Below are 57,671 nucleotides of genomic sequence, written 5' to 3'. Positions count from 1 at the left end.
CGGCAAATTGTGCCGGTAGGCGAAGTACGCCAGGGCCATGCCCACGAACGCAAAGACGCCCCAGCCGTGCAAGCCCCAGTGCAGGAACAGGATCTGCATGGCCTGGCGCGCCGCATCAGCCGTACCGGCCTCGCCTTGGGGCGGCTGGGCCAGATGAGTCAGCGGCTCGGAAACGCAAAAGAAGAACAACGTGATGCTGATTCCGGCGGCGAACAACATGCCGGCCCAAGACAGATAACTGAATTCGGGTTCGTCGTGATCGGCACCAAGCTTGATCTTGCCGTAGCCGGACAACGCGGTGACCACGACGAAAATCAAATACAGGGTCATCGCCAGCAAGTAGTACCAACCGACCGTGTTGGCCGCCCAGTTCTGGGCTGCCAACAGCCATGCGCCGGCCTGCTGGGGCATGGCGATGACAACCAGGCCGAACAGCAGGATAAAGGCCGCCGAGAAGTAGAACACCGGCGGATTCATGCGGACCGCGCCGCTGGATGGGAGGGGCGAAGTGCTCATCGAACAAGCACCTCGCGAAGAGAAGCAGTGACGTGGGTAAACGGACTCGGCAAAGGCAAGCCTCCTGTTGTGAGCGGGCAGCAAACCAATGGTTTAACTTGGATGAACGTTCAAGTTAAACATGAATAGCTAGCTAAGGACTAATCGCAGAGCCCAACGGTACGTTTCCTACGCTAGCCCATGGCAGGGTATGACGTTGTCTGGCGCGCATTCGTTCAGTGTCGACACGAACCCTGCGATCCAATCCCGGTTGCCCCTGAATATCCGCATGCCTATAGTCAGACATCGCCTACAACCAGTACGGACCCATGATCAAAGAACGGCTGTCTCGCTTTCATCGTCTCGACCTGCTCGGCCAACCGACACCGTTGGAAAAACTTGAACGCCTCTCCCAGTGGCTCGGCCGCGAGATCTACGTCAAGCGCGACGACCTGACGCCCATGGCGCTGGGCGGCAACAAGCTGCGCAAACTTGAGTACCTGGGTGCCGACGCGCTGGCCCAGGGTGCTGACACGCTCATCACCGCCGGAGCGATCCAGTCCAACCATGTCCGCCAGACGGCCGCCCTGGCCGCGAAGTTAGGCCTGGGTTGCGTGGCGCTGCTGGAAAACCCCATCGGCACCGAGGACAGTAATTACCTGGGTAACGGCAACCGCCTCCTGCTTGAGTTGTTCGATGCGAAAGTCGAGTTGGTGGATAACCTGGATAACGCCGACGAACAATTACAGGCCCTCGCCGGTCGCCTGCGCAGCAACGGAAAAAAGCCTTACCTGGTGCCGATTGGTGGTTCGAACGCCTTGGGCGCACTGGGCTACGTACGTGCGGGCCTGGAACTGGCCGAACAGATCAAGGACACCGGCATCGACTTTGCCGCCGTCGTGCTGGCCTCGGGCAGCGCCGGAACCCACAGCGGCCTGGCGCTGGCCCTGAGCGAAAGCCTGCCGGCGCTTGCGGTCATCGGCGTGACGGTTTCACGCAGCGAGGAAGACCAGTTTCCGAAGGTCCAGGGTTTGGCCGAGCGCACGGCGCAATTGCTCGACGTCGCCTTGCCCGAGGCATTCAAGGTGATCCTGTGGGACGAATATTTTGCCCCCCGCTATGGCGAGCCGAATGCCGGGACCTTGGCGGCGGTCAAGCTGTTGGCGAGCCAGGAAGGCCTGTTGCTCGATCCGGTGTACACCGGCAAGGCGATGGCAGGCTTGCTCGACGGCATCGGCCGCGGCCGCTTTGACGAGGGCCCGATCACTTTCCTGCACACCGGCGGTGCGCCAGCATTGTTTGCCTATGGCGCAGCGTTCCAGAGCTAGTCAGAACACCGGTGGAAGCGAGCAAGCGTATTTGCCGCGAGACGTCCAGGCCGCTTTAAGGCAGGATGTGGCAATCTTTTCGAAGCGCGGCTGCGCCTTATCTCAGCCAAAATAACCTCTTCATAAGAAAACACAGGGGCTTGTCATGAATTTTTCCGCATTACGTCGCAACCTGTTGGTGGGTTCGCTGGGCCTGGCATTGAGCGCCGGCCTGTTGGGGCAGGCGGTTGCCGGTGAGCAACTGCAGAAAATCAAGGATGCCGGTGAAATCAAGATCGGCCTGGAAGGCACTTACCCGCCGTTCAGTTTCGTGGATGAGCAAGGAAAGCTGACCGGTTTCGAAGTGGAGTTTTCCGAAGCTCTCGCCAAGGAACTGGGTGTGAAGGTCAAGCTGCAGACCACCCCATGGGCGGGCATTCTCGCGGCGTTGGAATCCAAGCGGCTGGACGCTGTGGTCAACCAGGTGACCATCTCCGAGGAACGTAAGAAAAAATACGATTTCTCCGAGCCGTACACCGTTTCCGGGATTCAAGCGCTGGTCCTGACCAAGAAAGCAGCCGGTCTGAAAATCAAATCGGCTGCTGACCTAGGCGGTAGAAAAGTCGGCGTTGGCTTGGGCACCAATTATGAACAGTGGGTCAAAGCCAACGTACCCACCGCCGATGTGCGCACCTACGAAGATGACCCGACCAAATTCCAGGATCTGCGCGTAGGCCGCATTGACGCCATCCTGATCGATCGCCTGGCCGCGCTGGAATACGCCAAGAAAGCCAAGGACACGACGGCCGCTGGCGAAGCCTTCTCTCGCCAGGAATCCGGTATTGCCCTGCGCAAAGGCGAGCCTGAGTTGCTGGCCGCCGTGAACAAAGCCATCGAAAAACTTCGCGCCGACGGTACGCTGAAAAAACTCTCGGAAAAATATTTCGACGCTGACGTCACTCAATAATGGAAGCAGCACTTCAACTCGCACTGGACTCCGCGCCCTTCTTGCTCAAGGGCGCGTACTACACGGTCATCCTCAGCCTCGGCGGCATGTTCTTCGGCTTGCTGCTGGGGTTCGGCCTGGCGCTGATGCGCCTGTCGCGTCTCAAGGTGATCAACTGGATCGCCCGCATGTACGTGTCGTTCTTTCGCGGCACGCCATTGCTCGTGCAGTTATTCCTGATCTACTACGGATTGCCGCAGCTGGGCCTCGAACTTGATCCACTGCCGGCGGCGCTTATCGGGTTCTCGCTGAACATGGGGGCCTATGCGTGTGAAATCCTGCGGGCCGCCATCAGTTCCATCGAGCGCGGCCAGTGGGAAGCGGCGGCGAGTATCGGCATGACCCGCGCCCAGACCCTGCGCCGGGCCATCCTGCCGCAAGCCGCACGCACGGCCCTGCCACCGCTGGGCAACAGCTTCATTTCCCTGGTCAAGGACACCGCGCTGGCGGCGACCATCCAGGTACCGGAGCTGTTCCGCCAGGCGCAGTTGATCACCGCCCGCACCTTCGAAATCTTCACCATGTATCTTGCCGCCGCGCTGATCTACTGGGTTCTTGCCACCGTGCTTTCGCACCTGCAGAACGTATTGGAAGCCCGGGTCAATCGGCACGACCAGGAGTCCTGACCCATGATTGTCGTGGAAAAGCTGACAAAGCAGTTCAAGGGTCAGGTGGTGCTCAATGGCATCGACTTGAAGATCGAAGAAGGCGAGGTGGTTGCGATCATCGGCCCCAGTGGTTCGGGCAAGACGACGTTCCTGCGCTGCCTGAATTTCCTTGAAGAGCCAACCAGCGGCCGGATCAAGGTCGGCGACATCGAGATCGATGGCAGTCGCCCACTGAGCCAGCAGCAGGGCCTGGTGCGTCGTTTGCGTCAACAGGTGGGCTTCGTGTTCCAGAACTTCAACCTGTTCCCCCACCGCACTGCCCTGGAGAACGTCACCGAAGGCCCGATCGTGGTGAAAAAAACGCCGCGTGCCGATGCCGAGACCCTGGGTCGCAAGCTACTGGCAAAGGTCGGGTTGGCCGGCAAGGAAAACGCTTATCCGAGGCGCCTGTCCGGTGGCCAGCAACAGCGCGTGGCGATTGCCCGGGCGTTGGCGATGGAACCTGCGGTGATTCTCTTCGACGAACCAACCTCCGCGCTCGACCCGGAACTGGTGGGTGAAGTACTGGCAACCATTCGCGGCTTGGCCGAAGAAAAGCGCACCATGATCATCGTGACGCACGAGATGGGTTTCGCCCGGGACGTGGCAAACCGCGTGGTGTTCTTCGATAAAGGCGTGATCGTCGAACAAGGCGAAGCCAAGGCATTGTTCGAAGCACCAAAAGAAGAGCGTACTCGACAGTTTCTCAGCAAGTTCCTCTCAGCCGGTCACGGCGCACAGTAAGTTAGCCACACCGCCATTACTTCCATGGACGGAAGTAAGGCCATCTGCAAGCCATCGAAATATTCCTGGCCATACTTCAACCCCCGCCTCTCTCAACTTAACTTATCAAGTGAACATCTTGCGCCAATACTGGCCAGCTCCGCTTCCAACCTATCGAAGCCCCAACTCCGGCGCCCCGAGGAAAAGTACGCCGAGCAACACGTATTCGTAACAGCAGCGCGTAGGACATTTCTGAAGCCGGACATAATCAACTTTTGCGCAAGCGCCTCTATTGACACTGAAACTCTCTAACCTATATCTAGATGCAAACAGGCGGAGCACATTATTTATTTCAACAGAGTTGGATGAGCCAACACACAACCAACCTAAGTAACTCAATAATGCGATAGTTATTTACGCCTCTTATCTTTCCGGAACGTAGTGCGTTTAGACATCAAGGAGAACACCATGACATGTACGTCACCTATCCCTGAATTGGCCGCGCCCACCTTGGCCAGTAGCGGCATCAATATCACCAGCGCCGCGCACCTGGAGGTCATCGTTGCGCCCTACCCCCGCATGGACGCAGGCGATTTGCTCGAATTGTTCTGGGACAACTGCTTCGTCGGCTCACGCCTGCTTACCGAGACGGACGTGCATGACAGCATCCGCTTGCGGGTTCCGGAGAGCTTCATCGTCAACGGGACCTCCCACGTTCACTACCGTGTCATGCAAATCGGACGAGGGCCGGCGCTCTCTGCAGCGCGACAGGTTCAGGTCAAGCTGGACTGCCCCGGTGGTCAACCCTCTGCCTTGACCGGTGATGAGAACCAGAGCCTGGCGCCGGTGCGGATTCCTCAAGCCATCCGCCGCCAAGGCGTGAACCCGAACCAGATCAAACGTGGCGTGCCGCTGACCATCGAGCCCTACCTGAACATGGCCGCCGACGATGCGATTACCGTGCGCTGGGGCGACGTGCGCATGGACCTGCCGGGGATAAAACCTTGCGAGGTAGGCCAACCGGTCCACGTCTGGGTGCCGCCGGAAATCATCATGGAAGCAGGCGAGGACCTGCGCCTGGAAGTGACCTATTGCATCATCGACCGCGTGGGCAACAACTCCCGCTGGGCTCCGCCGCGGACACTGAAAATCGGCTGTACGAACCCGTATCTGAAAAACCCGCCAAAAGCGCCGCTCATGGCCGCTGAACCGCGACACCGGGCGCCTTGATGCTTTTCTCGTGCAGTCGTCTCCGTGCAGGCTGCACCGGGTGACAAATCCAGCCTATGGATATTCCTAAAGGTTAGTTCAAAAACCGTATTTACACGTTTAGGGTATATAAACCGGACCACCGGACATTCTTGATTTTGGTCGCCGCATTCATCGCGGCGTTTTCTTGAGATGTGAGGTGGATATGGTACGGAACACAATCACCCCAATGCAGGGCGCCAAGGCTCTGCGTGCAGCCACGGAGTGGCTGTGATGTCCGATTTGGCCCAGGCAAAAATCCAGAGCGACCTAGACATCGCTCCACCATTGTTGCCGCCCCAGGTGCTGCGCACTGATGCCGAGGCGATCAGGGCGGCTCATGACCTGGCGCAAGTGGCGCGCCAGCACGCCGCGCGTCGCGACCAGCAACGCAAGCTGCCCTGGACGGAAATCGAGCAATTCACCCGCAGCGGGCTCGGCAGTATTGCCGTGCCTCGTGAGTACGGGGGGCCGCAAGTCTCCTGCGTCACGATTGCCGACGTGTTCGCAATCATTTCCGCAGCCGATCCGGCCCTCGGTCAAATTCCCCAGAACCAGTTCGGCGTGCTCCAACTGATTCTTGCCACGGGCACCGAGCGACAAAAGAGAATTCTTCTGCAGAGCGTGCTCGAAGGCTGGCGCATCGGCAATGCCGGACCGGAACGTGGCACCCGCGACACCTTGGAACTCAAGGCACGGATCACGGCTGACGGTAACGGCTTTGTCATCAACGGGCAGAAGTTCTATTCCACCGGTGCGCTGTTCGCCCATTGGGTCGCCGTCAAGGCTTTGAATGAAGAGGGTCGCCAGGTATTGGCGTTCGTGCGGCGCGGCACACCAGGCCTGCGGATCGTCGATGACTGGTCGGGCTTCGGCCAACGCACCACGGCCAGCGGCACGGTGCTGCTCAACAACGTACGGGTCGACGCCGAGCTGGTATTGGACAACTGGCGCATCAATGAAACACCCAACGTTCAAGGCGCATTCTCGCAACTGATCCAGGCCGCGATTGACCTGGGCATCGCCCGTGGCGCCATCGACGATGCGATCGACTTCGTTCGTGAACGCTCCCGACCCTGGATCGACGCCCACGTCGAGCGGGCCAGCGACGACCTGTACGTCATCGCCGATGTCGGCAAGCTAAAGATCGAACTGCACGCCGCCGAGGCGTTGCTGCGCAAGGCCGGGCAGGTGCTTGACCTGGTCAACGCCGCGCCTGTCACTGAACAGTCCGCGGCTCGCGCCTCGATAGCCGTGGCCGAAGCCAAGGTGCTGACTACCGAGATTGCCCTGCAAGCCAGCGAAAAGCTCTTCGAGCTGGCCGGCAGCCGCGCCACCCTTGCTGAATTCAACCTCGATCGCCACTGGCGAAACGCGCGGGTCCACACCCTGCACGACCCGGTGCGCTGGAAGTACCACGCGGTTGGCGACTACCGCCTGAACGGCACCTTGCCGGCCCGGCATTCCTGGATCTGACGACCCGACAACTGGAGCAGCATATGACGCTTTCCCAACACGTCGCGGTGATCACCAGCGATGAACAAGCCCTGATCGTCGCCAGCGACCTGGCCGATGACTTCAAGCGCGACAGTGCCCTGCGCGACCGCGAGCGGCGCCTGCCCCTTCCGGAGCTGGAAGCGTTCACCCGCTCGGGCTTGTGGGGCATCAGCGTCCCCAAGGCCTATGGCGGCGCAGGCGTATCCAACATCACGCTGGCCAAAGTCATCGCACTGATTTCCCAAGCCGACGGCTCGCTCGGCCAGATTCCGCAAAATCATTTCTATGCATTGGAAGTGCTGCGGGTCAACGGCAACGAAGCCCAGAAACAGCGGCTGTACGCCGAAGTCCTGTCCGGCCAGCGTTTCGGCAATGCCCTGGCGGAGCTCGGGACCCGGACCGCCCACGACCGCATCACCCAGCTGCGTCGCGACGGCTACCGCATCGATGGCCGCAAGTTCTACGCCACCGGGGCAATCTATGCCCAGCGCATCCCCACCTCGGTGGTGGACGAGGACGGCGTGCAACAGCTGGCGTTCGTCCCGCGTGACAGCAAAGGCCTGACGGTGATCGACGATTGGAGCGGGTTTGGCCAGCGCACCACGGGCAGCGGCTCGGTGGTCTTCGAAGATGTGCATGTGAGTGCCGAAGACATCGTGCCGTTCCAGAGTGCCTTCGAGCGTCCGACGCCGGTCGGCCCGCTGGCGCAGATTCTCCATGCGGCTATCGACACCGGCATCGCCCGCGCCGCCTACGAAGATGCCCTGCATTTTGTCCGCAGCAAAACCCGGCCATGGATCGACGCCACCAGCGACGTCGCCACTCAGGACCCGCATACCCTCAAGAGCTTTGGCCACCTGAGCATTCGCCTGCACGCCGCCGAAGCGCTGCTGGAGCGTGCCGGTGAATTTCTCGACCGCGCCCAGGCCGAGACGAACGCAAAGACCGTAGCAGCGGCCTCGATCGCCGTGGCCGAGGCACGGGCGATCAGCACGGAAATTTCCCTGGCCGCTGGCAGCACGCTGTTCGAACTGGCCGGCAGCCAGGCGACCCTGGCCGAACATGGCCTCGATCGTCACTGGCGCAACGCCCGGGTGCACACCTTGCATGACCCGGTGCGCTGGAAATATCACGCAGTCGGCAACTTCTACCTCAACGATGAAAAACCGCCACTGCGGGGGACGATCTGATGGCGGCCGGCAAGAAAAAAATCCTCCTCAACGCGTTCAACATGAACTGCGTCGGGCACATCAACCATGGCCTGTGGACCCATCCGCAGGACACTTCGACCCAGTACAACACCCTTGAATACTGGACCGGGCTGGCCCAGTTGTTGGAGCGCGGCTTGTTCGACGGGTTGTTCATCGCCGATATCGTCGGGGTCTACGACGTCTACCAGCAGTCGGTGGATGTCACGCTGAAAGAGTCGATCCAATTGCCGGTCAACGACCCATTGCTGCTGCTGTCGGCAATGGCCGCCGTGACGAAACACCTCGGCTTCGGCCTCACGGCCAACCTGACCTACGAACCGCCGTACCTGTTCGCCCGGCGCATGAGCACGCTGGATCACCTGAGCCGCGGCCGGGTCGGCTGGAATATCGTCACGGGTTATCTGGACAGCGCCGCCAAGGCCATGGGCCTCACTGCGCAAGTCGAGCACGACCGCCGCTACGACCAGGCAGACGAATATCTGCAAGTGCTCTACAAGCTATGGGAAGGCAGCTGGGAAGACGAGGCGGTCATCAACGATCGCGAGCAGCGGATTTATGCCCAGCCAGAAAAGGTGCACATGGTCCGGCATCAGGGCGAGTTCTATCAGGTCGAAGGCTATCACCTCTGTGAACCGTCGCCACAGCGCACCCCCGTGCTGTTCCAGGCCGGCAGCTCCGAGCGGGGCCTGCTGTTCGCCGGGCGCCACGCCGAATGCGTGTTCATCAGCGGCCAGGACAAGCCGGCGACCAAGGTCCAGGTGGACAAGGTCCGCGCCAGCGCCCTCGCGGCCAGGCGCAATGCCGATGACATCAAAGTGTTCATGGGCCTGAACGTGATCGTCGCCGAGACCGAAGCGGCAGCCTGGGCCAAGCATGCCGAGTACTTGAGCTACGCCAGCGCCGAGGCCGGGGTGGCGCATTTCTCTGCCTCCACGGGCATCGATTTTTCCGAGTACGCACTCGATGAACCGATCCAATACGTGAAAAGCAACGCCATCCAATCCGCCACCAAGACCCTGCAGAACAACGACTGGACCCGCCGCAAGCTGCTGGAGCAACACGCCTTGGGCGGTCGTTACATCACGGTGGTCGGCTCGCCCGAACAGGTCGCCGACGAGCTGGAATCGTGGATCGCCGAGACCGGCCTCGATGGTTTCAACCTGACCCGCATCGTCACGCCGCAAAGTTACGTGGACTTCATCGACCTGGTGATTCCCGAGCTGCAGCGACGCGGGTCGTACAAGACCGAATATGGCAGCGGCACCCTGCGGGAAAAACTGTTTCACGCAGAAGCGCGACTACCCGACCAACACACCGGTTCAAGCTACCGCCACGAAGGCGCATGACTCAATCAAGCAATGACTGGAGCATCCGACATGACCAAGCACTTCCTTATCCTGCCAGTCAACGTACTGGCCCTGGCCTTCAGCATTTTCAGCCCGACGCTGTTCGCCGCCGACGCCCCGTTGAAAATCGGCACCACTGCCGCCTTCGCCATTCCTTTGGAGGCCGCCGTCGAAGAAGCTGACAAACAAGGCCTGAAAGTCGAACTGGTGGAGTTCAGCGACTGGATCGCACCGAACGTCAGCCTCGCCTCGGGTGACATCGATGTGAATTATTTCCAGCACATCCCCTTCCTGGAAAACGCCAAGGCCGCCGCCGGTTTCGAGCTGGTGCCGTTCGCGCCGGGAATCATCAATAACGTCGGTCTCTATTCGAAGAACTACAAAAGCTTCGATGAGCTGCCCGAGGGCGCCAGTGTCGCCATTGCCAACGACCCGATCAACAGCGGTCGCGGCTTGCAGCTGCTGGCCAAGGCCGGGCTTATCCAGCTCAAGCCGGGGGTAGGCTACAAAGCCACGGAAGACGACATCATTGCCAATCCAAAAAAACTCAAGATCCTGCAAGTCGAGGCCGTGCAGCTGGTGCGCGCCTATGAAGACGCCGACCTGGTGCAGGGCTATCCGGCCTATATCCGCCTGGCGAACACCTTTGACGCAACGTCTGCCCTGCTCTTCGATGGCCTCGATCACAAGGAATACGTCATCCAGTTCGTGATCCAGCCCAAGAGCAAGGATGATCCACGGCTGATCAAGTTCGTCGATATCTACCAACACTCGCCGGCCGTTCGCGCGGCGCTGGACAAGGCCCACGGCAAGCTCTACCAAGCCGGCTGGGAAGGCTGAGCATGAACGCCACCAACACGCAGCTAAAACAGCACCCCGTTGCGCCACGGGAAGCCGAACAGACCGAACTGCATCCGCAACTCAACCGCGCCCACGTACGTTTCATTGGCCTGGGCAAGACCTATCGGGGGGATCAGGGTCCGGTGGATGCGCTGCAAGGCATCGACCTGGCGATCCAGCATGGCGAGGTGTTCGGCATTATCGGCCGCAGTGGCGCGGGCAAATCCTCATTGATCCGCACCATCAACCGACTCGAACAGCCCACCAGCGGGAGGGTGTTGATCGATCAGGTGGACATCGGCACGTTCGATGAAGATCGCCTGGTGCAGCTGCGCCGCCGCGTCGGCATGATCTTCCAGCATTTCAACCTGATGTCGGCCAAGACAGTCTGGCAGAACGTTGAATTGCCTCTGAAAGTTGCGGGCGTGCCCAAGGAACAACGCCAGCGCAAAGTCCGCGAACTGTTGGAATTGGTCGGCTTGCAAGGCAAGCACGAGGCTTATCCGGCGCAACTCTCCGGCGGACAGAAGCAGCGCGTCGGGATTGCCAGGGCGCTGGTCCACGACCCGCAGATCCTGTTGTGCGACGAAGCGACCTCAGCGCTGGACCCGGAAACGACCCAATCAATCCTCAGCCTGCTTCGTGAGATCAATCAGCGGCTGGGCCTGACGATTGTGCTGATCACCCATGAGATGGCGGTGATCCGGGAAGTCTGCGACCGCGTGGTAGTGCTGGAACAGGGACGGATCGTCGAACAAGGCCCCGTCTGGGAGGTCTTCGGCAACCCGCAGCATGAGGTCAGCCGCACGCTCCTGGCGCCGCTGCAGCATGCGCTGCCCGATGAGTTGCACAAACGCCTGCGACCGCAGCCGACCTCGGCGGACGCAGCCACCGTGTTGCGCCTGCACTTCACCGGTCGCAGCGGCGATGAACCAGACCTCGCCGCCCTGTTCAGTGCCTTGGGCGGACGCGTGCGGCTGCTGCACGGCGGCATTGAAAGCATTCAAGGTCACGGGCTGGGGCAGTTGTTGCTGGCGGTGAGCGGCTCGTCATTGGGCGCCGAGCAATTGCGCAACCGCGCTGGCGATTGGGCACAACGGGTGGAGGTGCTGGGTTATGTGGTTTGACCGGTTGTTGCAGGGGTTTATCGACACGTTCCTGATGGTCGGCGTGTCGTCATTGATCGCGTTGTTGGCGGGTATTCCGCTGGCGGTGATCCTGGTCACTAGCGGCAAGGGCGGTATCTATGAAGCGCCCGCGCTGAACAAGGCCTTGGGCGGGTTTGTGAATCTGTTTCGCTCGATACCTTTCTTGATCCTGATGGTGGCGTTGATTCCGTTCACTCGATTGATCGTCGGCACCACCTACGGCGTATGGGCTGCAGTGGTGCCGCTGACTATCGCCGCCACGCCGTTTTTTGCCCGTATCGCAGAAGTCAGCCTGCGGGAGGTCGATCACGGCCTGATCGAAGCAGCCCAGGCCATGGGCTGCCGACGCTGGCACATCGTCTGGCATGTGCTGCTGCCCGAAGCACTGCCAGGAATTGTCGGCGGCTTTACCATCACTTTGGTGACCATGATCAACTCATCGGCCATGGCTGGTGCGATCGGCGCCGGTGGGCTGGGGGATATCGCCTACCGCTACGGTTACCAGCGCTTCGACAGCCAGGTCATGTTGACGGTCATCGTATTGCTGGTGGCACTGGTGGCGGTGATTCAACTGGGTGGGGATCGCCTGGCACGGGGGCTGAACAAGCGCTGAACGCAGGGTATCTGGAGACGAGCTTGCTCGCGATTGGCTGCGAAGCGACCCGCGGGCTTGCGGTATAGTCGGCTGACAATTCCCAGCCAAGCCAGCAATCATGAAACACACCGCCGACGACCTGCAGACCATCACCGCCACGACCCTGGGCCATTACAACGCCGTGGCGGACAGCTTTCGCGAAGGCACCCGCGATCATGACGTCAGCCAGAACATCGACGCCTTGCTGCGCCACATCCAAGGCCAGCCGCCGCTGCATATCCTCGATTTCGGCTGCGGTCCGGGGCGCGACCTGCGCACGTTCACGGCCATGGGCCATGTCGCGATAGGCCTCGACGGTTCAGAAGAGTTCGCACGCATGGCCCGCCAGGACAGCGGCTGCGAGGTGTGGCAACAGGATTTCCTGCAACTGGATCTGCCGGCGGAGCGTTTCGACGGGATCTTCGCCAACGCCGTCCTGTTCCACATTCCGGTCCAAGAGCTGCCTCGCGTCCTCAAGCAATTGCATGCCACGCTCAAGCCTGGCGGCGTGCTGTTCAGCTCAAACCCCCGGGGCGAAAACCAGGAAGGCTGGAACGGCCAGCGCTTCGGCGCGTATCACGACCTCGACGCCTGGCGCACATTGCTCACGGAAGCGGGATTTCTGGAGCTGGAACATTACTACCGGCCGGCAGGGTTGCCGCGGGAGCAGCAGCCTTGGTTGGCGAGTGTGTGGCGTAAGGCTTGAAAACCATTCTGTAACGGATAGGCCGAGGTCTTGTGGCGAGGGGATTTATCCCCTCGCCACAGAGCTCGCGCTTGATTGCGGATCTCAATCCTGCTTGACCAACCACTTCTGCGACAACTGCTCCAGTCGCCCATCATCCTTGATCCGCGCCAACGCATTGTCCAAGCTGGCCTTGAACGCCGGATTGCCCTTCTGGAATGGAATCACCAGGTTCGGAGCCGGTCCTTTTTTCTCTTGCGGCTGGAAAGACTGCGCCAGGACCAAAGGCCGTTGCGCCTCATCCTTGCTCGCCAGCAATTGCGCATCCGGTTGGCTATAAGTGGCACTGGTGTCGAAACGTTCCGCCAGTTCCGGGGTCATTGCTATGTGGTTGATGGCGACGTCGTACTTGCCGCTTTCCACGCCGGACAGCAGATCAGCCTCATCGGTCACGACAAAATCAGGGCGGACATCGAGCTCACCCGCGAGCATCTCGCCCAGTTCCACTTCGAAACCGGTGAGCTTGCCGTCCTCCTTGAAATTGAACGGCGCGGTATTGGCCTCAACGGCGATTCGCAACTCGCCACGGTCGTTGACGTCATCGATCAGTTCCGCATGGGCCATAGGGCTCAACAGGGGTAGCAGGCAGATCAGGCCAGGCAGGAAACGCATGGTCACTCCTAGATTTATACAAGCGATGCTCGTTTCTGGCTCGCTTTGCTATGGTTGTTGCAGGCTTCGACAACGATTAGTCACGAAGTTGTCACGACTCGACGGTTTTATGGAAAAAGTGGAGTAAAAAATGAAAAGTTTTATGTCGCGTGCGGCGTTGGCCGGTTTGTTGCTCGGAACTTCAATGCTGGCAACAGCAGCAACCCCGGCGCCCAAAAATGCGGAAGTATTCATCGTTTCTCCTGAAGACGGCGCCACCGTCAGCCAAGAGTTCAAGGTCAAGTTCGGCGTCAAGGAAATCGCCCTGGCCCCGGCGGGCGACATGACAAAAAACACTGGCCATCACCATCTGCTGATCGACGTCGATGATCTACCGGCCGAAGGCGCGCCGATTCCGACCGATGCCCACCACATGCATTTCGGCAAGGCGCAAACCGAAGCAACGATCAAACTGGCACCGGGCAAACACACTCTGCAGTTGATTCTGGGCGACAGTGGCCATATGCCGTTCGACCCGTCGATCGTGTCCGAAAAGATTACGGTAAACGTGAAGTAACGCAGCACGGCGATCCAACGCCGGCCCCATTAGCGAGCTTGCTCGCTACCACAGGTTGGAACTGTGTCCGAAAAAAACGGGAGCCCTTTTCGGGGCTCCCGTTTTTTATTGCAAGCCAGACCAGCTTAGAACAACACGCGGCAACGAATGGTGCCGTTGATGTGCTGCAGCTTCTCTTGCGCCAGGTCCGAGTATTCGGCATCGACATCGATCACGACGTAGCCGACTTTCTCGTTGGTCTGCAGGAACTGACCGGAAATGTTGATGCCGTTTTCGGCGAAGACCTTGTTGATCTCGCTCATCACACCCGGGATGTTCTCGTGGATGTGCAGCAGGCGGTGCTTGCCAGGGTGGGCCGGCAAGGCCACTTCCGGGAAGTTCACCGACGATACCGAGGTACCATTGTCGCTGTACTTGACCAGTTTTTCCGCCACTTCCAGGCCGATGTTGGCCTGGGCTTCAGCGGTGGAGCCGCCGATGTGCGGGGTCAGGATCACATTGTCCAGGCCACGCAGCGGGCTCTCGAAGATGTCGTCGTTGGAGCGTGGCTCCACCGGGAACACGTCGATGGCGGCGCCGATCAGGTGCTTGTCCTTGATCGCTTCGGCCAGGGCGTCGAGCTTGACCACGGTGCCACGCGCGGCGTTGATCAGGATCCCGCCTTTCTTGATGGCGCGGATTTCCTTCTCACCGATCATCCACTGGGTGGCCGGGGTTTCCGGCACGTGCAGGGTGACGATATCGGACATGCCCAGCAACTCATGCAGGTCGTTGACCTGGGTTGCGTTGCCCAGCGGCAGCTTGGTCACGGTGTCATAGAAGAACACCTGCATGCCAAGGCCTTCCGCCAGGACGGACAGCTGGGTACCGATCGAGCCGTAACCGACGATACCCAGCTTCTTGCCGCGGATTTCGAAGGAGTTGGCCGCGCTCTTGATCCAGCCGCCCCGGTGGCAGGAAGCGTTTTTCTCTGGGATGCCGCGCAACAGCAGGATCGCTTCGGCCAGCACCAGTTCGGCAACGGAACGAGTGTTGGAGTACGGTGCGTTGAACACCGCGATACCGCGCTCGCGCGCCGCGTTGAGGTCAACCTGGTTGGTGCCGATGCAGAAGCAGCCGACCGCCACCAGTTTCTTGGCGTGGTCGAAGATCTCTTCGGTCAGTTGAGTACGGGAGCGAATACCGATGAAGTGAGCATCGGCGATCTTTTCCTTGAGCTGGGCTTCCGGCAGAGAACTGGTGATGTACTCGATGCTGGTGTAGCCCGCCGACTTGAGGACGTCGACAGCCGATTGGTGGACGCCTTCGAGAAGAAGGAACTTGATCTTGCTCTTATCGAGAGAAGTCTTGCTCATCTGCGTAAACCTGTGTCCCGGAGAAAAATGGCAGGGAATCGGACAGCCTGGGCCGGCCCGACCGGCGTGACAGCCGTCGCCGCAGAACAGCCTTTGGGCACTACGCTGCGGGGTCGGTATGCTAGCATATGCCCCCCGCAAACACCCATTCCTGCGACGTGAAGCGTTCTCAGGATGACCATGAATTGTTCGAGAGTTCTGTCGATGACCAATCCTGCCGTGATAGATGAGCTGAAGACCCTGGTTGAGCCTGGCAAGGTCCTGACCGATGCCGACTCCCTGAATGCTTATGGCAAGGATTGGACCAAGCATTACGCGCCCGCGCCGACCGCCATCGTTTTCCCCAAGACCACCGAGCAAGTCCAGGCCATCGTGCGCTGGGCCAATGCGCACAAGGTTGCGCTGGTGCCATCGGGCGGGCGTACCGGGCTTTCCGCAGCTGCCGTGGCGGCAAACGGCGAAGTCGTGGTGTCATTCGACTACATGAACCAGATTCTCGACGTGAACCTGACCGACCGCACCGCCGTGTGCCAGCCGGGCGTGGTCACCGAGCAATTGCAGAACAAGGCAGAAGAGCACGGCTTGTATTACCCGGTGGACTTCGCTTCGGCCGGCTCCAGCCAGATTGGCGGCAATATCGGCACCAATGCCGGCGGGATCAAGGTCATTCGCTACGGCATGACCCGCAACTGGGTCGCGGGCATGAAAGTCGTCACCGGCAAGGGCGACGTGCTGGAACTGAACAAGGACCTGATCAAGAACGCCACGGGCTACGATTTGCGGCAATTGTTCATCGGCGCCGAGGGCACCCTCGGTTTCGTGGTCGAAGCCACCATGCGCCTGGACCGTGCCCCGAAAAATCTTACCGCGATGGTACTCGGCACGCCGGACTTCGACTCGATCATGCCGGTACTGCACGCCTTCCAGGGCAAGCTCGACTTGACCGCCTTCGAATTTTTCTCTGACAAAGCCTTGACCAAGGTCCTCGGTCGCGGCGATGTGCCGGCACCGTTCGAAACCGACTGCCCGTTCTATGCCCTGCTGGAATTCGAAGCCACCACAGAAGAGGTCGCCAACCATGCGTTGGAAACCTTTGAACACTGCGTCGAACAAGGCTGGGTGCTGGACGGCGTGATGAGCCAGAGCGAAACCCAGTTGCAAAACCTGTGGAAGCTGCGTGAGTACATCTCCGAGACCATCTCCCACTGGACGCCGTACAAGAACGACATTTCGGTAACCGTGTCGAAAGTGCCAGGCTTCTTGCAGGAAATTGATGCAATCGTCGGCGAACATTACCCAGATTTCGAGATCGTCTGGTTTGGCCACATCGGCGACGGCAACCTGCACCTGAACATCCTCAAGCCGGAAAACCTGAGCAAGGACGAGTTCTTCGCCAAATGCGCGACAGTGAACAAATGGGTCTTTGAAACCGTCGAGATGTACAACGGTTCGATTTCCGCCGAACACGGCGTGGGCATGACCAAGCGTGACTACCTGACGTACAGTCGTTCTGCGGTTGAAATCGAATACATGAAAGCCGTGAAAGCGGTGTTCGACCCTAACGGCATCATGAACCCGGGCAAGATTTTCGCGGTTTGACCCATAAAAACACCTGATGAAATCTAGAGGCAGGAGTCGGTAATGAGCTATCAGCACCAGTATGTCGACGGTACGCGTATTCATTTCCCGGTGGGCAAAGTGGTGTGCATCGGCCGCAACTACGCCGAGCACGCCAAGGAACTGGATAACCCGGTGCCTACAGAGCCGCTGCTGTTCATCAAGCCGGGCAGCTGCGTGGTGCCGCTGGAAGGCGGCTTCAGCATTCCTGCCGACCGCGGTTCGGTGCACTACGAGGCGGAGATTGCCGTGCTGATCGGCAAGCCTTTGTCCACCAAACCCAGCGTTGAAGAAGTGCTGGACGCCATTTCCGGTTTCGCCCCGGCCCTGGACCTGACCCTGCGGGACAAACAGGCCGAGCTCAAGGCCAAGGGCTTGCCGTGGGAAGTCGCCAAGTCCTTCGACGGTGCGGCAGTGATCGCACCATTTGTCTCCAAAGATACGTTTGCCGACCTGGGCGACATCCCTGTGCGCTTGACCATCAATGGCGAAGTCCGCCAGGACGGCAATAGCAGCCTGATGCTCAACCCCATTGTGCCGATGATCCAGTACATGGCCGGCTGCTTCTCGCTTCAGGCCGGCGACGTCATTCTCACCGGCACCCCGGCGGGCGTCGGGCCGCTGAACGTTGGCGATGAGCTGGTGCTGGAATTGCCTGGGGCGAGCCGCTTCGAAAGCAGCGTTCGCTAACAGCTACGCCTGCTATCCAAGGAGAGCAAGCCTGCTCGCTCCCCTTGGATAGCAGAGCACCAGCCCATTAACCATTTTTTCACATGCCATCTGGATAATCCTCGGGATTGCGGCATCTGAGCCTGCCGATCCCTCGCGGAATTTCTGGAATATCTTCCTGATGGCTAACACCCAAATCCTGCCCGTACCCTCGAGCGCTCGCCCCGCGCGCTTCAAATTGCCTCGGTATGCCTGGCTGTTGCTGGCGGCAATTGCTGCCTACAGCTCGGCGTCGGCCATGCATTGGGACGACCGCGCCCGGCTTTGGGTATCGGAACGCTTCCAGAGCCAGGGCCTGCGCCAGGGCAGCATTTGGCTCCCTGAATACCGCGCTGTTATTGATGCCAAGGAACTTCCCGGAATGGAGGAGGATGAAGCCTCCGACCTGACCTATAACCCCCAGACCAAGACTTTATTCACCGTGATGGGGAAAAACCCGTTCCTGGTGGAGCTGACCCTGGAGGGCGATGTACTGCGCCAAATCCCTTTGGTGGGCTGGAGCAACCCGGAAGGTGTGACCTACATGGAGAAGGGGAGGCTGGCCATCACCGATGAGCGAAAGCACACGCTATCGATCGTTCAAGTGGATGCCAACACCCGGGAATTGAACTTCACCGCCTTCCCTAGCTACAACCTGGGCTCGTCGAAAAACCAGAACAAAGGATTCGAAGGCATCGCATGGGATCCTCGCAACCGACAATTGGTGCTGGGCGAAGAGCGTCCACCCGCATTGTTCACCTGGAAAAGCGACGGAAGCCAATTGCTCAAGGGAGACAAACAGATCCGTGCCAGCGATGAACTTGACCTGCGCAACCTGTCGGCCCTGGCCGTCGATCCCCGCACGGGTCATACCGTATTGTTGTCCGCCGATTCTCATTTGCTGCTGGAACTTGATCAACAAGGTGAACAGGTGAGTTTCATGACCTTGCTCGGCGGCTTCAACGGACTGAAAGACACGATCCCTCGCGCAGAAGGCGCCGCCCTCGACGAGGCCGGCAATCTTTACATGGTGAGCGAACCTAACCTGTTCTATCGCTTCGAGAAATCACGATAGCGAAAACGCTGTCAGGTAATTCACCAATCATTGTAGGGCATGGCAGTCGGCCATTAAGTTTCAGTTCAGGCAGTCGTGATATTTCAACCACCTGTTCTAATCCGAGCCTATCCACATGCGTCGACTTGCCCGCCCTAAACCATTGTTCCTGCTGCTGATAGTCGTGCTGATTACGCTAATCGCGACAGGCCAGTACCTGCGCCTGTTCGAACGCGCCTGGTTTAACCTGAACACCCTCTGGCAGCCCATCAATGACCAGGCAATCTCACTGGACCAATATCAGGTCACGCTTGAAGCACAGGTAATAGAAGGCCTGGACGAAGACGTTTCGGCGTTGACCTACGACCCGATTCGCAAAAGCCTGTTCACCGTCACCAACAAGAATGCCGAGCTGATTGAACTGTCACTGGATGGCAGAATACTGCGACGCATCGCCTTGGTCGGATTTGGCGACCCGGAAGCGGTGGAGTTCATCAGCGAGAACATCTACGTCATCACCGACGAGCGCCAGCAGCGGCTGATCAAGATCCATCTGGACGAAGACACCCGGTTCCTTGATGCGGCCGAGGCTGAGCAAATGACACTCGGCGTCCATATGCGAAGCAACAAGGGTTTCGAAGGGCTGGCCTACGACTCCATTGGCAAGCGCCTGTTCGTGGCCAAGGAACGCGATCCGATGCTGATCTATGAAGTCCACGGCTTTCCCCACCATAATCCGGATAAGTCCTACGCGGTCCATGTGATCAATAACCCCAAGCGCGATGCCGGGCTGTTTGTCCGCGATCTTTCCAGCTTGCAATACGACGAGCGCAGCGGTCATTTGCTGGCGCTGTCCGATGAGTCCAGGTTGATTATCGAGCTGGATATCGACGGTCGGCCGTTGAGCACGCTGTCGCTGAACAAGGGGCGCCATGGCCTGAAGAACACCATACCGCAGGCGGAAGGCGTGGCCATGGATGACGACGGCAACCTGTACGTGGTGAGCGAGCCGAATCTGTTCTACGTATTCAAGAAGCCGCAGCCTTGAACCTGGCACAGACCTGAATGTGGAAGCGGGCTTGCTCGCTCCCACAGGGTCCGCTGCAGAACCGCTGGGCTTATTCGGCCCGCAGGGTCTTCACCCCTTCAGCAGTCCCCAGCAACAGCACATCCGCCGGACGAGCCGCGAACAAGCCATTGGTGACCACGCCGACGATGGCGTTGATCTGGCTTTCCAGTTCCACCGGGTTGGTGATCTGCAGGTTATGCACATCCAGGATGATATTGCCGTTATCGGTCAGCACACCTTCGCGATACACCGGGTCGCCGCCCAGCTTTACCAATTGGCGGGCAACGTGGCTGCGGGCCATAGGGATGACTTCCACTGGCAGCGGGAACGCGCCGAGCACCGGCACCAACTTGCTGGCATCGGCGATGCAGATGAAGGTCTTGGCGACGGCCGCGACGATTTTCTCGCGGGTCAATGCCGCGCCGCCGCCCTTGATCAGGTTCAAGTGCGCGTCGCTTTCGTCGGCGCCATCAATGTAAAACTCCAGGTCGCTCACGGTGTTGAGTTCGTACACCGGGATGCCGTGGCCCTTCAGGCGTGCGGCGGTTGCTTCGGAACTGGCGACCGCGCCATCGAACGCGCCTTTGTGCTGCGCCAACGCGTCGATGAAGCAATTGGCGGTAGAGCCGGTGCCGACCCCGACGATGCTCTTGTCATCCAGCTTCGGGAGGATGAGGTCGACAGCGGCCTGGGCCACGGCCTGTTTGAGTTGATCCTGGGTCATGCGGGCTCCGAAAACGGGCGAGGAGTAAAGAGGGGCGCGAGTATAACCCAACAAAACCTCGGGATTCGTGTGGTCGCCCGGCCAAAAGCCGGGTTAGACTCCCTGGCCCTGCCCAACCCGCTCAGTGATGCTTTCCGATGCTTGAACAGTACGTCAAAAAGATCCTCACCTCGCGCGTTTATGACGTTGCCGTAGAAACCCCGCTGCAGACCGCCCGCCAGCTCTCCGAGCGACTGGGCAACGAGGTCTGGCTCAAGCGTGAAGACTTGCAGCCGGTGTTCTCGTTCAAGATTCGCGGGGCCTACAACAAGCTGACCCAACTCAGCGACGAAGAGCGCGCCCGTGGCGTGGTCACGGCCTCGGCGGGCAACCATGCCCAGGGCCTGGCGCTCGCCGCCAAGGTGCTGGGGGTCAAGGCCACCATCGTCATGCCCAAGACCACCCCGGAGATCAAGGTCGAAGGCGTGCGCTCCCGTGGCGGCAAAGTGGTGTTGCACGGCGATTCGTTCCCCGAAGCCCTGGCTTATTCACTGAAGCTGGTCGACGAAAAAGGCTACGTCTACATCCATCCTTATGACGATCCTCACACCATCGCCGGGCAGGGCACCGTGGCGATGGAGATCCTGCGCCAGCATCCGGGGCGCCTGGATGCGATATTCGTCCCGGTGGGCGGTGGCGGACTGATCGCCGGGATCGCGGCCTACGTGAAATACCTGCGCCCGGAAATCAAGATCATCGGTGTCGAGCCGGATGATTCCAATTGCCTGCAAGCGGCCATGGCTGCCGGTGAACGCGTGGTCCTGCCGACCGTCGGGCTGTTCGCCGATGGCGTTGCCGTGGCGCAGATCGGCCAGCACACCTTCGATATCTGCAAGCACTACGTGGACGAAGTGATTACCGTCAGCACCGACGAGATCTGCGCAGCTATCAAGGATATCTACGACGATACCCGCTCGATCACTGAACCTGCCGGCGCGCTGGGTGTTGCTGGCATCAAGAAGTATGTCGAGACGCGCAGCATCAGCGGCCAGACGCTGGTCGCCATCGATTCCGGCGCCAACGTGAACTTCGACCGCTTGCGCCATGTGGCTGAGCGCGCCGAGTTGGGTGAGGGCCGCGAAGCGATCATCGCCGTGACCATCCCCGAGAAGCCGGGTAGCTTCAAGGCTTTCTGCGAAGCCATTGGCAAACGCCAGATCACCGAATTCAACTACCGCTACAACACCGGCAGCGAAGCGCACATTTTCGTCGGCGTGCAGACGCATCCGGAAAACGACCCGCGCAGCAAGCTGATTGCCAGCCTGACCGAGCAGGGCTTCCCGGTTCTGGACCTGACCGACAATGAACTGGCCAAGCTGCACATTCGCCACATGGTCGGCGGCCACGCGGCTCACGTCATCGACGAGGTGGTGCTGCGTTTCGAGTTCCCCGAACGTCCGGGGGCGCTGTTCAACTTCCTCAATAAGCTGGGCGGACGCTGGAATATCTCGATGTTCCATTACCGCAACCATGGCGCGGCAGACGGCCGTGTGGTCGCCGGCTTGCAGGTGCCCCACGATGAACGCCACCTGGTACCGGCCGCCCTGGAAGAAATCGGATATCCGTACTGGGATGAAAGCGATAACCCGGCCTATCAGCTGTTTCTCGGCTGAAAGGCTACGCTGAAGGACGTCGGTCCAAGGAAACCCCATGGAAACTCTGCTGACCCTGAAAATCATCCATGTCGCCGCCACGGTCTTGCTCCTGGCTTGCGCTGCAAGCCTTGCCGCCGTGGCCTGGCGCAAACGCAGCGAGGCACCGAGCTGCACGCTGCGGCGTCCTTGGCCGCTGGCATGGGCCACGATGCTGGTGTGCATGCTGAGCATGCCGTTCACCGGCTGGTGGCTGGTTCATCTGGTGGGCTGGCCGCTGGGGCAAGCCTGGCTGCTGGCCTCCAGTGTGATCTATACCGTGGCCACACTCTGCGTCCTATGGCTGCTGGCACGGCTCAATCGTCTGCGCATGGGTAACGGTGGCGGCGGTAGATTTACCCTGGCTTTGGCGATCATCGGCGGTGTCGGCTTCCTCTCCATCGCCGCATTGATGGGTGCCAAGCCGATTTAAGCGACAAGGAGCGTCATGAAAATCCTACTGGTGGGAGGCAGCGGTTTTATCGGACGCCACCTGCTGCGAGCGCTGCATGGCGATGGCCACTCGATCATCGCCACCCGCCGTGACCCCGGGCCGCCCAGCTGGCCTGGGGTTGAATGGCGGCCGCTGGATCTTGGGGTATTGGCGGTCGACCCAACACATTTTGTCTTCCCTCCGGACGTCGACCTGGTGATCAACGCGGCAGGCCTCCTCAGCGTGGACGCCCAGGCGCTGAGCCTGGTCCAGGATCGTGGCACGCGAGCGCTGTTCGACCAGGCTGCGCGCCACGGCGTTCGCATCCTGCAGATTTCCGCACTGGGCGCGAGCGCTCAATCCGACGTACCGTTCCTGGCGAGCAAAGGCCTGGCTGATGAATATCTGTCCAACCTCGACAGCCATTCGGTTGTGCTGCGGCCCTCATTGGTGGTGGGACCAGGTGGCGCGAGCAGCGGCTGGATGGAAGGCCTATCGCCTTGGCCAGTGATTCCCTTGTTGGATCTGACGGCGCGCATCCAACCCGTGCACATCGATGATCTGGTGGGCGCGGCGCTCGCCCTGCTGCGGCAATGGCCAACCGAATCAGTGGTGGTGCCATTGGTGGGGCCCGAGCCCATGACGCTCGCCCGGCTCATCGATCACTTGCGAGCCGCGCAAGGTTGGGCGCCTGCACGCTATATCAAGGCGCCTGCGCTCTTGACCGAAATGGGCAGCCGATTGGGGGACTGTTTCGGCTGGCGGGCGCTGAACCGGCAAAGCGTAGCGCTGGCACAACGGGACAACCTTGCCGACCCCGAGGTACTCGCATCGATCTGCGGGTATCGCGCCGCCCCTGTCCAGACCCGCTTGCTCGGGTGGCCCACCGTCGCCCAGAGCAGCCTTCGGGCGGTCCGCCCGTTGATGCTCGCGGTGCTGGCGTTCATCTGGCTGGGAACCGCCGTGGTGTGTCTCGGCCCCGGCTACGACTGGGGGTTGCGCATCATGGCCGAAGCCGGCGTCCATGGCGCCTGGGCGAAACTTGCGGTCGTCAGCGGCGCGCTGCTTGATGGCGCGCTGGGCGTGGGCATGTTGCTCCAGCGTTGGCGACGCCAGGCATTGCGGCTTCAGCTGGGGTTGATGCTCGGCTATACGCTATGCATCAGCTTTACCCTGCCCCATTATTGGTTCGACCCTTATGCGGCTGTCGCCAAGAACCTGGTGTTGATAGTCGCGACTTTATGGCTGCTTTGGACCGAACCCCGCCGATGAGCATTTACCTGCTGTTGAAAACCCTGCACATCCTGTCTTCGACCATCCTGTTCGGCCTGGGCGCGGGGTCTGCCTACTACGCGCTTCGAGCCTGGCGCAGCGGCAAGCTTGAAGTCATTGCGGTCACCTTCAAACATCTGGTCTTCGCCGATTGGGCGTTCACCGCCACCACCGCTGTATTCCAGCCACTGAGCGGCCTGGCGCTGATGCACATCGCCGGCTGGCCGTTGCAACAGAATTGGTTGATGTGGAGTATCGGGCTTTATTGCCTGGCGGGCGCCTGTTGGCTGCCGGTGGTCTGGTTACAGATCCGTGTACACAAAATGGCCGAGCAAGCCTTGCGGGACGGTACGCCCATCCCGATCAAGGCCGCCACCTACATGCGCTGGTGGTTTGCGCTGGGCTGGCCGGCGTTCCTGGCGTTCATGGCGATTTTCTACCTGATGGTCGCCAAGCCCGCGTAAGCGGCCCACCGGTATTTGCCCGGCGGGCCTGCGCGAAGGCTCAGTCGCGCAGACTGATGACTGGCCAGCCGCGCCTCTCGGCCTCGGCCCGAAGATTCGGGTCCGGATCCACCGCCACCGGATGCGTCACCACTTCCAACAGCGCCAGGTCATTCATCGAGTCGCTGTAGAAATAGCTGCCTTCGAGCGAATGCCCGGTCTCTTCCAGCCAACGGTTCAGCCGGGTCACCTTGCCCTCGCGAAAACAGGGGATATCGGTGCTGCGTCCGCTGTAGCGCCCATCGATCATCTCGCATTCGGTGGCGATCAGGGTTTCAACCCCCAGGCGTTCGGCAATCGGGGCGGTGACGAAGCGGTTGGTGGCCGTGATGATCACGAGCTTGTCGCCGGCATCACGGTGTTTCTTCAATAGCTCGATCGCTTGGGGCAAGACGATGGGTTCGATGCAGTCGCGCATGTAATCGAGGTGCCATTGAGCCAGGACTTCCATCTCGGTACGGCCCAGGATTTCCAGGCAAAAGTTCAGGTACGCGGCGTTGTCGAGCTTGCCGGCCAGGTAGTCCTGATAGAACTCATCGTTGCGCGCCTTGTAACTCACAGCATCGAGGAAGCCGCGCTCACACAGGTAATCGCCCCAGGCGTGGTCGCTGTCGCCACCCAGCAGCGTATTGTCCAAGTCGAATAAAGCCAGCCGCATTGCAGTTACTCGCTGAAAATTCTGAAGAAAGGCGCCCAGAATACGTACTTTTCACAAGAGTGCACATAAGCTCGGCAGGCTCGTTGCTGCTTTCACAACCTTTGTGGAACAATGCGGCGACATGCGTTTGCGAGGTTGTTGCCGTGATCGATCCCGATGGTTTCCGTCCCAATGTGGGGATCATTCTTACGAATGATGCTGGGCAGGTGCTATGGGCACGCCGTATCAATCAAGACGCCTGGCAGTTTCCCCAGGGTGGGATCAACCCCCAGGAGACGCCGGAAGAAGCTTTGTACCGCGAGTTGAATGAAGAAGTCGGGCTGGAGCGAGAGGACGTCGAAATACTCGCCTGCACCCGAGGCTGGTTGCGCTATCGTTTGCCGCAACGCCTGGTCAGGACGCACAGCCAACCGCTGTGCATCGGCCAGAAACAGAAATGGTTTCTCCTGCGCCTGATCTCCAACGAACAGCGGGTGCGGATGGATTTGACCGGTAAACCGGAGTTCGATGGCTGGCGCTGGGTCAGCTATTGGTATCCGTTGGGCCAGGTGGTGACATTCAAGCGCGAGGTTTACCGACGCGCCCTCAAAGAGCTTGCCCCGCGCCTGCTGACGCGCGACTGACGACGGAGTTCGACCCCGAGCCATGCTCAATACGCTGCGCAAGATCGTCCAGGAAGTTAACGCCGCCAAGGATCTCAAGGCGGCGTTGGGCATTATTGTATTGCGCGTCAAAGAGGCCATGGGCAGCCAAGTCTGCTCGGTCTACCTGCTTGACCCCGAGACCAACCGTTTTGTGCTGATGGCCACCGAGGGCTTGAACAAGCGCTCCATCGGCAAGGTCAGCATGGCTCCCAATGAAGGCCTGGTCGGCCTGGTCGGCACGCGCGAAGAACCCCTGAACCTGGAAAATGCCGCGGACCACCCGCGCTACCGCTACTTCGCGGAAACGGGCGAGGAACGCTACGCGTCATTCCTTGGCGCGCCGATCATCCACCATCGCCGCGTCGTCGGCGTATTGGTCATCCAGCAGAAAGAGCGTCGCCAGTTCGACGAAGGCGAAGAAGCCTTCCTCGTCACCATGAGTGCGCAACTGGCCGGGGTCATCGCCCATGCCGAAGCCACCGGCTCGATCAGCGGCCTCGGCCGCCAGGGCAAGGGCATCCAGGAAGCCAAGTTCGTCGGCGTGCCAGGTTCCCCGGGCGCGGCGGTGGGCACCGCGGTGGTCATGCTGCCGCCTGCCGATCTCGATGTGGTGCCGGACAAGGCCATCGCCGACATCGATGCCGAACTCGGTTTGTTCAAGACCGCCATCGAAGGCGTGCGGGCCGATATGCGCGCGCTTTCGGCGAAGCTGGCAACGCAGCTGCGCCCCGAAGAGCGCGCGCTGTTCGACGTCTACCTGATGATGCTCGACGATGCCTCCCTGGGCAGCGAAGTCACCACGGTCATCAAGACCGGCCAATGGGCCCAGGGCGCGTTGCGCCAGGTGGTGACCGACCACGTCAACCGTTTCGAATTGATGGACGACGCCTACCTGCGCGAGCGCGCCTCCGACGTCAAGGACCTTGGCCGTCGTTTGCTGGCGTATTTGCAGCAGGAGCGCCAGCAGACCCTGGTTTATCCCGACAACACCATCCTGGTCAGCGAGGAGTTGACCCCGGCGATGCTCGGCGAAGTGCCTGAGGGCAAGCTGGCGGGCCTGGTCTCGGTCCTGGGCTCGGGCAACTCCCACGTGGCGATTTTGGCCCGGGCCATGGGTATCCCGACGGTCATGGGCGTGGTGGACCTGCCGTATTCCAAGGTCGACGGCATCCAGATGATCGTCGACGGCTACCACGGCGAGGTCTATACCAACCCCAGCGAGGTTTTGCGCAAGCAGTTCGCCGACGTGGTGGAGGAAGAAAAACAACTGTCCCTGGGCCTCGATGCGCTGAGGGATCTGCCGTGCGTGACGCTCGACGGCCACCGCATGCCGCTGTGGGTCAACACCGGCCTTCTGGCCGATGTGGCCCGGGCGCAGAAACGTGGCGCCGAGGGCGTGGGCCTGTATCGCACCGAAGTGCCGTTCATGATCAACCAGCGCTTCCCCAGCGAAAAGGAACAGCTGGCGATCTATCGCGAGCAATTGTCTGCGTTCCATCCCCAACCGGTGACCATGCGCAGCCTGGATATCGGTGGCGATAAATCCCTGTCCTATTTCCCGATCAAGGAAGACAACCCCTTCCTTGGCTGGCGCGGGATCCGGGTAACGCTCGACCATCCAGAGATTTTCCTGGTCCAGGCGCGTGCAATGCTCAAGGCCAGCGAAGGCCTGAACAACCTGCGCATCCTGTTGCCGATGATCTCCGGCACTCATGAGCTGGAAGAGGCCCTGCACCTGATTCACCGGGCCTGGGGCGAGGTGCGCGATGAGGGCACCGACGTGCCGATGCCGCCGGTAGGGGTAATGATCGAAATTCCGGCGGCGGTGTACCAGACCAAGGAATTGGCGCGGCAGGTGGACTTCCTGTCAGTCGGCTCCAACGACCTGACCCAATACCTGCTGGCCGTGGACCGCAACAACCCACGGGTGGCCGACCTGTACGACTATCTCCATCCGGCCGTGCTGCAAGCCTTGCAGAACGTGGTGCGCGACGCCCATGCCGAAGGCAAGCCGGTGAGCATCTGTGGCGAAATGGCCGGCGACCCGGCGGCCGCGGTGCTGCTGATGGCGATGGGCTTCGACAGCCTGTCGATGAACGCCACGAACCTGCCCAAAGTGAAATGGATGCTGCGCCAGATCAACCTCAGCAAGGCCCAGGAGCTGCTGGCGGAACTGATGACCATCGACAATCCGCAGGTGATTCACAGCTCCTTGCAGTTGGCGCTGAAGAACCTTGGGTTGGCGCGGATGATCAATCCGGCGTCGAGCAAGACCCTCTAAGCAAGAGCACCTTTGGCGAGGGAGCTTGCTCCCTCGCCACGGTTTATCGTCGGCATTGAACGAGCAGCTCCACCTCCCCCAAATGCCCACCGTGGGGCCCGAAACTGCGCTCGACCATCTGTTGCGTCCCATCGGCATGGACGATCAACGCGGTACTCGCCCGCGTCCCGTAGGCAGGGCTGGCGATGAACACGCTCGACAGCAGCATTTCCGTCGCCAGTCCCACACCCGTGTCCGGCAGCTCACCCACCGGTGCAGGTTGCGGGTCATTCAATAGCGCCAACAATGCCTGGGGCTGCGGATCGTCCAGCACTTCGCCCAGCGCCGTCCGGGCCTTGAGCAACTTGGGCCATGGCGTATTCAGCCCAGCGTTGGACAAGCCATAGACGCCGTCGGCCAATTGCTGTGGCCGGGTATCGCGGGCGTTGTAATGCCATAATTCGGCGCCATCGCCGAGCAGCAGGTTGAAACCTCCGTACTCCCCGGCACGCGGCACGATTTCGCTCAGGTAATCGGCAATCGACAGATTCCCGGTCAGGAACCGCGCCACCAGTTCTCCACGAGACTTGAATGCCGGCAGTTGACCGGGGTCGCGAATATTGGTCAGGGCCGCAAAGCGACCGTCGGCACCCACGCCGAGCCAGGTGCCGCCCGCTTCCAGGTCACGACCAGCATGCACGTGCGGCGCGTCAGGCCACTGCGCCAGCGGCAGCGTCGGGCGTGCATAGAACTCGTCGCGGTTGGCCGCCACGACCAGCGGCTGGGCGTGGCCGGGGCGCCAGGCGAATACGATCAGGCACATCAGGTTGTCCTGTTTTAAGAATAAAACCGAGCAGCGCTTTTGTGGCGAGGGGATTTATCCCCGCCACAGGGACAGCAATCATTAGCCACTCTACCCATACATCACTGACGCATCCATCGCCTTCAGTAGAGCCCAAGCCCCTCGATCCGTTACCATGCCGCTCTTATTTTGGGGATGGGCGGGGAGACGCTGGTGGAATTCGTGCTCTATCTGCTGCTCGGTGCCTGCGCCGGCGTGCTGGCCGGGCTGTTCGGCGTGGGGGGCGGGATGATCATCGTCCCGGTCCTGGTGTTCAGTTTCACCTTGCAGGGGTTCGATCCGCAGGTGTTGACGCACTTGGCCGTCGGCACGTCCCTGGCATCGATCATCTTCACGTCGGTGAATGCGGTGCGCGAGCACCATCGCAAAGGGGCCGTACGCTGGCAGATCTTTACCTGGATGACCGTCGGGATCCTCATCGGTGCAGGTTTCGGCGCGATCACCGCCGAAGCGATTTCCGGTCCGCACTTGCAGAAGATCATCGGTGTGTTCGCCATGCTCGTCGCCGCGCAACTGGCCCTGGACTTCAAGCCCAAGGCCAGCCGCACGGTACCGGGCAAGGTCGGCTTGTCCCTGGCCGGCACGGTGGTCGGCTGGGCCTCGGCGATTTTCGGCATCGGTGGTGGTTCGTTGACCGTACCCTTCCTGACCTGGCGCAGCGTACCGATGCAACAAGCGGTGGCGACTTCTTCAGCCTGCGGATTGCCCATCGCCCTGGTCAGTGCGCTAAGTTTCATGATTCTGGGCTGGCAGGATCCGCTGTTGCCGCCCCATAGTCTCGGTTTTGTGTATTTACCCGCGCTGCTGGGCATCGCCCTGACGAGCATGATTTTCGCCCGCGTCGGCGCGCGGCTGGCACATCGCTTGTCGCCGCGCTTGCTCAAGCGGCTGTTCGCCGCCTTGTTGTTCAGCGTGGGCTTGAGCTTCCTGCTCTGACACAATCCTGGCTTAATCCCGAGGTGGCAGCCTCGCCCGGGAATTTTTGACGTTCATGAGGAATACCCATGCTGCCTTACCCGCAGATCGATCCGGTTGCCCTGGCCATCGGCCCGCTGAAAATCCACTGGTACGGTCTGATGTACCTGATCGGTATCGGTGGCGCCTGGCTGCTGGCCTCGCGCCGACTCAACCGCTTCGACCCGACCTGGAACAAGGAAAAGCTCTCCGACCTGGTGTTCTGGTTGTCCATGGGCGTGATCGTCGGCGGGCGCCTGGGCTACGTGCTGTTCTACGACCTGAGCGCCTACCTGGCCAATCCGACGCTGATCTTCGAAGTCTGGAAGGGCGGCATGTCGTTCCACGGCGGGTTCATTGGTGTGATGCTGGCGGCGTTGTGGTTCGGCAAGCGCAACAACAAGTCGTTTTTCGAGCTGATGGACTTCGTCGCACCGATGGTGCCAATCGGCCTGGGTGCCGGGCGCATCGGCAACTTCATCAATGCCGAATTGTGGGGCAAGCCGACCGACGTGCCGTGGGCGATGATCTTCCCGCCCTTCAGCGACCCGGCGCAGTTGCCGCGCCACCCGTCGCAGCTTTATCAATTCGCCCTCGAAGGCGTGGCACTCTTCCTGATTCTTTGGCTGTTTTCGCGCAAGCCGCGACCCACCATGGCGGTGTCGGGCATGTTCGCGCTGTTCTACGGCATCTTCCGTTTCATCGTCGAATTCGTTCGCGTGCCGGATGCCCAGCTCGGCTATCTGGCGTGGAACTGGCTGACCATGGGCCAGGTGCTGTGCCTGCCGATGATCATCGGTGGCCTGGCGCTGATCTGGCTGGCTTATCATCGTGCGCCGGCTGCGGCGGCCAAGGTTTAAAATTCTAGCCCCGGGGCACTGGCCCCGGGTTCAAGGACACAGGTAACCCATGAAGCAATATCTCGATCTGGTGGCCCACGTCATCAAGAACGGCACCAAGCAAGCCAACCGCACCGGCGTGAACACCATCAGCTTCCCCGGCGCCATGCTGCGCTATGACCTGAAGGAAGGCTTTCCCGCCATCACCACCCGCAAGATGGCCTTCAAGTCGGCCATCGGCGAGATGTGCGGCTTCCTGCGCGGCGTGAACAATGCCGCTGAGTTTCGCGCGCTGGGCTGCAAGGTCTGGGACCAGAACGCCAACGAAAACGCCCAGTGGCTGGCCAACCCGTTCCGCCAGGGCGAAGATGACCTGGGCGAGATCTACGGAGTGCAGTGGCGCAAGTGGCCGGCCTACAAGCAGATCCCGGTAGGCAACCCGGCAGCCATCGAGCAGACGCTGGCCCAGGGTTACCGGCAAATCGCCGAGGGCGAAGAAAACGGCCAAGCCTACGTGGTGTTGTACAAGGCGATCGACCAGGTTCGCCAATGCGTCGACACCATCATCAAGGACCCGGGCAGCCGGCGCATCCTGTTCCACGGTTGGAACTGCGCCCAACTCGATGAAATGGCCCTGCCGCCATGCCATCTGCTCTACCAGTTCCACCCGAATGTCGAGACCAAGGAAATCTCCCTGACTCTCTACATCCGCTCCAACGACCTGGGCCTGGGCACGCCATTCAACCTCACCGAAGGCGCTGCGCTGCTGAGCCTGATCGGTCGCCTGACCGGTTATACACCGCGCTGGTTCACCTATTTCATCGGTGATGCCCATGTCTACGAAAACCATTTGGACATGCTCAACGAACAGCTCACCCGCGAGCCGTTCCCGATGCCGAAACTGGTGATTTCCGAGCGCGTGCCGGAGTTTGCCAAGACCGGGGTGTACCAGCCTGAGTGGCTGGAACTGGTGGAGCCGAGCGACTTCTCTCTCGAAGGCTACCAGCACCATGCGCCGATGACCGCGCCGATGGCGGTCTAGAAAACACCATCATCGAGGCTGCTCGCGATAGCGTCGCCACATACAGATAGTGATGTGGCTGATCCACCGCTTTCGCGAGCAGGCTCGCTTCCACATGGGGTCTCCATGCATGCAGGGTCGGGTCAATGCCCATGGCTCCTGCCCACATGTGAATGCTCCACCTCCGGCGCCACCGCCCCGCTCACTTCCAACCGCTGCAGGATTCCACACTGATCAAGATCCGGCCCTTCGCCACAGCGATGGCGCAGGTCGATCAGTTGTGCCTGCAAGGCCAGCAGGCCATCGATGCGTGCCTTGACATGGTCGATGTGCTCGTCGATCAGCGCATTGACGCTCTCGCATTGGTCCTGGGGGCTGTCGCGCAGGGCCAGGAGGCTGCGGATTTCTTCCAGGGTCATGTCCAAGGTGCGGCAATTGCGGATGAACGTCAGCCGTTCGGCGTGGGCCTGGGTGTAGACACGGTAGTTGCCGTCACTGCGGGCCGGCTCCGGCAGCAGGCCTTCGCGTTCGTAGTAGCGGATGGTTTCGACCTGGCAGTCGGTAATTTTTGCCAGTTCTCCAATCTTCATGATTTCACCTGCGAAATAGATGCTTGACCCTATAGTGGCTACAGGGTCTTTACTGCGCAACAGGCACTTTTAACGGACGTCACCCGATGAGCGATTCCCTTCACATCCACAAACCTGACCACGGCCATGCCCATGGGCATTCCTGCTGCGCCTCGAAAGCAGCACCCTCGGTGGTCAGCCTCGGCAAAACGCCGACGGACGGTGCGCGGCTGAGCAGTTTTCGCATCGAAGCCATGGACTGCCCCACCGAGCAGACACTGATCCAGAACAAACTCGGCAAGCTTGAAGGCGTGCAACAGCTTGAATTCAACCTGATCAACCGCGTGCTGGGCGTGACCCACGATTTGCCCAGCGATACCCCGATCATCAAGGCCATCGAGTCACTGGGCATGCAAGCGGAGCCGTTGACCGGCGGCCAGGAAAAACCCGCCCATAACTTGCCCGCCCCGGCCAAGCCCTGGTGGCCGTTGGCACTGTCCGGCGTGACGGCATTGGCAGCCGAGGTGATCCACTTCACCAGCGCCGCGCCGAATTGGGTAGTCGCCCTGGTAGCACTGGTGTCGATTCTGAGCGGCGGCCTCGGCACCTACAAGAAGGGCTGGATTGCCCTGAAAAACTTAAACCTGAATATCAACGCCTTGATGAGCATCGCCGTGACCGGCGCCATATTGATCGGCCAATGGCCGGAAGCGGCGATGGTGATGTTCCTGTTTACCGTGGCCGAGCTGATCGAAGCCAAATCCCTTGATCGGGCACGCAACGCCATCAGCGGCCTGATGCAAATGGCACCGGAACAAGCCACGGTGCAACAGGCCGACGGCACCTGGCAGGTCACGGAAGTGAAGACCATTGCCCTCGGCGCCAGGGTGCGGGTTCGCCCTGGCGAAAGGGTTGGGCTGGACGGCGAGGTGGTGGCTGGACGCTCGACCATCGACCAGGCGCCGATCACGGGTGAGAGCCTGCCGGTGGAGAAAACCGTGGGCGACAAAGTTTTCGCCGGCACCATCAACCAGGCCGGTGAACTGGAATACACCGTCACCGCTGCGGCCGATCAATCGACATTGGCGCGGATCATCCACGCCGTCGAGCAGGCCCAAGGTTCCCGGGCGCCGACCCAGCGCTTCGTTGATCAATTCTCGAAAATCTACACCCCCGCAGTATTTGCCCTGGCCCTGGCCGTAGCGGTCATTGCACCGCTGTTCATGGGCGCGAGTTGGTTCGACTGGATCTATCGCGCACTGGTCTTGCTGGTGGTCGCCTGCCCTTGTGCCCTGGTGATTTCCACCCCGGTGACCATCGTCAGCGGCTTGGCGGCTGCGGCGCGCAGAGGCATCTTGGTCAAGGGCGGCGTTTACCTTGAAGGTGGCCACAAGCTCGATTACCTGGCGTTGGACAAGACCGGCACGATCACCCACGGCAAGCCGATGCAGACCGATTACATGCTGCTCGATCCGACCCTGGAGACCACGGTCCCGGCGTTGGCCGTGAGCCTCGCGGTACGCTCGGACCATCCGGTATCCCGGGCGATTGCCGAGGCGGCTGTGGATAAAGAGCTGCCGCAGCAGACTGTGGATAACTTCGCGGCGCTCGCCGGGCGCGGCGTTCGTGGCGACATCGGCGGCCGGACCTATCACTTGGGTAACCACCGTCTCGTGGAAGACCTCGGCTTGTGCTCCCCTGAGCTGGAGGAAAAGCTCTTCGCCCTGGAAAAACAAGGCAAGTCCGTGGTGCTGCTACTCGACGACACCAAGCCCTTGGCACTGTTTGCCGTGGCCGACACCGTGAAGGGTTCGAGCCGCGAAGCCATTCGGCAACTGCATGAATTGGGTATCAAGACAATGATGCTGACGGGCGACAACGCCCACACCGCCGAAGCGATCGCCAGGCAGGTCGGCATGGATCAGGCCCGCGGTGACCTGTTGCCGGAGGACAAGCTGCAAGCCATCGAAAGTCTGTATGCCCAAGGCCACCGAGTGGGCATGGTCGGCGACGGCATCAACGACGCCCCGGCCCTGGCCCGCTCGGAAATCGGTTTCGCCATGGCGGCCGCCGGGACCGACACGGCCATCGAGACCGCAGATGTCGCTTTGATGGATGACGATCTGCGCAAGATCCCAGCGTTCATCCGGCTGTCGAGGCAGACCTCGAGCATCCTCAAGCAGAACATCGCCCTGGCGTTGGTTATCAAGGCGATCTTCCTGGGCGTCACTTTCGCCGGGTTCGCCACCATGTGGATGGCGGTGTTTGCCGACATGGGAGTGAGCTTACTGGTGGTGTTCAATGGGTTGCGGTTGTTGCGCAAGTGAAAGCGTTCGCTACTTGAGACCAAACACCTGACTTGTGGCGAGGGGATTTATCCCCTCGCCACAAGAGCCTCTGTGTGCCTCTCTCAGTCACGCTTCGGCTCGCGGATCTTGTACCAGGCCACATACAGTGCCGGCAGGAACAGCAGCGTCAGCAGGGTGGCGACGATGATCCCGCCAATCATCGCGTAGGCCATCGGCCCCCAAAACACTTCTCGGGCAATCGGGATCATCCCCAGGCTCGCCGCGGCCGCCGTGAGCAGGATCGGTCGGCGTCGGTGTTCGGTAGCCTCCACCACCGCGTCCCAGGGCTCGTAGCCGTCACGTTCGTATTCATCGATCTGGGTCACCAAAATCACCGAGTTACGGATGATGATGCCGATCAAGGCGAGAATCCCGAGGATCGCCACGAAGCCCATGGGCGTGCCCGTCGGCACCAGCGCCAGCACGACGCCGATCAACCCGAGAGGCGCAACGCTCGCCACCAGAAACAGTTTCTGCACGCTGTGCAGCTGGATCATCAGGAAGGTCGCCATCAAGAACAGCATCAGCGGCACCACGCTGGCAATAGGACCCTGGGCCTTGCTGCTTTCCTCCACGGTGCCGCCGGTGGCGATCTTGTAGCCCACCGGCAATTTGGCGGCGAACTTGTCGATGTCCGGTTGCAGTTGCCTCACCAGGTCCGTCGGCTGGATTTCATCGCGTACGGCGGCCTTGATGGTGATGGTCGGCTTGCGGTCGCGGCGCCACACCAGCGGCTGTTCCAGCTCATAGCGCACCGTGGCGAATGCCAGCAGTGGAATCGACGTGCCGCTCGGCGTGACGATCTGCAGGTTTTGCAGGGTCTCCGGCGAACCACGCTCGGCGTCTTCGGCGCGCCCTACCACGTTGATGAGGTAGATATCGTCGTTGACCTGGGTGACGGGCGAGCCGCTGACAATACTGTTCATCAACCTGGCCACATCGTCGGAAGACAAGCCCAACTGCCGCGCCTTGTCCTGGGCGATGTCGATGCGCAGCACTTTGCCCGGCTCGTTCCAGTCGTAGATGATCTCGCCGATGTGCGAGTTCTTGTCCAGTTCGGTGGCCAGCTCGATGGCGTGCTTGCGCACCTGGTCGATGTCCTTGCCGCTGACCCGATACTGGATAGGCCGGCCGACCGGCGGACCCATTTCCAGCGCCTGCACGTAGCTGCCGATGCCGACGAAATCTTCCCGCAGGCGTTTCTGCAAGCGTTCGGTCAGCGCCGTGCGCGACTCCAGGCCCTTGCTGACGATCACCAGTTGCGCGTAGTAGGGGTTCTGCAGTTGTTGATCCAGTGGCAGATAGAAACGAATGGCGCCTTCGCCAATGTAGGTACTCCAGCGTGCGATGTCCGGGTCGTCCTTGAGCGTCGCTTCCAGGCGATCGACCGCTTTGCGCGTCTCGTCCATCGAGGCGTTTTGCGGCAGGTTGAGGTCCACCAGGATCTCCGGGCGATCCGAGGACGGGAAGAACTGGTTTTGCACGAAGCGCATGCTAAACACCGCCAACGCGAACAGCAGCACCGTGATGCCGATGGCCCACCAGCGATTGCGCATTGCCCACAGCAGGCCACCGTTGAACGCCCGGCCGATCCGCCCCGGCTCGGCGCTGTGGGGTTTGATATTGGTGCTGAGGATGTGCACGCCGATCACCGGCGCAAACAGCACCGCGACGATCCATGACACCAGCATCGCCACGGCAATCACCGCGAACAAGGTGAAGGTGTATTCGCCCGCCGAACTGGCATTCAGGCCGATCGGCACGAAACCAGCCACGGTGACCAGGGTCCCGGTGAGCATCGGGAATGCGGTCGAGGTATAGGCAAACGTGGCGGCCTGTTCCTTGCTGTCGCCTTTTTCCAGGCGCGTGACCATCATTTCCACGGTGATCATCGCGTCGTCCACCAGCAGGCCAAGGGCGATAATCAGCGCCCCGAGGGAGATCCGCTGCATGGTGATGCCGCTGTACTCCATGAAGACGAATACCATCGCCAATACCAGCGGGATCGAGCAGGCCACCACCAGCCCGGCCCGGATGCCGAGGCTGATGAAACTGACCACCAGCACGATGATCACTGCCTCGAACAACGCGCTGGTGAAGCCGCCAACGGCTTCTTCCACCACTTCGGCCTGGTCCGACACGGTGTGTACGCCGACGCCCACCGGAAGGTCGGCGGTGAGTTCGTCCATGCGCGCGTGCAGGGCCTTGCCGAATTCCTGGATGTTGCCGCCCTTCTTCATCGCGATGGCCAAGCCAATCGCGGGAGTGCCGTTGAAACGGAACATCGGCGTAGCGGGATCAACGTAGCCGCGGCGGATGTCGGCGATGTCGGCCAGTCGATAGAAGCGATCGTTGAGCCGCAGGTTGACGTTGGCCAGGTCCTTTTCCGATTGGAACTGCCCCGACGTGCGCACGGAAATCCGCTCCGGACCAGCGTCGATCACCCCGGCCGGGGTCACGGCGTTCTGCGATTGCAGGCTCTGCACCACCTGGCGCTGATCGATACCCAGCGCAGCAAGCTTGCGGGTGGAGAAATTCAGGTACAGCACTTCGTCCTGTTCGCCGACCATTTCCACCTTGCCCAACCCAGGCACATCGCGGATTTCGGCGCGTATTTGCTCCACATAGTCGCGCAACTGGCGCATCGACAAGCCGTCGCCAGTGAAGGCATACACCGAGCCGTATACATCGCCGAATTCGTCGTTGAATCCAGGGCCTTGCAATCCCTCAGGGAAATCGCCGCGAATGTCGTTGATCTTCTTGCGGACCTGGTACCAGATCTCCGGGATTTCCTCGGCGCCGGTGGTATCGCGCAAATACACGAATACCGTCGACTCCCCCGGCCGGGTGTAGCTCTTCACATAATCGAGGGAGTCGAGTTCTTCGAGTTTTTTCTCGATGCGGTCCGTGACCTGCTTGAGGGTTTCTTCCTGGGTCGCGCCAGGCCAACGGGTCTGGATGACCATGGTCTTGATGGTGAACGACGGGTCTTCCTCGCGGCCCAGGTTCATGTAGGAGAACACGCCCATCAGCAGCGCGACGAACATCAGGTACCAAACGAATGACTGATGCCGCAGGGCCCATTCCGATAAGTTGAAAGGCCCTTTCATCGTGCGTCCTCGTCGAGTTTCACTTTTTGCCCCGGCTGGAGACTGTTCACGCCTGCGCTGACCACGCGGTCGCCGGGCTTGATCCCGTCGGCCACCAACACCGAGCCGTCCGATCGTTCGAGCACCTGTACGTCCCGCGGCGAAACTGTCTGGTCGTGCGGGTTGATCAGCCAGATCCGCGTCTTGCCATCGACCTCTTGCAACGCACTGAGCGGCAATTCGATGCGCGGTTCGATGGCTGAGCTCAGGGTCACGCTGATGGCCGTGCCCAGGCGAAAGCCCGGCGGCGTGTCAGTCAGGGTCAGGCGTGCGCGGCGCGTGCGGGTGGCGCTCTGCGCCTGGGGCTCGATCTCGCGCACGATGGCCGTGGTGCGGGTCGCCGGGTCCAGTTGCGCGGCGACCTCGAACACCACATCCTCGGGCAAGCGCTCGGCCAACCCGGCGGGCAGGTCGATCACCGCTTCCTTGACGTCCGGGCGGGCCAGCGTCACCACTTGCTGGCCGGCGGTCACCACTTGCCCGGCCTCGGCATTCCAGGCCGTGACGACGGCGTCATGATCGGTGTGCAGTTCGCTGTAGTTGAGCTGGTCGCGGGCCTGCTCCACCGAGGCCCGGGCCTGCTCCAGGGATGCTGCGGTGGTTTTCAGGTCGGTCTGGGCGATGTCCAGTTGCGCCTGGGCGCCGACGCCACGGTCGAATAGTTGTTGCTGGCGGCGGGCGTTGGCCTGGGCATTGATGTACTGCGCCTCGATCCGCGCAAGGTCGCCCTGGGCTGCGCGCAGTTGGTTCTGCTGGTCAGTAGGGTCGAGGGTCGCGAGCAAGTCGCCCTTCTTCACCTCGGCGCCGACGTCGACGTTGCGACTGGCGATACGGCCTGGCACGCGGAACCCCACGTTGGTCTCGTAGCGGGCCTGGATATTCCCGGCGAAGCGTCCCAGCGCCTGTTGGTCAAGAGCCCGGACCTCGATGGACAACACCGGCCGTACCGGCTCCGGCGGCGCTTCTTCCTTCGAGCAGGCGGCCAGCAGCAGGCCGGCCGAGACCATCCACAAGCGCTTCATGGCTGGGCTCCTGTCGGGGCTTTGTCGTTTTTGTTTTCGGCGATCTCGACGCGCACGCCAGGATGGAGCAATTGCCCGCCGGCAACGATGATCTTCTCGCCGCCCTTGAGCCCGTCACTGATGATGACCTTGCCGGTCAAGTAGCGCCCGACCGTGACCGTATGCAATTGTGCCTTGCCCTCGCCGTCCACCAGCCACACGGCCGGCTCGCTGAGGTTCTTGGTCAGTGCCGACCAGGGCAATTCCACGGCGGTCTTTCCAGCGGATTTGGCGGTGGCGCTGACCACCGACCCCAGGCGCATGCCTTCGGGCAGATCGTTGAGCGTGACCTTGACCTGCACGGTGCCAGTCTCGGCGGACACCGCCGGGGTGATCTCGCGCACCGTACCGGTGGTCTGGATGGCCGGGTTGTCCAGCAGGCTGATGGTAATTGCCGGGTCGGATGGCGGTTCACGCAGGAGGGATTCATAGATATTGAACACCGCGTCACGCTCACCGTCCCGGGCGAGGGTAAAGATCGGCTCCGTGGCTTGGACGACTTGGCCGACTTCGGCCTGGCGCGCCGTGATGATACCGGGCGCCTCGGCGATCAGCGCCGTATAGCTCAGCTGTTCGCGGGCATTGGCCAGTTGTGCCTGGGCCGCCGTCAGCGCGCTCTGGCTACTGCGCAATTGCGCCTGGGCCGCGTCGTATTCGCTCTGGCTGGTGTAGCCCTTGGGCAACAGCTTCTGCTGGCGTACGAAGGCTGCCGCGCTCTGCTTGACCCGCGCCTGCTCGGCGGCGACCTGGGCTTCGGCGGAGTCGACGTTGGTCTGCAAGTCGCGCGGATCGAGCCGGGCCAGCACTTGCCGGGCCGAGACCCGGTCACCGACATCGACCTTGCGCTCGATGATCTTGCCGCTCACGCGAAACGAGAGGTCGGCCTGAACCCGCGCCTGGACATCGCCTGTCAGTGTTACCGAAGCCGCGTATTCGCTGGGCATGGCTTGCTGTATGAACACCCGAGGCAAGGCTTTTTCCTCGGATTTCTTCTCACCGCATCCCGTCAACAACGCACACACGCCCAAGCCAACAATCAATTTGATTCCGGGACCAGCCATGCAGACTCCTTTGCGTTGTACCGACGTACCAGTGACGATACGACTCTGAGCTTAGAACAGGGTTCACCGAATGCACGGCAATCGGGCAGACTTGTTTATCAGGCCCACGCAAAGGAGTTATGCATGCTCAAGACATTGGCGGTGGCCAACTATCGATCCATCAATAAATTGGTCATCCCGCTGGGTCGGCTGAACCTGATCACCGGCCCTAACGGCAGCGGCAAATCCAATCTATATCGGGCGCTGCGCCTGCTGGCGGAGACGGCCCAGGGCGGAGTGGTAAACGCCCTGGCCCGCGAGGGCGGGTTGGACTCGACCTTCTGGGCCGGACCGGAAGAAATCAGCCGGCGCATGCGCAACGGCGAGGTGCCGGTGCAGGCGATCGTGCGCCAAGGCACCAAGCGCCTGCGCCTGGGATTTGCCGGTGAAGACTTCAGCTATTCGATTGCCCTCGGCTTGCCGGCCCCCAGTCGCTCGGCGTTTTCCCTGGACCCGGAAATCAAGCGCGAGTGCATCTGGGCCGGCCCGGTGTTTCGACCGGCGAGCCTGCTGGTGGACCGCAACGGGCCGATGGTTCGTGCCCGTGATGGCCGTTCCTGGGATGTCCTGTCCCAGCACACGCCAACCTTCGACAGCTTGTTCGACCAGGTCGGCAGCCTGCGCGCTTCGCCGGAGGTCCTGCAAATGCGCGAGTTCATTCGCCGCTGGCGCTTCTACGATCACTTTCGCAGCGACGCCGACGCCCCGGTGCGCCAACCGCAACTGGGCACGCGTACGCCGGTGTTGCATCACGATGGGCGCGATTTGGCCGCGGCCCTGCAGACCATTCTCGAAATAGGCGATGTCGAAGCGTTGCATGCCGCCATTGGCGACGCGTTCCCCGGCGCCCGACTGCACATCGAAAAGTTGCAGGGCGGACGTTTCGCCATCGCGTTCCAGCAACATGGCCTGCTGCGACCGCTGACTGCCGCAGAACTGTCGGACGGGACCCTGCGCTACCTGTTGCTGGTGGCTGCCCTGCTCACACCGCGACCGCCATCATTGATGGTGCTCAACGAACCGGAAACCAGCCTGCACCCCGACCTGCTGCCAGCCCTGGCGCGCTTGATCATCCGCGCTTCAGCCGCTTGCCAGGTCTGGGTCGTATCTCATGCCTCGCGCTTGATTGCCGCACTGGAGCAGGACGAGCACTGCAACTGCATCGTGCTGGAAAAAGATTTCGGGCAGACCGGGATCGTCGGGCAGCGGGCATTGGATGAGCCCGCGTGGCATTGGCCGGACTAGCGCCCTCGCCACAAGTGATCATTGTTGCGCACAAAAAAACGCCGACGCTGTATCAGCCGCCGGCGTTTGGAACCGTGAAAAGATCTACCGCGTCAATCAGAATGCCGGCAGTACCGCGCCGCTGTACTTCTTCTCGATGAACGCCTTCACTTCCGGGCTGGTCAGGGCCTTGGCCAGTTTCTGCATGGCCGGGCTGTCCTTGTTGTCCGGACGGGCGACCAGGAAGTTAACGTAAGGCGAATCCGAACCTTCGATCACCAGGGCGTCCTTGGCCGGATTCAGACCTGCTTCCAACGCGTAGTTGGTGTTGATCATGTCCAGGTCCACCTGATCCAGCACGCGCGGCAGCATGGCCGATTCCAGCTCCTTGAACTTGAAGTTCTTCGGGTTCTCGGCGATGTCTTTCGGCGTTGCCAAGGCGTTTTTCGGGTCCTTGAGTTTGATCAGGCCAGCCTTCTGCAGCAGGATCAGGGCACGGCCGCTGTTGCTGCCTTCGTTAGGGATGGCGATGGTTGCGCCGTCCTTCAGCTCAGCGAGGCTTTTGACCTTCTTCGAATAGCCGCCAAACGGTTCGACGTGCACGCCGATGACCGTTACCAGGTTGGTGCCTTTACCTTCGTTGAAGCTCTTGAGGTAAGGCAGGGTCTGGAAGTAGTTGGCATCCAGGCGCTTCTGGTCAACCTGTACGTTGGGCTGCACATAGTCGGTGAACACCTTGATCTGCAGGTCCACGCCCTCTTTGGCGAGGGCCGGTTTGATCAACTCGAGGATTTCGGCGTGGGGCACCGGGGTCGCGGCGACGACCAGTTTTTCCGCGGCTTGGGCCAGGCCCGAGGTCAGGGCTGCCGCCAATGCGGTGAACAACAGAACCTTTTTCATGCAGTGTCCTTATCGAAAATCACGGTCGTCATCGACGACGACCAAATTAGAGTGCCAGCGAAGTGCTATCGCTGGCGTGATGCGGAAGATACCGACATTTTTTATGCCTTAACAATATCTTTTATTCAAGTTCATATTCATTTTACTCATATAGCCAAACCGCACCCGGAGCGGGTTCGCACTACAGCGTTTGGCTCCATCGATCGAGCAGCGCCTTGAGGGCCAGGCGCTCGGCGCCAGACCCCTTGGCGACGACCTGCGCCACCTGCCGGTCGATCAGCTCCAGCGTCGATGGCTGGGACAACAGGTTCAGATGCTCCGGCAAAATCTCATCCCCGGTACTCACCAATAATGCGAAATGGATGATGTTCTCCAATTCACGGGTATTGCCCGGCCAGCTGTGCCGCTCCAGCGCATGCTGCGCCGCTTCGCCGATCAGCGGCACAGCCAGGCCCAGGCGTTGGCTATAGATGCCGAGGAAGTATTCCGCCAGAGGCAGGATATCGCCCACCCGTTCGCGCAGGGCCGATAACTCGAGCTGGCCCTCACTCAGATATTGATAGAGCCGATCATGGAATTTCCCGGCCGCCACCGCTTGCGCCAGGTCGATGCTGGTGGCCGCGACCAGGCGCACATCCACCGGACTCGGTTGGTGGGCACCGACACGAGTGACTTCGTGATTTTCCAGCGCCGCCAACAACCGCGTCTGGATCGGCAGCGGCAAGTCGCCAATCTCATCCAGGTAAAGCGTGCCGCCGTTGGCCGAGCCGAACCACCCCGCCCGGCTGCTGGCCGAACCGCTATGGCTGCCAGCGGCGTAGCCAAACAACTCGGCATCGGCGTAAGTGGGGCTGATGGCACCGCAATTGACCGAAACGAACAAGCCACTCCGATTGCTCTCGCGATGGATATGCCGGGCGAGCAGCTCCTTGCCGGTGCCGGTTTCGCCGCGAATCAACACCGAGACCGAGCGTGGCGCCAATTGCTCCAGTTCCTGGCGCAGCCGCCGCGAACGTGGGTCGACGAACACCAGCGCCTTGGCGCGGATGCTCAGGGGGCTTTTTTCCGCATCGGGAAAGGTCAGCAACGACTGACCAAAGGTTTCATGCAAAGTCATGACAGGCTCCCGCCCCAAACCGCCGGGAGACGGAGGGCGCTAAAAATTCAGGCGCGACGCAGGGCGTGATGCTCCATGCGGTTTTGCAGGCGATAGAGATAAGCGAAACCCTGTTCCCATCGCTGGTGTCCGGACTTCACGTTGATATGTCCCGCGCCTGCCAGGATTCCCGCCTCGGCTCCCCAGTTGCGTGCCAGTTCCAGCGCACGCGGGGCACTGACGGCCGCATCGTTGTCGGAGCTGACCACTTGGCTGGGGAATGGCAGCAGGTCCGTGGGAATCGGCGCGAAGTTGCGCAGCGCCGGAGCGCAGGCAGGCCGCTCCACGTCAGCCGGCGCCACCAGCAACGCGCCGCGCACCTGTCGCAGGAGCTGCACCGGCGCGGTAGCGGCCCAATGGGCAACCGTGATGCACCCCAGGCTGTGGGCGATGAGAATGACCGGTGTGCTGTCGGCGGCAATCGCTTCGGCCAGCGCGGCGACCCAATCTTCGCGGCGCGGGGTCAGCCAGTCCGCTTGTTCGACCCGGGCGCTATTGGGCAAGCTCGCCTGCCAGTGGGTTTGCCAATGATTTTGCGGCGATCCTTGCCAGCCCGGCACGATCAGGTAGCGAATCGATTCGTTGCGCATGGGGTGCTCTCCTGCGTGTCTGTTCCGGGACGAGTATAAGGAGGAGCGTTATATTATTTAAGGAATAAGAAGCTATTTGTTAATGCTTAAAACGAATAAAGGAATCTCTCTGTGGAAGTCACCCACATCCCGGCCACTCGCTGCGGCCCTTGCGCAACAACACATCCAGCTGATCCACCACCACCGCCCAGTCGGCATCTTCGAGAATTTCATCGCGCAACAATTGCCGTTGGCCCTCGCTCCAGAAGAACGCGTCGGCCAGATGCAGCCCAGGCTTGAGCGGCGAGTGGCTGGCGATGAACTGGTCGATGCTGAGGGCGTCGTCGGGCAGGCCGAGTTGTTTGAATAACGCGGGAAGCTTATGGACTGGGGGTTCCATGTGTGGCTCCTGGAGATGAAGAGGTGGCAGGGCGTTATTTGCAGTCTAGCCTTTCAATGAGCAAGCACGACCCTCGCCACAAGAATGACTGCGCAGCCACTCCAATGATTGGTAAGGCGTTTGCGCCCAATACCTGACCCGCTCAAACAACAATGGCGAAGCCTCTCGACGCTTGTCTTCGCTATCACCGGCAAACGCCTGCGCCGGCTGCTTGGCATGCCGGCCCACTGCGGCAAATGCGTGCCTGCGCTGTGCTGGGTCCAACTGGAAAAATGCCGCCAACCTACCCGCCATCGCCTCGGGAAGCTCGCTGTAGTTGACCGCCACTCCGCCCCCGGCCCGGCAGCGTTCCAAGCCCGCCTGCAACAGTCGTCCCAGCCGTCGCGCAACGAAGTCTTCGCGGCCGCTAAATGGCAATGCGTCGTCGAGCACACTGGCCCCGATCAACCCCGGCACCATGTGCATGCCAGGGCGGCGCAGATGTGAAACGGCAATTTCCAGGGGGTCGCGGTATACGAACAGCCAAGGCGTATCGGGAAAGCACTCACGCAGCAGCGCCAATTCACCGATGTTCCACGCGTCGAGCTTGATCACCAGGCGTCGCTCCTCGCCTCGACGGCGCTGCCCATAGGCCGACATCAGCCCCTTGAGCGCCGCGTGCCGTTCGGCGGGCGGCAAGTCACTGCGCAGCAGCGTATCCAGGGGTGGCGGCTCGGAAATGACGATGTGGTCGTCCAATTGGCCAAGCATTTGGCTGATCAGTGTCGAGCCACATCGTGAGGCGTGGAAGATGAAGGCGCTAGGCGTCAGGCCCGGGCTACATTGCTGCCATTGGCCCAAGGCACTCAAGGGCGTCTGGCGGCGGAACACCAGGTTGAAGGGCAGGCGCAGCGCTTCTTCCACGGCATCGCCGAAGAATGGCTGCGACAGTTGCCGATCGCCGAACCAGCACCAATCGACACGCCACTCGCCCACCTGCTGCCATACGCGGATCGGCAACCAGCCGTGCAGATTCAGGCTTTCCACTGCTCACTCCATTGTCGGCGACCGTGGCGCATGGCGGCGCGCAACTCTTCCCGGGTGAAATGGAGCCCTTGTGCCGCACCCAGCTCCAGCGCGGTTTCAATGAAAACGTCCAGGTCGTGCAGCCCTTGCAGCGCCCGGGCAAGGTGGTGATCGGCTTCCACACGCCGTTGAAAACGGGCCAAATCGCTTTGCCCGACGACCGCTTCAGGTGTGGAGCGCAGCCCATCGGCAATCTGCTGGGACAGCCACGGCTCGGGACGACAATCGAGCACCAGATGAACCCGCGCCTGGTCGCCATGGTTAGCGACGCGGTGGGGACGCGCCAAGTCGAGAAACCAGCATTCCCCCGCCCGCATCGGAATGATTTGCCCGTCCAGCCAAAACTCCACGCCAGGCGAGCTGAGCAGCGGCACGTGCAGGCGCACGTCGGCGTCCGGACCGCCGAGGTCATAGTCGCGATGCTCATGGATGCGACCACCGGGCCCCAACCGCAGCAGACGGGCCGAGACGATATCCAAGGGCCAATCACCCAACGCATCCTGCCAGCGACCATCCTCTGACCAGGGCGCGCGGTGCTGGGGCTGGCCGCGCCCGGGCGACAGTTCGGTCAGGGCATCGGCCGCCGAAATCAGCGCCACGCCACTCCAGTCACCGCAGTGATAGGCCGTGTTGAAGTGCCCTTGCCAACGATCTTCTTCGACGGCTGCCAGCGCCTGCAACAGCAACGGTAGGTTGACCGTGACGGGCAGCCGGGAAAACGCCGCAAGCGCCATCCCCGGCGCTCCGTTATTGTGCCACCGGCGGCTTCGGCACCGTGATGTCACCCTGGGCCCAGGCCGCCTCGCGGTTCGCCAACGCCGTGGCAATCGACTGCACCTGGGTCGATTGCACTTCGTTCGGCAACGGGTCGAGGCCGGCGCTGGCGAAGATCTGCCCGTAGGCGTTGCGCAGGTCAGCGTAGGCGAGGTCCCGTCGCAGGTCCGCCTGCAGGGTGTTCAGCTCGCCCTGGATCAGGTCCAGTTCGCCGATGCCTGCAGCCTGATGACGACTGCGCAGTTGACCGACGATTTGCCCGTCGATATCCGACAGTTCCTGGCTGGTCTTGAACTGGCGCAAGGCTTCGCGGTAGTTGGCATTGGCGACGTACAGCTGCGCCAGCACGGCGATCGACATCGCCTGACGCCGCGCCGCCGCGACTTCTTCACCGGCCTTGGCCACGTCGATGGCCGCCGGGGCGGAGATGACATTGAACAGGTTCCAGGTGACTTTGACGCCATAGTCGGCCCAGCCCTGCTCCACCAGGAACGAGTTGCTGTCATAGTGCCCGCCAGCGGAGAACTCCAGCCCCGGCAACAGGCGCAACATGGCCTTGCGGGTTTCGGCGGCGGTGATGCGGGTCTGGTAATCCTGTTCGCGCAGTTCCGGCCGGCTGGCCAGGGCTTCCTGTTCAAGGCGAGCCAGGTCGACCTTGAGCTCCGGGATGGCATATTCATCCTGGGTCGCCAGGGTCAGCTCGGTGCCCAGGGGCAGGTTGATCAGGGTCGCCAGTTCGGTCTTGGCCAAGGACAACGCCCGGCGCTGCTCTTCCAACTGGCGGGTGGCCTGGATCAGCGAACGCTGGTAACCCAAGGCCTGCACCGGATCACCGATACGCTGCTCGCTCATGCTCTGGCTATTTCCGCGCGCCGCCTCGACCCGAGCCATGAGGCTGTCGATCTGCTTGAGCAAACGCTCGGCGGCCATGGCTCGCCAGTACGCTGAACGGACGTCCTGGACGATCGTGTTGATCACCTTGCGCCGACGCTCTTGCACGATCAGCCGCTGGTCGCCGGCCTGCTTGGCGCTGATGTAGCTGACCCCGAAATCGAGCACGTTCCAGACCATGGTCAGGTCCGCCACTTCACGGTCGCGGTCCTGGGATGTCGACGGTTCCAGGGACTGGGTACCAGTCTCCACGCTCTGGCTGCTGGAGGCGCTGACGTTGTTGCGCCCCACGTAACCGGCATCGAGGGCCATGCGCGGCAGCATGTCGAAGCTGGCCAGGTCCAGCTGACGCTTGGCCAAGGCCTCCTCCATGATTTTCAGGCGGCCTTCGAGGTTGTACTTCACCGCCCGGGCCATGGCCTGGTGCAACGTCAGCGGACCGCTGAGGGGCTCCTGGTCCTTGTACATGTTTTGCAGGTCGGTCTTGGCTCGATGCTCGCTGGTGCTTCGATCGATCGGCTCGCTGGTGACCGCACAACCACTGACCACCAACGCCAGCAAACTCATACTGAATAACTTCTGACTTCTATTCATCCCTGGATTGCCCCTGGCTGCCGTATTTTTTTATGGAATTCTCAAGCCAGCGCTTGGCTGGTGCCGGCCTGTTTCAAAGCCATTGCCAGGCTATCCACCTGACGTTGTTCTGTGTCCTTGAGTTGCTGCAGTTGCTGGCCCAAGGTCGGTGCGCCAAATACCCCGCGCATGCCTTGGGACGCTTCGCCGCCCTTGATCGACTGGTTGTCGAAGGCATCCAGCGATTCGCCTTCCGAACCCGCGTCCTGGTTGAACAAACCGGAAATCGTGCTGCTGCCGAACACACCGCCGTCGCCCCCGCCAAAGCCCAGGAACCCCTGGCCCGAGCCGTCCCCGGCGGCGTCGCTGCTGAACACCTGGGCGATATAGCTGGGTGCCAACTCGCCACGGTTGATGAAAATGCTGCCGATGGGGTCAAGCCCACCGACATCACGCTGCTCGAACAGCGGCGGGAAGCCAAGGGGCGAGCCCAGATTGCCCGTTGGCGGCGTGAAAACGATCGGTTGCAGCGGCACCTCGGACGGCGGGATGACCGTCACCGGGTCCGATGTCAGGAACTCCGGTGGTGGCTTCACATCGTTGGGCACCACGGTATCGATCGCGTAATTGTTGGACACCGCCACGCCTGACCCGGCGTTGCCCGACAAGTCACTGACGTTGCTGCTATCCAGGGCAATGAAATTGCTCGGGTCGGTGAGATTTGCCGCAGGGGTGAAGGTCGCGGTCCAGGTCCTGCCGCCGTCGCTGCTGGTCAGGTTGCTCAAATCGCCGTTGGTGACGCTCAGGTCCGACAGGTCGAAATCCGTCACCGCCTCGGTGAACGTGAAAGTCACCAGGGTCGTCTGGCCCACGCCCAGGTTGGGATTGGCGACGACGATGGTCGCGGTCGGCCGGGTGGCGTCGAGGGCATAGTTGGCGGAGATGGCGATGCCCACGCCAGCGTTGCCGGCGCTGTCTTGCACATTGCTGGCGTCGAGCAGGATCAGGTTGGTGGCATCGTTGATCCCCGCGGTCGGCGTCAGGGTCGCGGTCCAGGTCAGGCCTGCGTCGCTGCTGGCAAGGTTGGACAGCACGCCATTGGCGACACTGAGGTCCGACAGGTCGAAACCGGACACCGCCTCGGTGAAGCTGATGGTCACCGTGGTGGTCTGGCCGATGCCCAGGGTGGTGTCGCCTACCACGATGGTGGCACCCGGACGCACGGTGTCGATCGCATAATTGTTGGAGTCGACGACGCCGACACCGGCGTTGCCGGAAACGTTGGATACGCCAGTGGTGTCCAGGCTGATCAGGTTACTGGTGTCGGTGACGTTGCTTGCCGGGGTAAACGTTGCCGTCCAGGTGACGCCGCCGTCCGTCGAAGACACATTGCTCAATGTCCCGTTGCTGACGGTCAGGTCGCTGTTGTCGAAACCGCTCACCGCTTCGGAGAAGGTAATCGTCACCAGCGAAGTTTCACCCACGCTCAGCGCTGTATCGGCGACGACGACAGTGGCGGTCGGCACGCGAGTCTCGACCACGTAATTGGCCGAATCGCTGGTGCCCGTACCGGTGTTTCCGGCCGCATCGCTCACACCCGTGTTGTCGAGAATGATCAGGTTGGTGGTGTCGCTCACGCCCAGCGTCGGGGTGAACGTGGCGGTCCAGGTCAGGCCGCCGTCGCTGCTGCTCACGGCGCTCAAGGTGCCGTTGGCAACACTCAGGTCATCGTTGCTGAAGCCGGTCACGGCCTCGCTGAAGGTGATGGTCACCTGGGCGGTTTCGCCCGGTCTCAACGATGAATCGCTCAGCACCACGGTGGCGGTTGGACGCTGGGTATCAAGCGCGTAATTGTTGGAGTCGGCCGTACCGACATTGACGTTGCCCGCCAGATCGATGATGCCGCCGCTGTTGAGCGAGATCACGTTACTGCTGTCGTTGACCCCGTTGGTCGGGGTAAAGGTCGCGGTCCAGGTGATACCGCCGTCGCTGCTGCTCAGTCCCGAGATCACGCCGTTGGCAACCGTCAGGTCAGCACTGGTGAACGCGGTCACGGCCTCGCTGAAGGTGATGGTCACCAGCGACGTCTCACCCGCGCCGATGGCCGTGTCGGCCACTACGATGGTCGCCGTTGGACGCACCGTATCCACTACATAGTTGTTGGAATCAGTAGTGCCAACTCCCGCATTGCCCGCAGCGTTGATCAAGCCGGTATTGTCCAGGGTGATCACGTTGCTGGTATCGGAAATGCTCGCGCTCGGCGTGAACGTGGCCGTCCAGGTGACGCCGCCGTCGGTGCTGCTCATGGTGCTGAGCGTACCGTTGCTGACGGTCAGGTCCGCATTGTCGAAGCCGCTGACCGCCGAGTTGAATGTCACAGTGACCAACGACGTCTCGCCGATGCTCAAGGTGGCGTCGGCAATCACGATGGTCGCCGTCGGCACGTTGGTGTCGACCTGGTAGTTGTTGGAGTTGGTGGTGCCGGTACCGGTGTTGCCTGCCGCATCGCTGACGCCGGTGTTGTTCAAGACGATGACGTTGGACGTATCGCTGACTCCGAGGGCTGGAGTGAAGGTGGCCGTCCAGGTGATGCCGCCATCACTGCTGCTGACCGCACTCAGCGTACCGTTGGCGATGCTCAGGTCCGAATTGTCAAAGCCACTGACCGCCTCGGAGAAGGTGATCGTCACCAGCGAGGTTTCGCCGACGCTCAGCGCCGTGTCGGCGACCACGATGGTGGCGGTCGGACGCTGGGTGTCGACGGCATAGTTGTTGGAGTCGGTGGTACCGCTGCCGGTGTTGCCCGCGCCATCCACCACGCCCGTGTTATTGAGCGTGATCAGGTTGGTGGCATCGCTGACGCCCGCACTCGGCGTGAACGTCGCCGTGTAAGTGATGTTGTCGCTGGTGCTCAGGCCACTCAGGCTGCCGTTGGCAACGGTCATGTCGGCCAGGGTGAAGCCGGTCACCGCTTCGCTGAAGGTAATGGTCACCACCGAGGTTTCGCCGGCACCGACAGTCGGATCGGCGACCACCACGGTGGCGGTCGGACGCGCCGTGTCGATGGCGTAGTTGTTGGAATCGGTGGTGCCGCTGCCAGCATTGCCCGCTGCGTCGCTCACGCCGGTGTTATCCAGGGTGATGAGGTTGCTGGTGTCGCTGGTGCTGGCACTTGGCGTGAGCGTGCCGGTCCAGGTAATGCCACCGTCGCCGCTGCTCAGGCCGGTAACCGTGCCGTTGGCGACCGTCAGGTCGGCGGCGGTAAAACCTGTCACTGCTTCGTTGAAAGTGATGGTCACCAGGGAGGTTTCGCCGACGCTCAGGGAGGTGTCGGCTACAACGATGCTAGCGGTGGGCCGCTGCGTGTCGACCGCGTAGTTGTTGGAGCTGGTCGTGCCGCTGCCATTGTTCCCTGCCGCATCGGCCACGCCGGTATTGGCCAGGATGATCAGGTTTGTGGCATCGCTGACGCTGGCGCTCGGGGTAAGCGTTGCGGTCCAGGTAATGCCGCCGTCGCTGCTGCTCAGCCCGCTCAAGGAGCCGTTGGCAACGGTCAGGTCGGCCAGGGTGAAGCCCGTGACGGCTTCGCTGAAAGTGATCGTCACCAGCGAGGTTTCACCGATGTTCAACGCATTATCGGCCACCACGATAGTGGCGGTCGGACGCTGGGTATCGACGGCGTAGTTGTTCGAGTCGGTGGTACCGCTGCCGGCGTTGCCGGCCAGGTCGGCAATGCCGGTGTTATCCAGGGTGATCAGGTTGCTGGTGTCAGTGATGCTGGCGCTCGGGGTGAGCGTCCCGGTCCAGGTGATGCCGCCGTCGCTGCTGCTCAGGCCGGTGACCGTGCCATTGGCGACCGTCAGGTCGGCGGTGGTAAAACCACTCACGGCCTCGCTGAAGGTAATGGTCACCACGGAGGTTTCCCCTGCACGCAGCGCAGTGTCGGCCACCACGATGGTGGCGGTCGGGCGTTGCGTGTCGATGGCGTAGTTGTTGGAGTTGGTCGTGCCTACGCCGGCGTTGCCATTGAGGTCCGCCACGCCCGTGTTATTCAGGACAATGAGATTGGACGTATCGGTGACTGGCGCGTCCGGCGTCAGCGTGGCCGTCCAGGTGATACCACCGTCGCTGGTGCTCAGCCCGCTGAGCGTGCCGTTGGCGACGGTGAGGTCGGCGGCTGTGAAACCGCTGACGGCCTCCGAGAAAGTAATGGTGACTGTCGAGGTCTCGCCAATCCTCAGGGCCGTGTCGCTCACTACGATCGAGGCCGTGGGCGCCACGGTGTCGTTGACGATGTAGTTGTTCGAGTCGGTGGTGCCGACGCCAGCGTTGCCGGCCAGGTCGGCAACGCCAGTGTTGTTCAGGGTGATGATGTTGGTGGTGTCGGCAATGTTGCTGGCTGCCGTCAGCGTACCGGTCCAGGTGATGCCGCCGTCGCCACTGGTCAAGGTGCCGACGCTGCCGTTCTGCACCGTCAGGTCCGCCGCGGTCAAGCCCGTCACGGCTTCGGAGAAGGTGATGGTCACCGTCGACGTGCCGCCGGAGTTCAGGTTGGTATTGGCCACCACGACGGTCGCGGTGGGTGGCGTCTCGTCCGGCACATAGTTGGTGTTGATGGTGCCGCCATCGCCGTAGACGTTGGCCACCGACGCTGGCGAAACGCCCGCGCTGCCGGCACTGGTTCCACCCACACCGCTGCCGCCGACGTTGCCGGCCAGGGCGGCGAAGTTGGCGGCGGTGATCAGGATCGAGCCTTTGTTCCAGATGGCGCCGACACCGACGCCGCCCGCACCACCCGCCTGGTAATAGCTACCCCCGGCACCGCCGCCGCCACCACCACCGCCGGCACCGACGTTGTTGGAGATGACCGAGTTGCCGATGATCCGCAGGGTCGCGCCGGTATCGTTGTAGATACCACCGACCGCACCGCCACCGGCGCCGCCGATGTCGTTATAGCCGTCGCCACCGCCACCACCGCCAATGGACAAGCCGCCGCTGGAGGCCGTGCCACCGGCCGAACCGGTGCTGTAGCCCGGATACGCCGCACCACCCGCGCCCCCCGTGGTGGAGCCGCCACGCCCGCCAATGTTGAAGAAGCCGCCGCCCGCGCCGCCCTGCCCGGCCGTGCCGTTGGAACCTGTTGAGTTGAGCGTGTCGCCGCCCTTGCCACCGGTACCACCCGTGATCGCACCACCGCCACCGCCGCCGCCACCGGCGTACTGCGGTGTCACACCGCCGCCGCCACCGCCGCCCGAAGCAGCGTTCGCGGTCACCGTGACGTTGCGCAGGGTCAAGGTGCCGGCGTTGTAGATACCGCCGCCCTGGGATACCAGTGCGTCGTCGCCACCGTTACCACCGTTGCCCGCCACCATGCCCCGGGTGATCACCAGGCCATCGAGGGTGGCCGTGGTGCCGGACGTCACTTGCATGATCTGGGTGCGGTACTGGCCGTCGAGGGTCACGTCGGCGACGTTGTCGTTATTGAGGTCGCCATCGATGGTGATGTTCTTGTCGACCACCAGCACCTGGGTCAGGGAGACGGTCATGGTGCTATTGAACGTGACGATGTCGCCGTTCTGTGCCGAGCTCAGGGCAGCGCGCAAAGAACCGATACCCGAATTGAGGTTGTTGGTGGCGGTCCAGGTGGCCAGGCCCCACTGGTACTCGCTCATGGCATTGGCCGAGAGCACGTTGGCGCTTTCGATGGTGCCGGTGGCGATTTCCAGGTCCCAGTCGCCGCCCAGGCCGGTGCGGTCGTCGGACGCCGCCACGTCGCGGCCGGTGAGCTGCGCCAACGAGTTGACCAGGCTCAAGCCGCGGTCGCCTTCGGCGGTATAGCAGCCGTAGATCAGGATGTCGCCGCCGGCGTTCATGTCCTGGCCAATCTGCGCCAGGACTTCGCTGCGGGCCTGGACGTTATCCGCCGACAGATAACTGTTGCCCAACCACAAATCACCGGCGTTGCCGTGGGCGATGATCTGTACCGAGCTGACGCCCTGGTGGCTGTCCAGATAATCGGCAATCTGCTGCAGGCCGTCTTTGGTGGCGTCCAGCTGCACCACCTCGGTACCGGGGGCGACGCCTTGCAGCAGGCTGCCAGCGTCCTTGACTCGAGAGTCGACAAACACCACGGATTTGCCCGGCACGGCAGCCTCGGTGGCGTCGGCCTGGCCTTGGGGCGCATGGGTTTCGGCCGGCTGGTCCGCCGTGGGCGTCTTGGCCGCCTCGGCAGTCGGTTGCGCGTCCGATTGCGCCGCATCGGCCACGGTGGCCGCCACCGCGCCGTCGAAGAGCATTCGCGGCTCCAGGGACATGATCATTGGCGATGCCAGGGCTTGCGCGCCCTCGGTTACCCGCGATTTGCGTTTGCTCCACCACATGACGATCACCCGGACTCGAACTTCTTCAACACGCCAATGAAAAAAACCGCGATCAGCTGACCGCGGCGTCGGTTTTCATACGAATGACATTGGCCGCGCTGGCAGCGCCATCGCGCCAGAACGACAACTCGGCATACTTTTCGAACAGATCCGGCGGCAACAAGGTCCGCCGGGCTTGGGGCGCGACCTTGGGCTTGACCTTGTGCAGGCCGGCGACGCCCAACGCCTGGTCAAAGGCTGGCGCGTCGTAGGTCAAATGATTGAAATCATGCTCGAACCAGGGTTCGCCGATGAACTCGTACACCAGCCGCATGACGCGCTCGGGCGCCTGGCTCAACAAGTCGTAGTCGACGATCAACAGCGACTCGGCATTCTCGCCGTAGTAGGCCTCTTTCAGCGCGGTCCAGGCGAAGCCCACCAGGCGATTGCGCTGGGCCAGGGTTTCGCAACGGCTGTAGACGGTATTGCGCTCATCATCGTCGTTGAAAAGCTTGGTATTTTCGAACGGGTTGGCACGGTAAAGCCGTTCCAGGCTGTCAAGGATCCAGGCGACGTTGCGCACGCAAGCGATGGTCTTGGCTTGGGGAAACAGGTCCTGCAGGGCAGGCAGGCGCGCGCACCATTGGCGGTTTGTATCGAAGATGACGGGTTTATCGGCTTTGTCGGCGTAGTAGGAATCGAAGAGGCCACGCAAGAGGCGGCGGCGCAGGTCGGTGTCGATCACCGAGCCGAACTCGCTGCCGGCGCTGCATTGCTGCAGGACGCTGCTGAACAGCGTGCCGACGGGACTGGTCATGCCGGCATGGAAGCGCGGGTTCTGCAACAAAATGGCAGAAAGCAGGGTCGAGCCTGAGCGCGGTAAACCGGAAATAAAGTGAAACTGCGGCAATCCCTTCACCTTGTTTGTAGTCCTTTTGTACCGCCAAGCGTAGCCGAGGAAACAATCTTCGCCTAGTAGTACTTTGATATCAAACTCACCCCAAACCGTAAAAAAGATGGACGGTAGAGACGCTCGGGGAACCTGAATCGTTTAAGCCGTGTCGCGACATTTTTCCACCCGCTTCGCCCGGCAAAATCAAACATCCCGGTCTACGCTCAGCCGTGCGTGACCAGGCCAGGGATCAAGGAGTCAGGCTGATCGCTCTCTTGTCTTTCAAACGCCGGGCATTGCGAGACCTATAAACCTGAAGGACGAGGAATTTATGGAAGTATTCATGGGCACCATCCAATCGTTCGCCTTTAACTTTGCACCCAGGGGTTGGGCGCTGTGCAACGGGCAAACCATCAGCATCGCTCAAAATTCGGCGCTGTTCTCCCTGCTTGGCGTCACCTATGGGGGTGACGGCCAGAACACCTTCGCGCTCCCCAACCTGCAGAGTCGCCTGCCAATGGGCATGGGCACTGGCTTGGGCCTGAGCCCGCGAACCATTGGCGAGGTCGCCGGCACCGAAAACGTCACCGCGACCGTCAACAACCTGCCCAATCACACTCACGAACTCGTCGGGGTCATCGCCTCGACCACGCTCCAACTGGCGAACCCGGCCAGCAACCCGGTGAATACGCCGACGCCCACCAACTCGTTCATCGGCACCTCGGGCACCGGGCCAGGTTCGGCGGCGATTTATTCCGATCAAGCGGGCGCTTCGCCGGTGCCACTGCAAGGCGTGACAACCACGGTCAGCGGAACGGTTTCCCCTACGGGTGGCAACATGCCGATGGCGATCATGAACCCTTTCCTGGCGATCAACTTCAGCATCGCCCTCGAAGGCCTCTTCCCCTCCCGCAATTAATCACCCGCTGGAGGGCGAAAGCCCTCTGGCCTTGGTGGAGTGTCGATATGCTTCAGCGCGTTCATAGCAGCCACTTTCAATTGCTGCTGGGCCAGACCCGAACCCTGACCCTGCCTGACGGCAGCAGCCTGCCGGTGCGATTCGAGCACCTGGAAGAAATACCACGGGCCAAGATGCCGAATGCCGAGCGAATTCCGTTCAACGTGGAGTTCAACAGCCTGGAAAGCACCGCGTTCGTCGACGGCCTCTGCGCTCTGGACGTGCCGGAACTGGGCAAGATCGAAGGGGTGTTCGTGTCGCGGGTACCGCCGATGGGGCGGGATCCGGCGCTGGGATATTTCTACATCGCGTTTAACTGATGGGATTCTGCTGAGTATGTGGGAGTGTCTTTGCTCGCGATGGCACCCGTCCCACCCGCCCCCGTGGCGAGGGAGCTTACTCCCGCTGGCCTGCGAAGCAGGCCTTCTGTACCTTGTTCATCGATTTATCTGAACTTGACCAGCAGAGCTGCAACTATCATTCCGGTGAAGGAAATGACCGTCATCGTCACCTTGATAATCAAAAGACGCTTCAAGGAGGGCGGGAAATTCTCGATATCAGCAGGGCTCACATCACCCATACGGATATATGCCCTTGGCCACACCACCATGCCTGCAATTGAAATGATCAATACGCAGCCTCCAAACCAGCCTCGACCTCGCCATGCGGGGCCCCAAAGATATATGTATCGGCTGTTTTTCAGGGCCTCCATCATTGCATCCAGATGCCGGTGACTTAGGTACAAGCTAAATACAAAACCAATAACCGTTAGCAAGGCTGGACCCACCATAATCCAGAATGCTAGCCAAGACTTCCAGAACTCAGCGGCAATCATGGCAAGGTCTTTTCATACAGTATTTCACCTCCTATTTCCCCCCCTTTACCACCAATTGTTGTACCTACCCACGCACCAGTTCCTATTACTACTGCTACGCAGACAACACCTCCAATTCCCGTTGAAACGCCAAGCGCCAAGCGCCAAACAAATTGGACCGCTTGCTAACTTGCCTATCTCTCCACCTGCCCAACCACCAGCCGCCGACAGGCCGAATTTACCCCCTTCAGTAAAACGCACCCGCTCACAAGCCTCCTCACTTCCCCCATCGCACACAGCCTGAACCGCCAGCACAGAAGACACCCCTCCAATCCCAATACCAACATACCCACCCATCTGCATATATTTCGCAGCGCGACTGGTGCTTTCCACATGCGTGGCGTACCCCGGTATCTGCCCCGGCGCGCCAGCCTTGTTCCAGTGATGAACCAGACTGCGATTCGAAATGCCGAGGGCAGTCTTCAGCTTGGGGTGGTCGCCCAGTGTCGTATGGCCGCGCAGGCGGGTGGAGTTCAGCAAATGAGCATCCAATTGGGCGAGCAGGAGCCTGCGTTCGGTAAAGAATTGCGCTGATTTGAGATGGCCGTGCTGGCGATAGCTGTCCTGATGCAAGCGTTCCATGGCTTGCAAGGTATCGCGCAGGCTGGACAAGTGTTTTTCCATCACCACGGCGCTGACACCTAGCCAAGTCGAGGTCTGACCGGTGAAGCTGGCGATCTCGGCTGCGTGGCGGTGCATGAAATCGGCTTGTTCGGCCGTCAGGTCTTCGAGGGCGGCATTGACTGTTTCCGCTGCCGCCATCACCTGAGCTTCTTCGCGGGTGCATTGCAGATTGTTCGGGTCGCTCAGCACGATCATCGAACCGGCTTTTACAACATCGCGGTGAGGGTTCAACGCTCGGAATTTGCGCATCACCTGCGGGTCGGGCGCGGGGAATAACGTGGCTTCCAAGGCTTCACGGCTCACGCTTTTAGGGACGACGTAGAAGCCCGGTTCCTGAGGTTCCAGGCCGGTGGATGCTCCGAACGGCAGCTGGCTTGAGGGGGTGAAGCTCGAATGCCGCGGTGCAATCGACGCGTCCACGGCGTGTTGAGAAGCCGGTTGAGCGGCGCGACTGGCTTGCGGTGCGACGTCCGATTTTCGGTAGGTAGCCCAGTGCACCGAGGGAATCAACTGCGCTTTGCAAGGAC

51 protein-coding genes (1 of these 51 running past the window's edge) are annotated in these 57,671 nt (G+C 61.3%); 30 read left to right on the top strand and 21 right to left on the bottom strand.

The window, feature by feature from the left end; translation table 11 throughout:
• Positions 1-477 carry the start of a choline transporter BetT gene (betT, locus tag JZ00_RS19705; protein WP_162488972.1) on the bottom strand. 1,485 nt of this gene lie to the left of the window's left edge, so the window shows 477 of its 1,962 coding nt (coding positions 1-477); the start codon lies at positions 475-477; its stop codon lies off the left edge, out of view.
• A gap of 347 nt (positions 478-824) precedes the next feature.
• On the opposite strand from betT, the gene JZ00_RS19700 reads away from it, so the two are divergent.
• The 12 genes from JZ00_RS19700 (at position 825) to JZ00_RS19645 (ending at position 12,808) form a co-directional block, all read left to right on the top strand.
• Entirely contained in the window at positions 825-1,823 is a 999-nt protein-coding gene (locus tag JZ00_RS19700) for a D-cysteine desulfhydrase (protein ID WP_039592631.1), read from the top strand.
• Between the two features lie 145 nt (positions 1,824-1,968).
• Entirely contained in the window at positions 1,969-2,769 is an 801-nt protein-coding gene (gene tcyJ, locus JZ00_RS19695; protein ID WP_039592630.1) for a cystine ABC transporter substrate-binding protein, read from the top strand.
• Positions 2,769-3,434 (top strand): cystine ABC transporter permease, encoded by a 666-nt coding sequence (tcyL, locus tag JZ00_RS19690; RefSeq protein WP_039592629.1) that lies wholly within the window; start codon positions 2,769-2,771, stop codon positions 3,432-3,434. The genes tcyJ and tcyL overlap by 1 nt, the downstream gene beginning before the upstream one ends.
• Before the next feature lie 3 nt (positions 3,435-3,437).
• Positions 3,438-4,199, top strand: coding sequence for an L-cystine ABC transporter ATP-binding protein TcyN (gene tcyN, locus JZ00_RS19685; RefSeq protein WP_039592628.1), 762 nt, complete (start codon positions 3,438-3,440; stop codon positions 4,197-4,199).
• A gap of 447 nt (positions 4,200-4,646) precedes the next feature.
• Complete coding sequence (locus JZ00_RS19680; RefSeq protein ID WP_039592627.1) at positions 4,647-5,408, top strand: hypothetical protein; 762 nt, start codon at positions 4,647-4,649, stop codon at positions 5,406-5,408.
• Between the two features lie 252 nt (positions 5,409-5,660).
• Positions 5,661-6,902, top strand: coding sequence for an SfnB family sulfur acquisition oxidoreductase (locus tag JZ00_RS19675; RefSeq protein ID WP_039592626.1), 1,242 nt, complete (start codon positions 5,661-5,663; stop codon positions 6,900-6,902).
• 23 nt (positions 6,903-6,925) lie between these two features.
• The gene (locus tag JZ00_RS19670) at positions 6,926-8,113 is read left to right on the top strand and encodes an SfnB family sulfur acquisition oxidoreductase (RefSeq protein WP_039592625.1); all 1,188 of its coding nucleotides are present in this window, start codon (positions 6,926-6,928) and stop codon (positions 8,111-8,113) included.
• Positions 8,113-9,480: an LLM class flavin-dependent oxidoreductase gene (locus JZ00_RS19665; RefSeq protein ID WP_039592624.1), complete on the top strand. Its 1,368-nt coding sequence runs from the start codon at positions 8,113-8,115 to the stop codon at positions 9,478-9,480. The genes JZ00_RS19670 and JZ00_RS19665 overlap by 1 nt, the downstream gene beginning before the upstream one ends.
• Positions 9,481-9,510: 30 nt before the next feature.
• Positions 9,511-10,320: a MetQ/NlpA family ABC transporter substrate-binding protein gene (locus tag JZ00_RS19660; protein ID WP_039592623.1), complete on the top strand. Its 810-nt coding sequence runs from the start codon at positions 9,511-9,513 to the stop codon at positions 10,318-10,320.
• 2 nt (positions 10,321-10,322) lie between these two features.
• Positions 10,323-11,447: a methionine ABC transporter ATP-binding protein gene (locus JZ00_RS19655; protein ID WP_039592622.1), complete on the top strand. Its 1,125-nt coding sequence runs from the start codon at positions 10,323-10,325 to the stop codon at positions 11,445-11,447.
• Positions 11,437-12,081, top strand: a complete 645-nt coding sequence (locus JZ00_RS19650; protein WP_039592621.1) for a methionine ABC transporter permease — start codon at positions 11,437-11,439, stop codon at positions 12,079-12,081. The genes JZ00_RS19655 and JZ00_RS19650 overlap by 11 nt, the downstream gene beginning before the upstream one ends.
• A 100-nt stretch (positions 12,082-12,181) precedes the next feature.
• Positions 12,182-12,808, top strand: a complete 627-nt coding sequence (locus tag JZ00_RS19645; RefSeq protein ID WP_039592620.1) for a class I SAM-dependent methyltransferase — start codon at positions 12,182-12,184, stop codon at positions 12,806-12,808.
• Between the two features lie 84 nt (positions 12,809-12,892).
• On the opposite strand, the gene JZ00_RS19640 is transcribed toward JZ00_RS19645, so the two are convergent.
• Complete coding sequence (locus JZ00_RS19640) at positions 12,893-13,459, bottom strand: transporter substrate-binding domain-containing protein (RefSeq protein ID WP_039592619.1); 567 nt, start codon at positions 13,457-13,459, stop codon at positions 12,893-12,895.
• A gap of 130 nt (positions 13,460-13,589) precedes the next feature.
• On the opposite strand from JZ00_RS19640, the gene JZ00_RS19635 reads away from it, so the two are divergent.
• Positions 13,590-14,015 (top strand): DUF4399 domain-containing protein, encoded by a 426-nt coding sequence (locus JZ00_RS19635; protein WP_039592618.1) that lies wholly within the window; start codon positions 13,590-13,592, stop codon positions 14,013-14,015.
• Between the two features lie 125 nt (positions 14,016-14,140).
• Here the strand turns inward: JZ00_RS19635 and serA are convergent, their stop codons facing one another.
• Positions 14,141-15,370 carry a phosphoglycerate dehydrogenase gene (serA, locus tag JZ00_RS19630; RefSeq protein ID WP_039592617.1) on the bottom strand — a complete coding sequence of 410 codons (1,230 nt, stop codon included), beginning with the start codon at positions 15,368-15,370 and terminating at the stop codon, positions 14,141-14,143.
• A 204-nt stretch (positions 15,371-15,574) separates the two neighbouring features.
• Between serA and JZ00_RS19625 the strand changes: the two genes are divergently transcribed.
• The 4 genes from JZ00_RS19625 to JZ00_RS19610 all read left to right on the top strand — a co-directional run bounded on the left by JZ00_RS19625 (position 15,575) and on the right by JZ00_RS19610 (position 19,797).
• Positions 15,575-16,969, top strand: coding sequence for an FAD-binding oxidoreductase (locus tag JZ00_RS19625; RefSeq protein ID WP_039592616.1), 1,395 nt, complete (start codon positions 15,575-15,577; stop codon positions 16,967-16,969).
• Positions 16,970-17,011: 42 nt separating this feature from the next.
• A complete protein-coding gene (locus tag JZ00_RS19620; protein WP_039592615.1) occupies positions 17,012-17,677 on the top strand; it encodes a fumarylacetoacetate hydrolase family protein in 666 nt (221 codons plus the stop codon).
• A gap of 160 nt (positions 17,678-17,837) precedes the next feature.
• Positions 17,838-18,770, top strand: a complete 933-nt coding sequence (locus JZ00_RS19615) for an SdiA-regulated domain-containing protein (protein ID WP_039592614.1) — start codon at positions 17,838-17,840, stop codon at positions 18,768-18,770.
• Positions 18,771-18,885: 115 nt separating this feature from the next.
• Positions 18,886-19,797, top strand: coding sequence for an SdiA-regulated domain-containing protein (locus JZ00_RS19610; protein ID WP_039592613.1), 912 nt, complete (start codon positions 18,886-18,888; stop codon positions 19,795-19,797).
• Between the two features lie 70 nt (positions 19,798-19,867).
• On the opposite strand, the gene rpiA is transcribed toward JZ00_RS19610, so the two are convergent.
• A complete protein-coding gene (rpiA, locus tag JZ00_RS19605) occupies positions 19,868-20,542 on the bottom strand; it encodes a ribose-5-phosphate isomerase RpiA (RefSeq protein WP_030140525.1) in 675 nt (224 codons plus the stop codon).
• Between the two features lie 137 nt (positions 20,543-20,679).
• Here rpiA and ilvA point away from each other — a divergent pair, with 137 nt between their 5' ends.
• The 4 genes from ilvA to JZ00_RS19585 are packed head-to-tail and all read left to right on the top strand — an operon-like array spanning position 20,680 to position 24,381.
• Entirely contained in the window at positions 20,680-22,194 is a 1,515-nt protein-coding gene (gene ilvA / locus JZ00_RS19600; protein WP_030140526.1) for a threonine ammonia-lyase, biosynthetic, read from the top strand.
• A 37-nt stretch (positions 22,195-22,231) separates the two neighbouring features.
• Positions 22,232-22,645 carry a DUF2269 family protein gene (locus tag JZ00_RS19595; RefSeq protein WP_039592612.1) on the top strand — a complete coding sequence of 138 codons (414 nt, stop codon included), beginning with the start codon at positions 22,232-22,234 and terminating at the stop codon, positions 22,643-22,645.
• Positions 22,646-22,660: 15 nt separating this feature from the next.
• On the top strand, positions 22,661-23,917 hold the full coding sequence (locus JZ00_RS19590) for an SDR family oxidoreductase (RefSeq protein WP_039592611.1): 1,257 nt from the start codon (positions 22,661-22,663) through the stop codon (positions 23,915-23,917).
• A complete protein-coding gene (locus JZ00_RS19585) occupies positions 23,914-24,381 on the top strand; it encodes a DUF2269 family protein (protein ID WP_039592610.1) in 468 nt (155 codons plus the stop codon). The genes JZ00_RS19590 and JZ00_RS19585 overlap by 4 nt, the downstream gene beginning before the upstream one ends.
• Positions 24,382-24,421: 40 nt before the next feature.
• Here the strand turns inward: JZ00_RS19585 and JZ00_RS19580 are convergent, their stop codons facing one another.
• On the bottom strand, positions 24,422-25,078 hold the full coding sequence (locus JZ00_RS19580; RefSeq protein WP_039592609.1) for a histidinol-phosphatase: 657 nt from the start codon (positions 25,076-25,078) through the stop codon (positions 24,422-24,424).
• 143 nt (positions 25,079-25,221) lie between these two features.
• Between JZ00_RS19580 and JZ00_RS19575 the strand changes: the two genes are divergently transcribed.
• Together JZ00_RS19575 and ptsP are read left to right on the top strand one after the other, a co-directional pair.
• On the top strand, positions 25,222-25,701 hold the full coding sequence (locus JZ00_RS19575; protein ID WP_003186867.1) for an RNA pyrophosphohydrolase: 480 nt from the start codon (positions 25,222-25,224) through the stop codon (positions 25,699-25,701).
• 22 nt (positions 25,702-25,723) lie between these two features.
• A complete protein-coding gene (ptsP, locus tag JZ00_RS19570; protein WP_039592608.1) occupies positions 25,724-28,003 on the top strand; it encodes a phosphoenolpyruvate--protein phosphotransferase in 2,280 nt (759 codons plus the stop codon).
• Positions 28,004-28,046: 43 nt separating this feature from the next.
• On the opposite strand, the gene JZ00_RS19565 is transcribed toward ptsP, so the two are convergent.
• Positions 28,047-28,805 (bottom strand): NRDE family protein, encoded by a 759-nt coding sequence (locus JZ00_RS19565; RefSeq protein WP_039592607.1) that lies wholly within the window; start codon positions 28,803-28,805, stop codon positions 28,047-28,049.
• 192 nt (positions 28,806-28,997) lie between these two features.
• Between JZ00_RS19565 and JZ00_RS19560 the strand changes: the two genes are divergently transcribed.
• From JZ00_RS19560 to JZ00_RS19550, 3 genes are all read left to right on the top strand, one after another.
• Complete coding sequence (locus JZ00_RS19560; protein WP_039592742.1) at positions 28,998-29,780, top strand: sulfite exporter TauE/SafE family protein; 783 nt, start codon at positions 28,998-29,000, stop codon at positions 29,778-29,780.
• Positions 29,781-29,848: 68 nt separating this feature from the next.
• Positions 29,849-30,658 carry a prolipoprotein diacylglyceryl transferase gene (gene lgt / locus JZ00_RS19555; RefSeq protein WP_039592606.1) on the top strand — a complete coding sequence of 270 codons (810 nt, stop codon included), beginning with the start codon at positions 29,849-29,851 and terminating at the stop codon, positions 30,656-30,658.
• A gap of 49 nt (positions 30,659-30,707) precedes the next feature.
• Positions 30,708-31,679: a thymidylate synthase gene (locus tag JZ00_RS19550; RefSeq protein WP_039592605.1), complete on the top strand. Its 972-nt coding sequence runs from the start codon at positions 30,708-30,710 to the stop codon at positions 31,677-31,679.
• Positions 31,680-31,801: 122 nt separating this feature from the next.
• On the opposite strand, the gene cadR is transcribed toward JZ00_RS19550, so the two are convergent.
• The gene (cadR, locus tag JZ00_RS19545; RefSeq protein ID WP_039592604.1) at positions 31,802-32,248 is read right to left on the bottom strand and encodes a Cd(II)/Pb(II)-responsive transcriptional regulator; all 447 of its coding nucleotides are present in this window, start codon (positions 32,246-32,248) and stop codon (positions 31,802-31,804) included.
• 86 nt (positions 32,249-32,334) lie between these two features.
• Between cadR and JZ00_RS19540 the strand changes: the two genes are divergently transcribed.
• Positions 32,335-34,554 carry a heavy metal translocating P-type ATPase gene (locus JZ00_RS19540; protein ID WP_039592603.1) on the top strand — a complete coding sequence of 740 codons (2,220 nt, stop codon included), beginning with the start codon at positions 32,335-32,337 and terminating at the stop codon, positions 34,552-34,554.
• 83 nt (positions 34,555-34,637) lie between these two features.
• Here JZ00_RS19540 and JZ00_RS19535 read toward each other — a convergent pair whose 3' ends face one another.
• Genes JZ00_RS19535 through JZ00_RS19525 form a run of 3 tightly spaced genes read right to left on the bottom strand, consistent with a single transcriptional unit; the run spans position 34,638 to position 39,846 of the window.
• A complete protein-coding gene (locus JZ00_RS19535) occupies positions 34,638-37,685 on the bottom strand; it encodes an efflux RND transporter permease subunit (RefSeq protein WP_039592602.1) in 3,048 nt (1,015 codons plus the stop codon).
• Positions 37,682-38,746 (bottom strand): efflux RND transporter periplasmic adaptor subunit, encoded by a 1,065-nt coding sequence (locus JZ00_RS19530; protein WP_039592601.1) that lies wholly within the window; start codon positions 38,744-38,746, stop codon positions 37,682-37,684. Before JZ00_RS19530 ends, JZ00_RS19535 begins: the two co-directional genes overlap by 4 nt.
• On the bottom strand, positions 38,743-39,846 hold the full coding sequence (locus JZ00_RS19525; RefSeq protein ID WP_039592600.1) for an efflux RND transporter periplasmic adaptor subunit: 1,104 nt from the start codon (positions 39,844-39,846) through the stop codon (positions 38,743-38,745). Before JZ00_RS19525 ends, JZ00_RS19530 begins: the two co-directional genes overlap by 4 nt.
• A gap of 123 nt (positions 39,847-39,969) precedes the next feature.
• Between JZ00_RS19525 and JZ00_RS19520 the strand changes: the two genes are divergently transcribed.
• Positions 39,970-41,130, top strand: coding sequence for an AAA family ATPase (locus JZ00_RS19520; protein ID WP_039592599.1), 1,161 nt, complete (start codon positions 39,970-39,972; stop codon positions 41,128-41,130).
• 96 nt (positions 41,131-41,226) lie between these two features.
• Here the strand turns inward: JZ00_RS19520 and JZ00_RS19515 are convergent, their stop codons facing one another.
• The 9 genes from JZ00_RS19515 to JZ00_RS19475 all read right to left on the bottom strand — a co-directional run bounded on the left by JZ00_RS19515 (position 41,227) and on the right by JZ00_RS19475 (position 54,715).
• Positions 41,227-42,009, bottom strand: coding sequence for a MetQ/NlpA family ABC transporter substrate-binding protein (locus JZ00_RS19515; RefSeq protein WP_039592598.1), 783 nt, complete (start codon positions 42,007-42,009; stop codon positions 41,227-41,229).
• Positions 42,010-42,190: 181 nt separating this feature from the next.
• Entirely contained in the window at positions 42,191-43,126 is a 936-nt protein-coding gene (locus JZ00_RS19510) for a sigma 54-interacting transcriptional regulator (RefSeq protein ID WP_039592597.1), read from the bottom strand.
• A 47-nt stretch (positions 43,127-43,173) separates the two neighbouring features.
• A complete protein-coding gene (locus JZ00_RS19505; protein WP_039592596.1) occupies positions 43,174-43,755 on the bottom strand; it encodes an alpha/beta hydrolase in 582 nt (193 codons plus the stop codon).
• A 118-nt stretch (positions 43,756-43,873) separates the two neighbouring features.
• Entirely contained in the window at positions 43,874-44,134 is a 261-nt protein-coding gene (locus JZ00_RS19500) for a DUF2789 domain-containing protein (RefSeq protein ID WP_039592595.1), read from the bottom strand.
• Positions 44,135-44,179: 45 nt separating this feature from the next.
• Positions 44,180-45,160, bottom strand: a complete 981-nt coding sequence (locus JZ00_RS19495; protein ID WP_039592594.1) for a sulfotransferase family protein — start codon at positions 45,158-45,160, stop codon at positions 44,180-44,182.
• Complete coding sequence (locus tag JZ00_RS19490; protein WP_039592593.1) at positions 45,148-45,933, bottom strand: aspartyl/asparaginyl beta-hydroxylase domain-containing protein; 786 nt, start codon at positions 45,931-45,933, stop codon at positions 45,148-45,150. Before JZ00_RS19490 ends, JZ00_RS19495 begins: the two co-directional genes overlap by 13 nt.
• Positions 45,934-45,946: 13 nt before the next feature.
• Positions 45,947-47,458, bottom strand: coding sequence for a TolC family protein (locus JZ00_RS19485; protein ID WP_039592592.1), 1,512 nt, complete (start codon positions 47,456-47,458; stop codon positions 45,947-45,949).
• A gap of 41 nt (positions 47,459-47,499) precedes the next feature.
• A complete protein-coding gene (locus tag JZ00_RS19480; RefSeq protein ID WP_039592591.1) occupies positions 47,500-53,817 on the bottom strand; it encodes an Ig-like domain-containing protein in 6,318 nt (2,105 codons plus the stop codon).
• Positions 53,818-53,869: 52 nt separating this feature from the next.
• Positions 53,870-54,715 (bottom strand): sulfotransferase family protein, encoded by an 846-nt coding sequence (locus JZ00_RS19475; RefSeq protein ID WP_039592590.1) that lies wholly within the window; start codon positions 54,713-54,715, stop codon positions 53,870-53,872.
• A 304-nt stretch (positions 54,716-55,019) separates the two neighbouring features.
• Between JZ00_RS19475 and JZ00_RS19470 the strand changes: the two genes are divergently transcribed.
• Positions 55,020-55,607, top strand: coding sequence for a phage tail protein (locus JZ00_RS19470; RefSeq protein ID WP_039592589.1), 588 nt, complete (start codon positions 55,020-55,022; stop codon positions 55,605-55,607).
• Between the two features lie 47 nt (positions 55,608-55,654).
• On the top strand, positions 55,655-55,966 hold the full coding sequence (locus tag JZ00_RS19465; protein WP_039592588.1) for a DUF6916 family protein: 312 nt from the start codon (positions 55,655-55,657) through the stop codon (positions 55,964-55,966).
• Positions 55,967-56,091: 125 nt separating this feature from the next.
• On the opposite strand, the gene JZ00_RS19460 is transcribed toward JZ00_RS19465, so the two are convergent.
• Together JZ00_RS19460 and JZ00_RS19455 are read right to left on the bottom strand one after the other, a co-directional pair.
• Positions 56,092-56,481: a hypothetical protein gene (locus tag JZ00_RS19460; RefSeq protein ID WP_039592587.1), complete on the bottom strand. Its 390-nt coding sequence runs from the start codon at positions 56,479-56,481 to the stop codon at positions 56,092-56,094.
• Positions 56,482-56,526: 45 nt separating this feature from the next.
• On the bottom strand, positions 56,527-57,671 hold a 1,145-nt coding region (locus tag JZ00_RS19455), incomplete at its 5' end, for a PAAR domain-containing protein (protein ID WP_235433103.1).

The sequence above is a fragment of the Pseudomonas frederiksbergensis genome (assembly GCF_000802155.2).
Lineage (GTDB): Bacteria > Pseudomonadota > Gammaproteobacteria > Pseudomonadales > Pseudomonadaceae > Aquipseudomonas > Aquipseudomonas frederiksbergensis_A.
This window is presented reverse-complemented; position numbering and strand designations above follow the sequence as displayed.

Bases quoted from the DNA above. Each gene is read 5' to 3' on its own strand.
- JZ00_RS19700 (WP_039592631.1), top strand. From the start codon at position 825: ATGATCAAAGAACGGCTGTCTCGCTTTCATCGTCTCGACCTGCTCGGC.
- tcyJ (WP_039592630.1), top strand. From the start codon at position 1,969: ATGAATTTTTCCGCATTACGTCGCAACCTGTTGGTGGGTTCGCTGGGC.
- tcyL (WP_039592629.1), top strand. From the start codon at position 2,769: ATGGAAGCAGCACTTCAACTCGCACTGGACTCCGCGCCCTTCTTGCTC.
- tcyN (WP_039592628.1), top strand. From the start codon at position 3,438: ATGATTGTCGTGGAAAAGCTGACAAAGCAGTTCAAGGGTCAGGTGGTG.
- JZ00_RS19680 (WP_039592627.1), top strand. From the start codon at position 4,647: ATGACATGTACGTCACCTATCCCTGAATTGGCCGCGCCCACCTTGGCC.
- JZ00_RS19675 (WP_039592626.1), top strand. From the start codon at position 5,661: ATGTCCGATTTGGCCCAGGCAAAAATCCAGAGCGACCTAGACATCGCT.
- JZ00_RS19670 (WP_039592625.1), top strand. From the start codon at position 6,926: ATGACGCTTTCCCAACACGTCGCGGTGATCACCAGCGATGAACAAGCC.
- JZ00_RS19665 (WP_039592624.1), top strand. From the start codon at position 8,113: ATGGCGGCCGGCAAGAAAAAAATCCTCCTCAACGCGTTCAACATGAAC.
- JZ00_RS19660 (WP_039592623.1), top strand. From the start codon at position 9,511: ATGACCAAGCACTTCCTTATCCTGCCAGTCAACGTACTGGCCCTGGCC.
- JZ00_RS19655 (WP_039592622.1), top strand. From the start codon at position 10,323: ATGAACGCCACCAACACGCAGCTAAAACAGCACCCCGTTGCGCCACGG.
- JZ00_RS19650 (WP_039592621.1), top strand. From the start codon at position 11,437: ATGTGGTTTGACCGGTTGTTGCAGGGGTTTATCGACACGTTCCTGATG.
- JZ00_RS19645 (WP_039592620.1), top strand. From the start codon at position 12,182: ATGAAACACACCGCCGACGACCTGCAGACCATCACCGCCACGACCCTG.
- JZ00_RS19640 (WP_039592619.1), bottom strand. From the start codon at position 13,459: ATGCGTTTCCTGCCTGGCCTGATCTGCCTGCTACCCCTGTTGAGCCCT.
- JZ00_RS19635 (WP_039592618.1), top strand. From the start codon at position 13,590: ATGAAAAGTTTTATGTCGCGTGCGGCGTTGGCCGGTTTGTTGCTCGGA.
- serA (WP_039592617.1), bottom strand. From the start codon at position 15,370: ATGAGCAAGACTTCTCTCGATAAGAGCAAGATCAAGTTCCTTCTTCTC.
- JZ00_RS19625 (WP_039592616.1), top strand. From the start codon at position 15,575: ATGACCAATCCTGCCGTGATAGATGAGCTGAAGACCCTGGTTGAGCCT.
- JZ00_RS19620 (WP_039592615.1), top strand. From the start codon at position 17,012: ATGAGCTATCAGCACCAGTATGTCGACGGTACGCGTATTCATTTCCCG.
- JZ00_RS19615 (WP_039592614.1), top strand. From the start codon at position 17,838: ATGGCTAACACCCAAATCCTGCCCGTACCCTCGAGCGCTCGCCCCGCG.
- JZ00_RS19610 (WP_039592613.1), top strand. From the start codon at position 18,886: ATGCGTCGACTTGCCCGCCCTAAACCATTGTTCCTGCTGCTGATAGTC.
- rpiA (WP_030140525.1), bottom strand. From the start codon at position 20,542: ATGACCCAGGATCAACTCAAACAGGCCGTGGCCCAGGCCGCTGTCGAC.
- ilvA (WP_030140526.1), top strand. From the start codon at position 20,680: ATGCTTGAACAGTACGTCAAAAAGATCCTCACCTCGCGCGTTTATGAC.
- JZ00_RS19595 (WP_039592612.1), top strand. From the start codon at position 22,232: ATGGAAACTCTGCTGACCCTGAAAATCATCCATGTCGCCGCCACGGTC.
- JZ00_RS19590 (WP_039592611.1), top strand. From the start codon at position 22,661: ATGAAAATCCTACTGGTGGGAGGCAGCGGTTTTATCGGACGCCACCTG.
- JZ00_RS19585 (WP_039592610.1), top strand. From the start codon at position 23,914: ATGAGCATTTACCTGCTGTTGAAAACCCTGCACATCCTGTCTTCGACC.
- JZ00_RS19580 (WP_039592609.1), bottom strand. From the start codon at position 25,078: ATGCGGCTGGCTTTATTCGACTTGGACAATACGCTGCTGGGTGGCGAC.
- ptsP (WP_039592608.1), top strand. From the start codon at position 25,724: ATGCTCAATACGCTGCGCAAGATCGTCCAGGAAGTTAACGCCGCCAAG.
- JZ00_RS19565 (WP_039592607.1), bottom strand. From the start codon at position 28,805: ATGTGCCTGATCGTATTCGCCTGGCGCCCCGGCCACGCCCAGCCGCTG.
- lgt (WP_039592606.1), top strand. From the start codon at position 29,849: ATGCTGCCTTACCCGCAGATCGATCCGGTTGCCCTGGCCATCGGCCCG.
- JZ00_RS19550 (WP_039592605.1), top strand. From the start codon at position 30,708: ATGAAGCAATATCTCGATCTGGTGGCCCACGTCATCAAGAACGGCACC.
- cadR (WP_039592604.1), bottom strand. From the start codon at position 32,248: ATGAAGATTGGAGAACTGGCAAAAATTACCGACTGCCAGGTCGAAACC.
- JZ00_RS19540 (WP_039592603.1), top strand. From the start codon at position 32,335: ATGAGCGATTCCCTTCACATCCACAAACCTGACCACGGCCATGCCCAT.
- JZ00_RS19535 (WP_039592602.1), bottom strand. From the start codon at position 37,685: ATGAAAGGGCCTTTCAACTTATCGGAATGGGCCCTGCGGCATCAGTCA.
- JZ00_RS19530 (WP_039592601.1), bottom strand. From the start codon at position 38,746: ATGAAGCGCTTGTGGATGGTCTCGGCCGGCCTGCTGCTGGCCGCCTGC.
- JZ00_RS19525 (WP_039592600.1), bottom strand. From the start codon at position 39,846: ATGGCTGGTCCCGGAATCAAATTGATTGTTGGCTTGGGCGTGTGTGCG.
- JZ00_RS19520 (WP_039592599.1), top strand. From the start codon at position 39,970: ATGCTCAAGACATTGGCGGTGGCCAACTATCGATCCATCAATAAATTG.
- JZ00_RS19515 (WP_039592598.1), bottom strand. From the start codon at position 42,009: ATGAAAAAGGTTCTGTTGTTCACCGCATTGGCGGCAGCCCTGACCTCG.
- JZ00_RS19510 (WP_039592597.1), bottom strand. From the start codon at position 43,126: ATGACTTTGCATGAAACCTTTGGTCAGTCGTTGCTGACCTTTCCCGAT.
- JZ00_RS19505 (WP_039592596.1), bottom strand. From the start codon at position 43,755: ATGCGCAACGAATCGATTCGCTACCTGATCGTGCCGGGCTGGCAAGGA.
- JZ00_RS19500 (WP_039592595.1), bottom strand. From the start codon at position 44,134: ATGGAACCCCCAGTCCATAAGCTTCCCGCGTTATTCAAACAACTCGGC.
- JZ00_RS19490 (WP_039592593.1), bottom strand. From the start codon at position 45,933: ATGGCGCTTGCGGCGTTTTCCCGGCTGCCCGTCACGGTCAACCTACCG.
- JZ00_RS19485 (WP_039592592.1), bottom strand. From the start codon at position 47,458: ATGAATAGAAGTCAGAAGTTATTCAGTATGAGTTTGCTGGCGTTGGTG.
- JZ00_RS19480 (WP_039592591.1), bottom strand. From the start codon at position 53,817: ATGTGGTGGAGCAAACGCAAATCGCGGGTAACCGAGGGCGCGCAAGCC.
- JZ00_RS19470 (WP_039592589.1), top strand. From the start codon at position 55,020: ATGGAAGTATTCATGGGCACCATCCAATCGTTCGCCTTTAACTTTGCA.
- JZ00_RS19465 (WP_039592588.1), top strand. From the start codon at position 55,655: ATGCTTCAGCGCGTTCATAGCAGCCACTTTCAATTGCTGCTGGGCCAG.
- JZ00_RS19460 (WP_039592587.1), bottom strand. From the start codon at position 56,481: ATGATTGCCGCTGAGTTCTGGAAGTCTTGGCTAGCATTCTGGATTATG.